This window comes from Pseudoalteromonas sp. OANN1, from assembly GCF_024124685.1.
Taxonomy (GTDB): Bacteria; Pseudomonadota; Gammaproteobacteria; order Enterobacterales; family Alteromonadaceae; genus Pseudoalteromonas; species Pseudoalteromonas piscicida.
This window is the reverse complement of the sequence record NZ_JAMXSE010000031.1, coordinates 1-57671: the sequence shown is the minus strand read 5'-3', so window position 1 is coordinate 57671 and position 57671 is coordinate 1. Positions and strand designations below refer to the sequence as shown.

Below are 57671 nucleotides of genomic sequence, written 5' to 3'. Positions count from 1 at the left end.
TTGCTGAATACGAAGATTCAATGATCGTCTACAAAGCGGAAAATGAAAAGCATCAAATCACGGTATTCACAGACATTACTTGTGGCTACTGCCGCAAACTTCACCGTGAACTAGAAGATTACTTGGCAGCTGGTATTACCGTGAAATACCTAGCTTTCCCACGTGGTGGTTTGCGTGGTTCAGGCTATGAAGATTTGAAAAATGTATGGTGTGCAAAAGATGCCGCTGCTGCACTTACTGAGGCGAAAGCTGGTGGTGAAGTGAAACCAGTTGAAAACTGCCAAGCGCCAGTAGCCGAGCACTATCAACTAGGGCAAAGCTTTGGCATTTCAGGAACACCAGCGATCATACTTGAAGATGGTTCAATGATCCCAGGTTATCAACCTGCAGCAGCTATCGCACAAATGCTAGATGCAAATAGCCCTAAGTCATAATGACTCACGCTTAGCGATGGAGTTCGCGTTGAGAACTCGATAAGATAGCAAGATAAAGAATATAAAAGGCCATTTTGGCCTTTTTTGTTTTGTGAAAAAGTATGCATACAGAAATTAAACCAAGAGAGCGGGTTGATGACAGCCATTTACCGGCTTCACTACATCCCGTGATCAAACAGCTTTATGCTGCCAGAGGGGTTAAATCAGTCGTTGAACTCGATAATAGCGCCGCAACCTTACACGATTTTAAATTATTTAAAGACATCGAGCTTGCAAGCCAAATTCTGGCTGAAGCACTTTCTTTGCAACAACAAGTGTTGATTGTTGGTGACTTTGACGCCGATGGCGCAACGAGCACCGCCGTGTTAATGGAGGGGTTGCCTCAGTTTGGTTTTCAGCGGGTGGATTACCTCGTGCCAGATAGATTTAGCTTGGGGTACGGCCTAAGTCCAGCATTGGCCGAGCAAATCGTTGCCATAAAACCTGATTTGGTGATCACCGTAGATAACGGTATTTCCTGTATTCGCGGTGTCGAAATCGTGAAGCAGGCGGGTATTAAAGTGATTGTTACCGATCACCATTTACAAGGTGATGAGTTGCCGGTTGCCGATGCGATTGTTAATCCAAATCGTGTTGACTGCGATTTCCCGTCTAAGTCTATCGCGGGCGTTGGGGTTGCCTTTTATCTGCTGATAGCACTAAGGCATTACTTAAGAGCGCAAAACTATTTTGTGGAGCGAAATATCGCGATGCCAAATTTGGCGGCATTATTAGATATTGTCGCCCTAGGCACCGTGGCTGACGTTGTGGCTTTGGATGCGAATAACCGCACTTTGGTATATCAAGGGCTCGCCCGGATCCGCAGTGGTCAAACGCGACCGGGGATCCAAGCGCTTATCGAGGTTTCTAACCGTAATAATGCTAGATTAAGTGCCAGTGATTTTGGCTTTGCGTTAGCACCAAGACTCAATGCCGCGGGGCGTCTTGACGATATGAGTTTAGGTATTGCTTGCTTGTTATCGAAAGACATTAATCAAGCCCGCCGTATTGCGTCTGAGCTCGATAGTCTAAATATAGAACGACGCGAGATTGAGCAAAGTATGCAGCAAGAGGCGCAAGCGGTATTAGAGCGTTTGGTACTTAAAAGCCAAGAAGTACCAGATGCCTTGTGTTTGTATCAAGATGATTGGCATCAAGGTGTGATAGGTATTCTAGCGGGACGCTTAAAAGAAAAATATCACCGCCCGTGTATTATTTTTGCACAAGGCGACAACGGCGAGATCAAGGGCTCATGTCGTTCTATTGAAGGTCTGCACATGCGTGACCTGCTGGAGTCAATCAATACCCAGCACCCAGAATTAATTGTAAAGTTTGGTGGTCATGCGATGGCAGCAGGATTGACCATTTTAGAGTCTGAATTTGCGCGGTTTAAACAGGTATTTGAACAAAACGTCAGTGCGACGCTGAGCGAAGAAGCAAAGCAAAGCATTCTGTTGACGGACGGTGAGCTGCCGGGCGATTGCTTTACCATGGATTTTGCTTTTGAACTACAGCAGGCAGGTCCGTGGGGGCAGCAATTTAGTGAGCCGGTATTTCAGGATGTATTTGAGTTGGTGCAGCAACGTATTGTTGGCGACAAACATCTAAAACTTGTGCTTAAGCATCGTTCAGGCCGATTGGTTGATGCGATAGCATTTAACGTTGACGTTCGGGCTTGGCCAAATCTCCAGGCAACCCATGCTTTATTTGCTTATCAATTAGATATTAATGAGTTTCGTGGTAAATATAATTTGCAGCTTATTGTGCGTGAACTTCAGGCGCAATCGAATTAATAGAGATGTGCGTACTGAGTTTGTTAAAAAACTCCCAAAATTCTCACTTTAAGGGATGCTAAGCGCGGTTATTATTTGATACTATTGGTCGCTTAAATCTATGGTCTGACCCGTTGTCAGACCTGTTTGTGTGAATTCACAAACCGACAAATTTAGTTCTGGAGTAATGGTAAATGTTTGAAGTGAATCCTGTGATTAACCAAATCAAGGAAATTCGCGAACGTACAGAGCTTCTTAGGGGGTATCTTTGACTACGCTCTAAAGCAAGAGCGTTTAGAAGAAGTTAATGCCGAATTAGAAGATCCTGCTGTATGGAACGAGCCGGAAAGAGCCCAAGCACTGGGCAAAGAAAAATCGAATTTAGAAGTGATTGTTGAAACCATCGATAATCTCGTGTCTGGTGCCGATGATGCAGAAGGTTTGGTTGAGCTTGCCGTAGAAGCCGAAGATGAAGAAACCTTCACTGAAGCAGAGCAAGAGGTCAACGGCCTTGTTGAGCAGCTGGAAAAACTAGAGTTTCGTCGTATGTTCTCAGGCGAGCAAGATGCCAACGATGCGTACATCGACTTACAGTCAGGTTCTGGCGGTACTGAAGCTCAAGACTGGTGTAACATGTTGCTGCGTATGTACCTGCGCTGGGCTGAGGCGAAAGGTTTTAAAGCCGAAATCGTTGAAGCGACCGATGGTGATGTTGCTGGTATTAAGGGCGCGACAGTTAAAGTCACGGGCGAATATGCTTACGGTTGGCTTCGTACAGAAACGGGCGTACACCGCTTAGTACGTAAGAGTCCTTTTGATTCAGGCGGTCGTCGTCATACTTCGTTTGCTTCTGTATTCGTTTACCCAGAAATTGACGACAATATCGAAATCGATATTAATCCTGCAGATCTTCGTATCGATGTATATCGTGCATCGGGCGCGGGTGGTCAGCACGTTAACCGTACAGAATCTGCGGTACGTATTACGCACTTACCAACCAATACGGTAGTGCAGTGTCAGAATGACCGTTCGCAGCACAAGAACAAAGATCAAGCGATGAAGCAGTTAAAGGCGAAATTGTTTGAACTTGAACTGCAAAAGCAAAACGCTGAAAAGCAAGCCCAAGAAGATGCAAAATCTGACATCGGTTGGGGCAGCCAAATCCGTTCATACGTGCTAGATGATTCACGTATTAAAGATTTGCGTACAGGTATTGAAAATCGCAATACCCAAGCCGTACTAGACGGCGATTTAGACAAATTTATCGAAGCAAGCCTGAAATCAGGCCTTTAATCCACAAGCTAAACTAAGAGCTAAACAATGACAGATCACAATCAAGACGAAAATAAACTTATTGCTGAGCGTCGTGGCAAGCTAGATGCGATCCGGGAAAATTGCCCTGCGAATGGCCACCCGAACTCATTCCGCCGCGAAGACTACACACAAGATCTACAAGCTAAGTTTGGTGATAAATCGAAGGAAGAGCTAGTAGAACTTGATCATCATGTTTCTGTTGCGGGTCGTCTGCTTGCGAAACGTGGTCCTTTCTTAGTGTTGCAAGACATGAAAGGTCGTATTCAGGCTTATGCTTCAAAAGACGTACAAAAAGACCTAAAAGAGAAGTATGGTCAATTAGATATCGGCGATATTGTTGGTGTTAAAGGCCCGCTTCATAAATCCGGTAAAGGCGATTTATACGTCGACATGGTTGAGTATGAACTACTGACGAAGTCACTACGTCCACTACCTGAAAAGTTCCACGGCCTGACTGACCAAGAAGCAAAATACCGTCAGCGTTATGTTGATTTGATCACTAACATGGACACGCGCGAAACATTCCGTATTCGTTCAAAAGTGATTGAGGGTATTCGCCGTTTCTTAGCTGAACGTGACTTTATGGAAGTGGAAACGCCGATGCTACAGGTTATTCCTGGCGGTGCCTCTGCACGCCCATTTGTAACGCATCACAATGCACTTGATATCGATATGTATCTACGTATCGCGCCTGAGTTATATCTTAAGCGTCTAGTGGTTGGTGGTTTTGATCGTGTGTTCGAAATCAACCGTAACTTCCGCAACGAAGGTTTATCTACGCGTCATAATCCAGAGTTCACTATGATTGAGTTCTATCAAGCATACGCGGATTACAATGATCTGATGAACTTGACCGAAGACATGTTACGCACCGTGGCACAAGACGTGTTAGGCACTACTACGGTTATTAATACTGTGAAGAATGCTGAAGGCGAAGTGACAGAGACGATTGAGTATGACTTTGGCAGTGCGTTCCAGCGTTTGTCTATGGCTGATGCTATTTTACAATACGGCCCAGATGCTGAAGCCCAAGCTGAAATCTTTAAAGATCCAGAAAACCACTTTGAAGCACTAAAAGCATACGCTAAGAAAGTTCACGTTAAGATCCCTGAAAACTGTGTATGGGGTCCAGGTAAGTTCCTATGTGAAATCTTCGAAGAAGTCGCTGAACACAGACTTATCCAACCGACGTTCATTACTGAATATCCTTGGGAAGTGTCACCGCTTGCACGTCGTAACGATGAAAATCCATTTATCACAGACCGTTTCGAGTTCTTCGTTGGTGGCCGTGAGCTTGCAAATGGTTTCTCTGAGCTTAATGATGCTGAAGATCAAGCTGCGCGCTTTGCTCGCCAAGTGGAAGAAAAAGATGCAGGTGACGATGAAGCAATGCACTACGATGCGGATTATATCCGTGCGCTAGAGCATGGTTTACCACCAACAGCAGGTGAGGGGATTGGTATCGATCGCCTTGTGATGTTGTTCACGGACTCACCGACTATTAAAGACGTTATCTTGTTCCCACACATGCGTCCTGAAGTACAAGCTGAACAGTAAGTATTTTCACGTAATCTGAAAGTACATCTAGAAAAGCGCCTTATGGCGCTTTTCTGTTATTTGCGTAAGATAAATCTCACAGTATTTTTAAATACATAGTTTTATTATGTAGTTATTGCCAACTCCTATTCATAATAAAAGTTGTTTCTCTTTTGAAACTAGATTATCCCAATTTTCTAACTAGTCTTTTTCAAGTTCTAATGCTGCGTTAAAAATAACAAATAGGGAATCCGATAAGATGAGCAATAATGAGTTTGAAAATGTCGATGAGCACGAGCAAGCGAGAATTTTATATTATCGGGCTTGTATTGCTGAGTTTCAGCAGCTTGGTTATCAAGAAGCATTTTTGGACGAAGTTTTGCGTCAACAACGTGCATTAAGAAATACCTACAGCGATCCTAACCCTCTACAAAATGAGTAAAAATTGGCGTTAGTGCCGAGTAACTAAGCAGACTGCACAATCTATCACCATTCAGTGCTTTTTTACAAGAAAAGTATTTGACATATTTTTTCTAACCTATATTATACGCCCCACAAGACGGAGAGGTGGCCGAGTGGCCGAAGGCGCTCCCCTGCTAAGGGAGTATAGGGTTTGTAGCCCTATCGAGGGTTCGAATCCCTCCCTCTCCGCCATTTTTAATGGTTGTCTTGTACGGACGCATAGCTCAGCTGGATAGAGTACCTGGCTACGAACCAGGCGGTCGGAGGTTCGAATCCTCCTGCGTCCGCCACTTTTCCTTAAGTGGTTAAATAATAAAGGTAGGAAACAGGCAGTTGGAGGTTCACCTTCACAAAATACGTCCTGCGACCGGCACTTTTCTTTAGGTGGTTAAATATAAAGAAGTTGGAAAACTATACATTCATAACGGACGCATAGCTCAGCTGGATAGAGTACCTGGCTACGAACCAGGCGGTCGGAGGTTCGAATCCTCCTGCGTCCGCCACTTTTCCTCAAGTGGTTAAATAATAAAGGTAGGAAACAGGAAGTCGGAGGTTCGCCTTCACAAAATATGTCCTGAGTCCGGCACTTTTCTTTAAGTGGTTAAAAATAAAGAAGTTGGAAAACTATACATTCTTAACGGACGCATAGCTCAGCTGGATAGAGTACCTGGCTACGAACCAGGCGGTCGGAGGTTCGAATCCTCCTGCGTCCGCCACTTCTCCTTAAGTGGTTAAATAATAAAGGTAGGAAACGGGAAGTCGGAGGTTGACCTTCACAAAATACGTCCTGCGTCCGGCACTTTTCTTTAGGTGGTTAAATATAAAGAAGTTGGAAAACTATACATTTATAACGGACGCATAGCTCAGCTGGATAGAGTACCTGGCTACGAACCAGGCGGTCGGAGGTTCGAATCCTCCTGCGTCCGCCACTTTCCCTCAAGTGGTAAAATAAAGAGATAAACAAGCCGACGGAAGTCGGTTTTTTTGTGCCTAAACATTTCGTCTAGGAGCAGGTTTACCCTGCGATCAGTTACGAAAGTTGAATATGATGGCGGTCGGAGGTTCACTCTCCACAACACACATCCTGCATCCACTACTTATCTCAAGTGGTAAAATAAAGAGATAAACAAGCCGACGAAGGTCGGTTTTTTTGTGCCTAAACATTTCGTGTAGGAGCAGGCTTACCCTGCGATCTTTTACAAAAGTTGAATATGACTGCGCTCGGAGATTCACTCTTCACAACACACGTCCTGCATCCGCCACTTCTCCTTAAGAGGTTAAAGAATGAAGGTAAAAGCAGGCTATCGGAGGTTCACTCTTCACAATACACGTCCTGCATCCACTACTTATCTCAAGTGGTAAAATAAAGAGATAAACAAGCCAACGGAAGTCGGTTTTTTTGTGCCTAAACATTTCGTGTAGGAGCAGGTTTACCCTGCGATCAGTTACGAAAGTTGAATATGATGGCGGTCGGAGGTTCACTCTCCACAACACACGTCCTGCGTCCGCTACTTTTCCTCAAGTGGTAAAATAAAGAGATAAACAAGCCGACGGAAGTCGGTTTTTTTGTACCTAAACATTTCGTGTAGGAGCTGGTTTACCCTGCGAGCTGTTACGAAAGTTGAATATGAAGGCGCTCGGAGGTCCACTCTCCACAACACACGTCCTGCGTCCGCCACTTTTCCTCAAGTGGTTAAAGAATGAAGGTAAAAACAGGCTGTCGGAGGTTCACTCTCTACAACACACGTCCTGCGTCCGCTACTGTATGATAAAACTCCCTAAACACTTTTCATTTTTTTTCTGACTGATACCCTAATCGCGTATTTATTTAGAGAAAGCGTTATATGTTTCAATCACTCAGAGTTTATTTACTGCTTGTTTTTTGTTGTGTTCCTTTAACCGTTGAAGCGCTTACATTAGGTGCTGAGCGCGCAGATGAGTATTTACCTGTGTTAAAAGGTAAGCGCGTCGGGTTAATCGTAAACCAAACATCCCGAGTTGACGACCAACATCTAGTTGATTACTTACTTAATAAAGAAGTGGATGTTAAAAAGGTCTTTGCACCGGAACATGGGTTTCGTGGTAATTATGATGCGGGTGCTAAAGTAGCTGATGCAAAAGATGTGAAAACTGGGCTACCAATCATTTCGCTTTATGGCAGTAATAAAAAGCCAAGGCCTGAGCAGCTCAAAGATATCGATGTGCTTATTTTTGATATTCAAGATGTGGGGTTGCGTTTTTATACATACATCAGCACTATGCATCTTGCGATGGAAGCCGCAGCCGATGCAAATATTGAATTTTGGGTTTTTGATAGGCCAAATCCAAATATCGCATATGTTGATGGCCCATTATTAGAAAAACCATTTCAATCTTTTGTTGGTATGCATCCCATTCCCGTATTGCATGGCATGACCGTTGGCGAACTGGCAACTATGATTAAAGGAGAGGGGTGGTTAACCTCGCTTAAAGCGCCACAGTTACGTGTATTTCCAATGCGAAACTATAGTGGCAGCACTGAATATAGATTGCCGATCCCGCCAAGTCCTAACCTACCAAATCAGCAAGCAATCTACTTGTATCCATCATTGTGCTTTTTTGAAGCGACACCTATTTCTGTAGGTCGTGGAACGAATTTTCCATTTCAAGTTTTTGGCTACCCAGATCCTAAATTGGGTGAGTTTCAGTTCACACCTAGACCTGTGTTGGGGGCGGCTTCCAATCCTAAATTAAATGGTGTGACTGCGTTTGGCCTGGACTTAAGAAACAGCAATGTACGAGGTTTTGATCTAACTTGGTTTGTTGCCGCACATATACAGTTCAAACACGAGAATAAAGTGTTTTTTCAGTCCCCCGATTTTCTCGATAAGCTTGCAGGCACGGACAAAATCCGCAAAGCCATTGAGTCTGGCCAATCGGCATCAGAGTTGAGAAAGCTGTGGCAGCAGGATGTACAAGATTTTTTAAAGCAGCGAAAAAAGTATTTATTATACCCGAGACCGTAACGGGTTTTTGCTAGAGGTAAACGGCAGCACGAGTCTGCCGTGAGCAGATTAAGTCTTACTCGCTACGCAATACTTGCATGTTTTCATTGGCCTTATCCACGCGTTTTTGCCAATGCAGGTTTGATTGTGCAAGTGCCGTGAATAAAACATCAATAAGGTAGGCTTGAGAAGTACGAGACAGCATACCTGAATGTTTAAGTGGCTCCCCTTCATTGATGCAATACAGTATCGCATCTGCCATTTCCGCAAGTGAGTGGCTACCATAACGAGAAATGGCAAGACATTTACAACCATTATCCAATGCCTGATTAGTCAAGGTTAGCAAGCTCTTGCTAGTTCCTGTATTGCTGATCACAATAAAAAGATCGTCTTTCCCCATCGTTGCAATAAAGCTGGAGGCGCTGATTTCATCAACCTGAGCAATTGCCGGAATACCAAGCTTTTGGAGTTTCCAAGTTAAATCTTGGGCCATAGTGAAAGTACTACCAAGTGCACACACAATGACTTTTCGTGCGTTCTTCACCAACTGAATTGCGTTCTCAAACTGTTTTGCTGAGTTAAGTTTTCGAGTTTCGGAAATAACATTTTGCTGTTTTAGTTGTAATTTATCTGCGATTAACTCGATGGAGTCATTACTGGAAATTAACTCATCAATTGGTGCGCTGGTATCTGTTTGCTCGTTGAGCGCATCAACAACGGCAAGTTTAAATGCTGGAAATCCTTTATAACCCAGCTTTTGGGCAAATTTTACGACGCTAGATTGGCTGACACCGGCTTCGCGTGCCAGTTCAACAGAGGAAAGCGCACGGATTTTATCGCCCGAGTTCAAGGTAAAGTCAGCAAGCTTTGCCTCACTATTAGATAGTGATGGACGAAGTGCTTTTATTTTGACAAATGTAGACATACGATACTCAATCCGAACTAATTTAATCTGTCCATATTATAGGTTCAATTGGAACGTTACGATAGACCAAAAAGGAATATCATTGCACAAAACACACTCATTGTACCAGTATTGGGGTTAAATGTTGACTTAAATTTAATTTAGTCGCAAAGACTTGGTGTTTTAAACCGCTTAACTTAAGCTAAGTGTTTTGAATTTATAGATTAAACTATATGGCTTGGTACTCGATTTTGCCACCTTTGATTGCAATTGCAGTCGTGTTTTGGCGTAAAGAAGTGATTATCGCATTGATTTTAGCGCTAGTTTCTTCTGAATTTTTATTGGCTTTACATGGCCAGCAGTCGCTAGTTGCTGGCACATTCGTAGGCAGTATTGAACGTGTTATTGAGGTTGCGACATCGGCAGGTAACAGCCGGATCTTGATTTTCAGCATAGTGATAGGTGCATTGCTCGCCTACATTAGAGAGTCAGGCGGAGTTGCCGCAACGGTGAATATGCTGCTTAATCGAGGCGTCGCTAAGAGTAAACGTCAGGTTGGCTTACTAACCATGTTTACTGGCACGGCAGTGTTCATCGAATCAAATATGAGTGTACTGACCTCTGGTATTGTTGCGAGGGGACTATTTGATAAGTTCAAAATGAGTCGGGCTCGTTTAGCTTATATCATCGATAGTACTAGCGCTCCTGTATGTATTTTGATTTTACTTAATGGCTGGGGTGCTTATGTGCTTGGGTTGCTGAGTAACTACGAACTTGAGCAGTCTGCAGTGAGTATTTTATGGGGTAGTGTCGCGTTTAATTTTTATGCGATTATTGCGCTGTTAATTGTTCTCTATACGATTGTCTTTGATAAAGTTCATGGTCCGATGAAGGCCGCAGAGCAAGAGTTAAAACACCACACGGCTGAAATAAGTAGTGGGCCGAGCGCCACCAAGTCGCGTTATATGCTGATCCCTTTATTAACGCTGATTGTAAGTATGATTGGATTTATGTTTTGGACAGGCGATGGTGTATTGGCAAATGGTAGCGGCTCCAAATCAGTACTTTATGCCACAATTTTAGCTTCAACCGTTGCGTACCTGCTGCTTTTAACTGGTAAGAGATTTAGTCATCACGAGCTAATGGATGTTGGCTTTAAGGGGATGGGGGAGCTGCTGCCATTGGTAAGCATTGTGTTACTCTCTTTGACTCTAGGTGCAAGTCTAAAAGAGTTGGGAACAGGGACTTTTGTTGCGTCTTTAGTTGGTGACTATCTGCCTATTTACTTGATAGTGCCTGTACTCTTTATTACTGGTGCAATCATGTCATTTACAACTGGCACATCATGGGGCACCTTTGCCATATTAATACCGATTGGTGTGCCACTTATTCAAGCGCTTGGCTTGCCGCCGTCGCTTGTGCTTGGTGCTATTTTAAGCGGCGGTATATTTGGCGATCACTGCTCGCCTATCTCTGATACCAGCGCGGTATCGGCACTGGCATCAGGGTGTGACTTACTGACTCATGTTAAAACCCAATTACCCTATGCACTGGTGGGGGGCGTATTAGCTATTATCTGCTTCTTTATTGCCAGCCTTATTATGATTTAAGAGCGCCTGTTAGGGGCAAGCCAAAACTTGGTTTTGCCCCATACTTTCAATTGCAATAATTTGCCCTTGGTTGGCGGTCGACAGTGCTAGCATAACTGGCGTATTAAAATTAATAACACTGGTTTTTGGTTGTGGCATGGCGCTAAGTAAGCTCTGTTTTAACTCGATGAGAGTATGGGTATTACACTCTTCAATTAACCAAGCGTTGTCGTTAATCGCAACCAATCTACCGTAACGTTGTTCTTGGGCTCGCTGCTTTGCGGCTTCAAACTTAGCATCTAATACTCTTTTTTGCTCATCTATCCGAGCCAAATATTGGCCCTGCTCTAGCTCATGTGTTTCGATGTGTTGAAAACCTCCGTAACTGACTAAATGTGCACTTGAGTTATATTCTTTATCAATATCAACATGTTGATTTTGATACCACAAGGTGAAAAGTAAAGCGAGTGAACAAGTAACCGCGCTCCACTGCCAAGTTTCTATACGACCCAAAAAATGATGGGCAAAGCTAACTAGTCGCACCTTGATGCGAGTAGCCAAAGTTAACGGTTTGTCCTGCTTGCTAGCTTGGTAAGCCGCTTTTAACTTGGCGTCAAATTTGTCTAAATTACTCATGATTTTCACCCACTTGAGACTTTAGTGTCTCTTTTGCGTATCTAATTCGAGTTTTTACAGTCTCTTGTGTGGCCCCTACAATTTGCGCTATTTCAGCTAAGCTGAACCCCTCTAACTGTAAGCTTAGCGCTTCTTTTTGTAATAAAGGAAGTGCAGCAATTTGCTGGTATAGCCACTGTTCCTCCGAGGCTTTTGTAAACTCATTGGAGTTGGTCATACCTACTTTACTATCTGTCAACTCAGAGAGTTTACCTGACGCTCTGATTGAATCGATTAGCAGGTTACGTGCAATGTGAAACAAGTAAGCCTTGGGGTGGCCCTGCTGTCGATAAGCGCTTTTCTTTTCGATGACTTTTAGCCATGTTTTTTGACATATATCTTCTGCCGACGCCGCCTGTGTTTGTGTTTTCAGAAAGTGAAATAAATCACTTTGATAGCGTTCAATGACTTGCTCTAGGTATTTTACTTTACCCGTCGTTGCATATTCATAAAGCGGATCTTCTACGTTGCTGGTGGCGCGAGCACGCCACATTTTCAAGCTACTCAGCATAGGCAATCCTAAGTCTCAAGGGTCAACAGACCCTAATATCAATAAGCTAAATTAAGAAGTTTACTTCGTGACTCAGCGGCTCAAATTGATTACGTATTAATGGCCGTTATTGTTCCAGTGTAAACTCTAATACAACGCGCTGAGCGTATTGCGGCTGCGGTTTTCCATCAACAATAAGTGGTCTATATTTCCATTTCCTTAGTGCTCTGACAGCAGCCTGATCAAATACTCTTTTAGGCTCCGCATTCGTCACTTTAACATCAATCACTTCGCCTTGTGGAGAAATGGCAAACTCCATTTCTACCCAGCCTTCCACTCCATCTCTAGCCGCCGCGGGCGGATAGTTAGGGTTGCTTCTAACAAGTGGAGTCGCTTGCCCATCGGTGGAGAATTGCAGCGTCATTGTGTTAGTAAACTTCCCTAAATCTAAGCTAGGTGTCTCGCTACTAATTTGTAGATTATCTCCTGTATCAACGATATTTTCAGTAGGTCTAATCGGGGCCGTTATTGGTTTTGGTGGTTCTGGCATTACCCTTTTTTCTTCGACTGGAGAGTCCTCTCTATCCGTTGCAATAGTAAGATCAAATACTTCTTTGTCGATAATGGGGCGAGTGAGTTCTTGAGAGACCAAGTTTTGCATAAAGCCAAAGGTGGCAAAAGTAATAATAACTGCGCCAACAAGCGATAGTGCGAGTTTTGGAATTGCTGAATTAGGCTGTTGAAGCGTGGCTAATGTCGTCATGATTTTATCCCCGTTATGTTGTTCTCGTAAATAGAACGTTTGGGTAACGGAAACGGGGTGAAAGTTTTTAGGTTTTTTTGATATGTATCTTGGTTTGGCTACAGGCCTTGGATTACAATGCACAAAGAGCAGAGTACATTATTTAATTTTTCGTGATCATAGGTTGTTATGAAGTTAGTTGAGATCAACAAGGCGCGTTATCGCAAACATCTAAATCAAGTTATCATTGCTTGCGTAGCAGCGCTAACAATCGGTAGCTTAGGGATTGCTCAGTTATTGATCCAATTATTTCCTGATGTTGATGGTAGCCATTTTCATTGGAATTTAACTGGTGTAGTCGTGACCTGCATCGTCATTGGGTTCATGCTCAAAAAGCATAAAGCGCATCCCTTTATGACCGAAGTAAGTTATGTGTGGGACTTAAAGCAATCACTGAACAAAATCACCCGTAAAATGGCGAAGTTAAAACAGGCAGCGCAGCAGGGGGATGTAGATGCGATGACGGCGATTCAGTATAGCTATGCGGGATCTCGTCAGCTATGGCAATTGGATGACAATACCATAACGATGGATGATTTGGCGATGTGGCAAGCGGAGCTGGATTCACTGGCTAGCAAATATCAAGTTGAAATAAAAGCAGAAAACTATAAAGAAACGATGTTGAAACAGTACTAACAAAGCGGCTTGATTCGGCGTTAAACTTTTTCACAATTTTTAATGTGACACTAATGTGTCAGAACGGTAATATAACAGTCGAATTTTCTATTAAAGGAACAAATTGAACTGTGCTATTGCGTCATCGGTTTCACCAGTTCGGCTGGTTGGTTCTTATCAACTCTCTTTGCTCAATCTTAATTACCATAAACGTTGTAAATACCAATCCTGCCGATTATCAAGGACTGACATTATTTTACGTTTCCGTATCAACGTGGAGCCATATGGCTTTACTCACAGCGTTAGTGAGTATTGTTGCAATGCCTTTAATATGGTTACAGTCAAATAAAGTGAGATCCGTATGCTTTGCTTTATTTTATGCATTGTTTTTCGTAGCGCTTATTGCAAATAGCTTGTGCTTTGAGCTATACAAGTTTCATATTAACGGTGTTATTGTCGATATGCTGCTTGCAGGCCAAGTTATTGAGTTCTCAGCAATTGCATGGGCTCAAGCGATAGCTATTTTTGTTATGATATTTGTGATCCAGTTTTACCTGTCAACGTGGTTAAGTAAGCCCCGAGCCGTAATGCAGCTGCGCTTTGGTCGAAAGTTTACCAGCGTAACCATTATTGCCCTGTTGGCGAGCAATACAATTCATGCTTGGGCAAGTGCGACGGTATATCAACCAATCACAGGGTTCAGTAAGTACTTACCCCTCTACAAACCCGCAACAGCAAACTCTTTTTTGCGTAAATATGATTTGCTAAATGAAGCCGCATTGGCGCAGCAGAAAAGAATGTCTTTAACACAAGGACAATTTAACTATCCTTTACAACCTATTGAAGTAGAGCCAGTTAAGAAGCCTCTTGATATTGTTTTTGTGGTGCTGGATTCATGGCGGTATGATGCTTTTACAGCGCAAGTGACTCCCAATATTTGGCGATTCTCACAACAAGGAGCGGTCTTCAATCACCACTTTTCTACTGGAAATTCTACACGTACAGGGATAACCGGGTTATTTTATGGCTTGCCTGGCACCGCTTGGCAGGACATTTACAATAATCGAGTTACTCCATTATTGATGGATAGAATGCGCGATTTGGGTTATCAATTTGGAATATTTTCTTCTGCTCAGCTTGTTCGCCCTGAGTTTAATGAAACCGTCTTTGCTCGCGTTGAGGGGCTAAAAACGCATACTGAAGGCGATGACGTATTAGCACGAGATAAACAGGTCACTAATAATTGGTCCTCTTGGTATTCAAAGCGAGATCCAGATAAGCCTTCATTTAGTTTTATTTTCTATGATGCAATCCATGGCTACGCAGTTCCTGAGGGTTACCATGCTGGGTTTGAGCCAATGCACGGTCCCATTAACCATATGTTATTGGACAACGATTATGATAGAGAACCAATTTTAAATCGTTATCTTACCAGTACACACTTTGTAGATAGTCTTGCTGCATCGGTATTAGCGCAGCTTGATATAGAAAATACACTGGTGATTATCACCTCAGATCATGGTGAAGAGCTAAATGACAACAAGCTTAATTACTGGGGACACAATAGTAATTTTACTGAGCCGCAGATAAAGGTGCCATTTATTGTAGTTGGGCCAAAAAGCGAAAAGTGGCAGCGTTGGCAAGCCTCAAATGCGGTAACCAGTCATTTAGACGTAGTACCAACCCTGATGAGTGAGTACTTAGGGATTAAAAACACGCCTGAAGATTATAGTACGGGTTATAACTTAACCGGGCCTGTTAAAGAGAGAAATTGGTTACTACTTAGCAGCTACAACAAATATGCGGTTGTGAGTAAGCAGCAAATTATTGAAGTCTCGCCCATGGGAACATATGAGACGCTCGATGAAACGAACAAGCCATCTGAGCAAGAACCAAACTTTGAATATATTCAAGAGGCGATGCAGCAGATCAGCCACTTTCAGTAGATAAAGGAGACTTAGGTGTGCTGTTGTGTATAGGTACACACTAACTCAAGCGGTATAACTAAGCGCTTAATGAGTAAAATTGAAAGGCGTTTTTCTTGTCTTTTTTAACCGTGTACATGGCGACATCAGCACATTCGATTAATTGGCTTAGCTCAATAGCGTCTCTTGGATAGCTTGCAATACCTATGCTCGCGCCAACTCTCAGTGGCAGTGATTTCCCTTCTGGCGTTTGCCAAATCATTTCGGTGTTAATCGCCTCTAGCAGGTTTTCAGCGATGCGCTGCAGCTTTTCATTTTTGGCGCAGTGCAAGGCAATCAAAAACTCATCACCTCCCCAACGACAAACTACATCTTGTTCTCTAACCTGAGTACTAATTTGAGTGGCGATATGTTTTAACATAGCGTCACCGGCGTTATGGCCATAAATATCATTGATTGGTTTAAACTCATCTAAATCAAGAATAAATAAGCTAAACGGAGTTTCGTTATCTAACCACTCGTTGATTTTGATCTCAGTACCATGGCGATTGTAGAGGCCTGTTAGCTTATCGCGGTTAGCCTTTTTATTGAGTTCTTGAAACACGGTTTTTCTCAGCGTGATATCTGATAAAAATACCTGTAAATAGAAATGTCCGCTACTTTCCACTCTCAGCATGATGACACTCAGCCAAACAGGTTGCTCGGTCAAGGGGTTGATAAACTCAAACTCTGACTGAGTTGGCTGGTTAAGCTCCAAAGTATGCTCCGTAAAGGTATAAAGAATATCCGGAGTTTTGCAGTAGCGACCAAAGCTTTCTGGAAAATATTCATCAAGGTCAATCGCCATACCAGCCAGCAAATCACAAGCGGCATCATTAGCTAAGATCACTTCCCCTTTGTCTTTTACCAGTAGGGTGGGAGAAGATGAGCGCTCAAACATGAGTCTAAAGCGCTTCTCAAGGATTTCGATATCAGCTCGAAGTTGCCGTTCTTGCTCGAACATGGAAGCGGTTTTAGCAATAAGTTGATTGGTATTGCTTGCAATATCACCGATTTCGCTTGATTCATGTCCTTTAGGTACGATTAAATTTAAGGGGGCTCCAGGAATAACCCTCGCAATTTGGCTGCTCAAGTTACTCAGGGGCTTTGTCACGATAAAGTGTGTCACAACCGTGAAGATGATTAAGATGGGGATGATGACGACCAACAAAGTCTGAACGCTTGAACGAGCGATATCTCTAGCGTTTTGCTCGATAAAAACGGAGTTTGGTTGGATATAGATCTCACCAACGATTTCACTCAATAAAAACGGATGATTGAGCTTAATAATGGTAGCATTTTGCGGCTTAAATCCTACGCTTTGAGCGAGCCACTTTTCTTCACTTTTGATTGCGGCTGAAGAGATTACATCGTTACTGACTAGGCCATTAATGACTTCTACAGCCAGGTCTTTGTCATTGAGATAAGTTGCAATAGAGGAAGAAGACGACACGGTTTGGCCAATTTGCCCGATAATAGTATTAGAGCGCCGAAGTTCACGCTCAACAATATGGTCGTGATATAACTTAGCGTAAAGCATTGAAAAAATAAAAGTTGAGACAACCAGCACGAGTGCCAGTCGTACAATCAATCCATACTTAGTCATCGATTTGATAGATTACCTTTACATCACCCGTCACAAAGTCTGCTGGAATGTAGCCGATTGCATTTGGCGTATTTCTTATATTTTCAAGTATAGCTGATGGTGAAGAAAATGATTGTGGGGGAGAAACTTTGCCGCTGAATTTTATTCTCGACCAATAGGCGTTAATTTGGCTCTCATTTCGGCCAGTCAGTGCCAGAAAAAAAGGGCCTCTTAATGGATGCGATTTTTCGTAGTCATAGGTCACGGCTATATCACCGTTAGGAAAGGCAACGTATTTTCCCATATACATGTCGATGAGTTGACGCTGTGATATCGACTCGATGGGGTTGTCTTTGTTAACGATGACGGCAATATCAGCGGCTGCTGAAATAGGGTATGAAACGAGGAAGAAAACAGTAATAAGTAACCTTTTCATCAGAACACCCAATTAAAGCTAAGCGTAAAGGTATTAAACGAAAGGTCTGGGTTACTAAATTGCTCTATATTGTGAAGATAGAAAGCACTGGGTAGGTGATTTGTAGAAGTATGTTTCCAGTTAAGCTTCAATGCGAGTGTTGGGCTGAGTTCGCGCCGCCACGTTAAGGAAGTGCTGCGCTGATCCAATTGATAAAAACCAGAGTATGTTGAGGCTTCTTCATAGAGATATAATAATTCTGGTGATGGAGTCAATGGACCGGATTCAATCATTGTCTCATTATCTGATTCAGCGACAGAATAGGTAAAAGAGACCGTGTTTAAACCAAATCGCTTACCTAAGGTAACATACCCCGCCTTGAGATGGTTGAGGATGTTAGAGGTTGAGTCTGTTAGCGATATTTCACTTTGTATGAGCCAGTCTGAGTCATCGTATCTCATGCTGAGCGCACTGTAGGTAAAGCGCTCGTCAATAATGTATAAAGAATCAATTAGTTCGTTTTTGGTCGGCCAAATTTGCAATGGAACTTGCGCTAAAGCATCGCGTAACAATCTTTGCTGTTCATGCTCATTGGCGGATTTGGTCGTTGTGTAGTTTGCTCTAAACAGCCAGTTTAACGTTTCGTATTGCGCGACCATACCAACGATAGACTTGAGCTCTACATTCCAATAAAAGTCGATATCACTGTAGATTGGCGCTTCGGATCGTCCCCAATAAGCTTTGATACTTGCGATACCTTGTTCTAGAGGCACGCGATACTGAAGGTCTACGCCATCCAAGTTCTGATGAGGAATAATAGAATAAAACTCGACAGGAGGGTGTTCCATATCCATCGAATAACCGATATCTCGATACTCGGTCATCAGGAACAAGTCTAAACCAGTACGACCCGCACGGATTTGCCAGTTTGAGTTTAAATTATAGCGTAAGAAAGCAAGCTTTATTGCATTGTTAATTTGGTTATCATGCTGTTCTTTTAACAGCAGTTGGCCCACGAGTTCTAGATTGTCACTTGCATGCCACTCGGCTTGCAAGCCTAAAGAAGAAAATGAAAAGTTGAGTTCATCTCTTTCTACACCGTTGGGTTGTGAGATGGACTCTCTTATTTTGGCGGTATGGGAGTCTGTTTTAACCGCTTTGAGCGTAGCAAAGCCACTGAAATCGATGTCAGAGCCATAGCTGAATGGGGTTAAAAATAGTAGGCAGATAAAAACAGAGCGCATGAGTTATAAATGTATTCGCTTTCCTTTTTTATATAGCCTAGTTCGAATTTTGACATTTACCAATGCGATGTCCGCCTTGCCCTTGTATAATGAACTTAGAGACACCATATCCCATTTATGGTAGCATATTGTTATATTATCACATTAGGCAAGATTAAGACGTGGCAGAAGTAAGAGCGAGAGTCGAGCTGAATGTAGGGCAGCATAGTAATATCCCTGCAGAAATAGTTTCTTTTTCAGGGCTAAAAGATGGCCAAGAACATGTTGCGCTGGTATTTAATAGCGCAGACAGTCAGCAGCAAGTCCCCCTAATTCGTATGCACTCTGAGTGCTTAACCGGCGATGTCTTTCATTCTTCTCGTTGTGATTGTGGCGAACAGCTAAATGAATGTATCGAGGCGATGCATAAACAAGGCGGCATTTTATTATATTTGCGCCAAGAAGGTCGTGGCATTGGCCTGTACAATAAAATCGATGCTTATGTATTGCAATCGCAAGGGATGAACACCTATGAGGCAAACAATCACCTCGGTTTTGAAGATGACTTAAGAGATTTCTCTGATGCAGTATTGATGCTTCAAGCGCTAGGGTTAAACCATGTTAAGTTAATGACGAACAATCCAAGAAAGCTAAAGGCGTTAAGAGAAGCTGGTATTACCGTCGATGAAGTCGTTGGTACTCAGGCACATGTTAAGGCAGGGGTTTCTGGTAATGAACAGTATCTAAAAACGAAGATCCAACATGGCGCGCATATGCTGGATATCAAAAAGATTTCAAAAGCGGATTAGCCTAAGCGTATATGCTTATCACAACAAGCCGACTAGATAAGTGCTTCGGTTGGCTTGTAATATCAAACATTCTATTCTCATTCCAATCCCTTCAAACTTAAGATGCTCAAGTAGGTTACGTCTACCGCCAGTATTTGTTTAAAATATGCTAAAAAGCGCTGACAAATCCGCCTTTCATGCCTTTTCACTCGACGCGGTAATCAGTATAATCAAAGACGTTATAGCTTAAATTAAGTGGACTATGTCGACACCAATTAGAACATTCAAAGCAAGCATGGGCGTGCAGTGGCTAAAAGCCGGGTGGGCAATTTTCAAAACCCAGCCTATGACTTTCATGCTGATGTACATTTTTATGGCGGTAGTAAGTCTATTACCCCTGTTCGCACCTATTTTTCATATTATCGCTGCCTTGTCTGGTCCTTTCTTAAGTGCAGGCTTCTATCTTGCCGTTATCAATAAACAGATCAATAAACCAATAAAGTTGGCAGACATTTTTGAGCCTTTTGCAGCAAAAGGCCGTCGATTACACTTGTTCCGAGTTGGTATTTATCAAATGGCAGGTGCACTGTTGCTGACTATGGTTGCCGGTGTGCTATTCAGTGATGTGGCGAGTGCGCTAGAGAGTGTTGGCCCAAACACCGATCCGAATGAACTTATCGGGCTTATCGCGAGCAATATTAGTTTTGCCGAAGTTGCAGTATTTGTGATTGCACAATCGGTCATTATGATGGCCTTTGCTTTTGTTGTGCCACAGGTCTTTTTCCAAGGTGAAAAACGTATTTTTCACGCGATGAAGTGCTCGCTTGCCGCTTTTTATCATAATATGGCTGCTCTGAGTATTTACGGCTTAGTCGTCGCAGCGCTTATCGTCGCTTCTATACCGCTATCGATGATCCCGGCGATTATTATCATGCCAGTCGCCATGATAGGCTTTTTTGTTTCTTTCCAGGCGATGTTTATGCCAATTATCGTTGAAAAGAAGGAAAATGATGAAAATGCTGACATTTCTCAGTCTGACTCAGGACGCTTTGACGCCTGATGGATGAACAAGAAGTTAAAAAGCTAAAAAACTATGCGGTTTGGTTACTATCGAGACAAGAGTACTCTGAATCAGGACTGACGCAAAAGCTACTGCAAAAAGGGGCTACAGCGGCAGTCGCGGAACAATTGGTATCTTGGCTAAAGTCGCTCGATTACGTTAATGACGACCGCTATGCTGAGAGTTTTTTAAACCGCCAGATTGCAAAAGGACTTGGAGAAAAGCGTGTATTAATGGATGCAGGGCAAAAGGGTGTGAGCCGAGAGACTTTGCATACACTAATCGCCGAGCGTGAAATTGATTGGTACATGCAAGCCGCAAAAACCTATGAAAAAAAGTACGGTCTTTGCGCACAACCGATAGAATATAAAGAAAAAACTAAGCGCGTACGTTACATGAGTTATCGTGGCTTTAGTTTTGATGAAATAGATTTTGCAATTGAAGCTGCAATGACTGCAGCAGAGCAAGAAGAAATAAAGGGTGAATGATCACATGCAGCATATGACTACCGCACAAATCAGGCAAAGCTTCTTAGATTTCTTTGCTAAACAACAGCACCAAGTGGTGCCTTCAAGCTCGTTAATTCCGGGTAATGATGCCACCTTACTGTTTACCAACGCTGGTATGGTGCAGTTTAAAGATGCATTCTTGGGTGCGGAAAAACGCCCTTATACGCGAGCAACCAGTTCACAGCGTTGTGTTCGTGCTGGTGGTAAACATAATGACCTTGAAAACGTAGGTTATACCGCAAGGCACCACACTTTCTTCGAAATGCTAGGTAACTTTAGCTTCGGTGACTATTTTAAAACCGACGCAATTAAGTTTGCTTGGGGCTTCCTTACGGATGTGATCAAGCTGCCAAAAGAAAAGCTACTAGTCACGGTCTACCATGAAGACGACGAAGCATTTGATATCTGGTCAAAACAAGTTGGTGTTCCTGAAGACAGGATCATCCGTATTGCAACGGCGGATAACTTTTGGTCAATGGGCGACACGGGTCCTTGCGGTCCTTGTTCTGAAATCTTTTATGACCATGGCGAGCACATTTGGGGGGGACCTCCGGGCTCACCAGAAGAAGATGGTGATCGCTTCATTGAGATCTGGAACTTAGTATTCATGCAGTACAACCGTCATGCAGACGGCACAATGGAACCGCTGCCGATGCAGTCGGTTGATACTGGAATGGGTCTTGAGCGTATCTCTGCAATTATGCAAGGTGTGCACTCAAACTATGAGATTGACCTGTTCCAAGCGCTGATTAAAGCAGCTGCAAAAGTAACAGATGCTCAAGATTTAGAAGATAAATCACTACGTGTGGTTGCTGACCACATTCGTTCGTGTGCGTTCCTTATTGCTGACGGCGTCATGCCATCGAATGAAGGTCGTGGTTACGTGCTACGTCGTATCATTCGTCGTGCAGTTCGCCACGGTAATAAACTCGGTGCAAAAGGGGCATTCTTCTATAAGTTAGTAGCTGCACTCGCTGAGCAAATGGGGGAAGCTTACCCTGAATTAGTGAAGCAACAAGCAATTATCGAAAAAGTATTGCGTATCGAAGAAGATCAGTTTGGTAAAACCTTAGACCGTGGTTTAACTATTCTAGAAGAAAGTCTAGCTGGTATTGAAGGCGACGTTATTCCAGGCGATTTAGTGTTTAAACTGTATGACACTTACGGCTTCCCTGCAGACTTAACGGCAGATGTGGCACGTGAGCGTTTTATGACGATCGACGAGCGTGGCTTCCAAGCATGTATGGAAGAGCAACGTAAAAAAGCGCAAGCGGCTGGCAAGTTCGGTGCAGATTACAACGAGCGCTTGAAGTCTGATAAAAACACTGACTTTAAAGGCTATGACGCTGAGCACTATACCGGTACTGTGGTTGAAATCTTTAAAGAAGGTCAACACACCAATACGTTAGAAGATGGTGAACAAGGCGTGGTTATCCTTGACCGCACGCCTTTCTATGCTGAGTCAGGCGGCCAAGTTGGTGATACGGGTGTACTAAAAGTAGCTAACGGCGAGTTTGTAGTTACTGACACGCAAAAGCTAGGTAATGCATTTGCACACCATGGTCATGTGGTTGGCCGCATTGGTGTTAACGATAAAGCCGATGCACGTATTGATGCTGAGCGCCGCGAGCGAGTGAAGAAAAACCATACTGCAACGCACTTGGTACATAAAGCACTGCGCGATTTGTTGGGTGACCATGTTACTCAAAAAGGTTCATTGGTACTGCCAGATCGTTTGCGTTTCGACTTTTCACATTTTGAAGGCGTCACTAAAGCACAGCTACAGCAAGTAGAAGATGCCGTGAACGCAGAGATCCGCCGTAACTTTGCTTTGCAAACCGAGTTGATGGATATCGATGCTGCCAAAGACAAAGGTGCGATGGCGCTCTTTGGTGAAAAATACGATGATGAAGTTCGAGTCGTTTCAATCGGTGGATACTCAATTGAGCTTTGTGGTGGCACACACGTGAAGCGTGCAGGTGATATTGGTCTATTCAAGATTGTCTCAGAAGGCGGTATCGCAGCGGGTGTTCGTCGTATCGAAGCGGTAACGGGAGCTGATGCCATCGCTTATGTTAATGAGCAAGAGCAAGTGCTTTCTGAAATTGCGGCTTTGGTTAAGGGTGATACCTCATCTGTGCTAGAAAAAGTATCTGCGCTACTTGAAAAGTCAAAAGGCCTTGAAAAGCAAGTTGCTCAACTAAATGACAAACTAGCAAGTGCCGCGGGTGCAACGCTACTTGACTCTGTAACCGAAGTGAATGGGATTAAATTACTCGTAGCGAACGTTGCAGGAACTGAGTCTAAAGCACTGCGAGGCATGGTCGATGACCTGAAGAACAAGATTGGCTCAGGTGTCATCGCGCTAGGTGTAGCAAATGGCGATAAAGTAAGCCTAATCGCTGGCGTAACGAAAGACTTAGTTGGTCAGGTAAAAGCAGGTGAGTTAGTTAATCACATGGCTTCTCAAGTCGGTGGTAAAGGTGGTGGTCGTCCTGATATGGCGCAAGCTGGTGGTTCACAACCAGAAAACCTAGACGCAGCACTAAACAGTGTTCCAACTTGGTTAAATGAAGTAACGCAGTAATCAGCAAGTGGCGCTGATTGTACAAAAGTTTGGCGGCACCTCGGTAGGTTCGGTAGAGCGTATTGAGGCGGTTGCCGAACACGTTATCAAAACACAACAACAAGGCCACCAAGTGGTGGTCGTGTTGTCTGCAATGTCAGGCGAGACAAATCGTCTCATTTCCCTTGCCCAACAAATCGATGCACGTCCAAGTTCTCGTGAGCTAGATGTGTTGATCACCACCGGCGAACAAGTTTCTATCGCGTTATTGGCGATGGCCATCATTAAGCGTGGGCATTCTGCCGTGAGCTTACTTGCCGATCAGGTTGGTATTAAAACCGATAACATGTTCTCTAAAGCGCGGATCACAGAAATAGACACAACCCGCTTAAAGCAAGAACTTGAGCATAACCGGATAACCATTATTGCCGGATTTCAAGGGCGTGATGGAGAAGGTAATATCACCACGCTAGGACGCGGCGGTACAGATACCTCAGCAGTTGAAATCGCAGGGGCTTTGCAAGCAGACGAATGTCAGATATATACTGATGTCGATGGTGTTTACACTACCGATCCGCGAATAGAGCCAAATGCAAGGCGTCTATCACATATTACTTTTTCTGAGATGTTGGAGCTAGCAAGTGTTGGCGCTAAGGTCTTGCAGATCCGTTCGGTTGAAGCGGCCGGTCGATATAATGTACCGCTGCGCGTACTTTCTTCGTTTTCTCCTGATAACGGCACCTTAATTAGCTATGAGGAAGGTAAGATGAAAAACACCAAAGTGGTCTCTGGGGTAGCGAGTGTCAAAGACGAAGCGCTTATCTTAGTTAACAATGTAGATGCAAAACCTAGTAATCTTGCCAATATACTTTCTCTTCTTGGTGAGCATAATATCGAAGTCGATATGATTAACCATTTGAACCACAGTGAGAAAAAAATAGACTATGCTTTTACTGTGCACACAAATGATTGTATTCTGGCGGAAGAAGTTTTAGCGCAACATGCACAAAATTTAGGTGGCGCAACGGTAGAGGTTAATGCTAACGTGGCAAAAATCTCAGCGGTTGGCATCGGGATGAAATCTCATTCAGGTGTTGCTGGTCTCTTTTTTATGGCATTGGCCGAAGAAAATATTCACACTCTATTAGTGTCTACATCAGAGATAAAAATCTCGGCACTAGTAGAAGAAAAATATTTAGAGCTAGCTGTACGGGCTTTACATGCCAAATTCGAATTGGAAAGTATAGAGTAAAAGAAGTTTTTGCTTACTTTTCTAGGAACTTTTATTTAAAATGGATTTGACGCGGAATCTTTTAAATTTTGGAATAACAGGAGCAAGAGAATGCTAATACTAACTCGTCGAGTAGGTGAAACCCTGATGATTGGTGATGAAGTGACTGTAACAGTACTAGGTGTTAAAGGTAACCAAGTACGTATTGGTGTAAATGCGCCTAAAGATGTTTCAGTTCACCGTGAAGAAATTTACATGCGAATCCAGGCTGAGAAATCTAGCCCGGGCAATATGTAATTGACCAAATACTGAATTACGATGTTAGTTAACATGGTTTAACTGGCATAAAAAACCCCGCCATTGCGGGGTTTATTATTTCTGGCTTTGCTCAGATAAAAAGGCTATCGCTTCTTCGTTAAGTCCAGATTTACTGATATAGCTCGGTTTGTTTTGGTGAAATACCAAAAAACCTCTGTTCGTTTCAACAAGTTTATCTAAGTCGTCAAATAGGTAAGAAAATTCGGCATGTGTCGCTTTGGTGCTAATGCCTGCTTTAGAGATTGAAACCTCGACGATATTGCCGGCGGCACGAGAATATGACTGTCTTATCACCCACCAAGCTTTGCGATAGTAGAAAGCAACGCATTCAACTACAGCCAATAGAATAAGAAAGTTCCCGACGTAGTGCTCCTGCAATCCGTAAATAGCAAACAGCCCCAGTACAATTAGCAGTACAAGCAAGCCATATTTCGGTTTAACAGCAAGCCCATTGGCTTCAGACTCTTCAAAACACTCTCGATAATAGGCTTTATCTAACTTAAATTGGCTTTGAAAAGATAAATTTTCATTTTGTTCAAGGGAGGGCATAGACGTTCGTTTTGGTAAAAATTTCCCCTTATTATACCCATCTATATTGAAAAAGCTGTAACGCGAATAAATTGTTTGCAGCTCCCTTTTCCCACATCCAGCGAAATACGCGTTATACAGGGTGACGTTAACGTAAACGTTAATTGTTGGTCAGTCCAATTTACAATTTATCTTGCGTAATCAAAAATCCATTCTATATTCATTAAAATCACTGTATTAGTCGGCGCTATTTTGAATATTTTTCATATTTATTACGTTAATTTTCCATATTTATTAGTGATTTCAAAGCTAACTTACTGATTGTATATAAGTTAAGTGTTTTGGTAATACCAATTTACAATGCGCTTTACAGCGGAACATTTTTTGTTATAAGGTGAATAAATATCTACAAAAAGTGAAGGTTTATACCGGTTCGTTAACATCGAACAGGAAAACCAAACAGCAAGTAAGGGGTAAAAATGGATATTGGATCGCAGCTACTGCAAGCAGGAAATCTCATGCTGACCGGTATGGTTGGTGTTTTTGTTTTTCTGTCCATTTTGATTTTTGCGATGCGACTGTTGGCCAACTTTGCTGCTCAATTTAAAGAAGTAGAGCCAAGTACCACAAGATCAAAAACAACCAGAGCAACATCGTCACAGGGTGTGCCACAGGCACATATTGCAGCCATTAGCGCTGCCGTTGCAGCCTACAGAAAAAACAATTAATAGGGGTTTTGCATGTCACAGTTAAAGCTAACCGAATTAGTGCTGCGCGATGCGCATCAGTCATTACTCGCCACCAGAATGCGCTTGGAAGATATGCTTCCTATCGCTGAGAAGCTCGACAATATGGGCTATTGGTCTGTTGAATCATGGGGGGGAGCAACCTTCGACTCGTGTATTCGCTATTTAGGCGAAGATCCATGGGAGCGGATCCGTGCACTGAAAGCTGCAATGCCAAAAACCAAACAGCAAATGCTACTGCGTGGTCAGAACCTATTGGGCTATCGTCACTATGCAGATGATGTTGTCGAAAAGTTTGTTGAGCGTGCCCACCATAACGGGGTAGATGTATTTAGAATATTCGATGCAATGAACGACGTGCGCAACTTAGAAACGGCTATTAAAGCGGCCATCAAAGTGGGCGCGCATGCGCAGGGCACGATTTCGTACACCGTAAGCCCTGTTCATACGCTGGAAATGTGGCTCACGCAAGCTAAGCAGCTCGAAGACTTAGGCTGTCATTCCATTTGTATTAAGGACATGGCTGGATTACTGAAACCCTATGATGCTGAAAAGTTAATCTCTGGGCTCAAAGCGTCCGTCTCTATTCCTATCGCAATGCAGTGCCATGCAACCACAGGGCTCAGTACTGCAACTTATCAAAAAGCCATAGATGCGGGTATCGATATGCTCGATACGGCGATATCTTCGATGAGTATGACCTATGGCCATAGTGCAACAGAAACTATCGCGGCGATTGTGGAAGGCACGGAACGTGATACAGGGCTTGATTTACTAGAGCTAGAAGAGATCGCAGCCTATTTCCGTGAGGTGAGAAAGAAATATGCAGCTTTTGAGGGCAGCTTGAAAGGAGTAGATGGTCGTATTCTATCTGCACAAGTGCCTGGTGGCATGTTAACCAATATGGAAAATCAACTGCGAGAGCAAGGTGCAGGTGACAAGCTTGACGCGGTACTAAAAGAAATTCCAAGTGTGCGTAAAGAACTTGGCTACTTACCGCTCGTAACACCAACTTCACAGATAGTCGGGACGCAAGCGGTATTAAACGTACTTACCGGTGAGCGTTACAAGTCTATAACCAAAGAAACGGCTGGCGTGCTGAAAGGCGAATATGGAGCGACACCAGCGCAAGTCGACCAAGCTTTGCAACAACGAGTACTTGAAGGCGCAGAGCCTATTACCTGCCGTCCTGCAGACTTAATTGAACCTGAGCTAGATAGTTTACAAAGCGAACTAGTCGCGACGGCAAAAGAGGAACAAATTACCTTAGCCGACGAGGTTATTGATGATGTACTTACCTATGCATTATTCCCGCAGATTGGCCTTAAATTTCTGAAAAATCGCAATAACCCAGATGCGTTTGAGCCAAAACCGACGCTTGTTGAAAGCCAACAACAAAAAGCTGCAGCGGCGCCTGCTAAAGCTAAGTCATCAGCTACTGAGCGTTACAGCGTAAAAGTGGATGGCAAAGTATATGATGTGGTGGTTGCGCCAGGTGGTGAGTTACAAGAAGTACAAGTCAAAGACAGTGAGCTTATACCGCAATCAACCTCGGTAAGCTCCAGTGAAACTTTGAATGCGCCACTTGCCGGCAACATCTTTAAGCTTATGGTGCGCGCAGGAGATGAGGTGCAAGAAGGCGATGTAGTACTCATCATGGAAGCCATGAAAATGGAAACCGAGGTGCGTGCAACACACAGTGGCCAAGTCGCAGAGCTACTCGTCTCTGAAGGCGACTCCGTCAGTGCTGGCGATGCCATCATGTCTTTAGCATAAGGATGTCGTGATGGAAGGGTTACTTAATTTATGGCAAGCAACAGGGCTTGCCAACTTCACCGTGCCTGCACTTTGCATGATGGCAGTGGGCTGCGGACTTTTGTATCTTGCGATCGCCAAAGGCTTTGAGCCGTTGCTATTAGTGCCTATTGGCTTTGGTGCCATACTCACGAACATTCCTGTTGCTGGGCTTGCCGATCCCGGTGGGCTCTTGTACTACGTGTATTACATTGGTATAGACAGCGGAGTATTCCCCTTGCTGATCTTTATGGGGGTGGGCGCGATGACGGACTTTAGTGCACTGATAGCCAACCCCAAGATGCTGTTGCTTGGTGCCGCGGCGCAGTTTGGGATTTTTGCCACTTTGTTTGGGGCTATTTTGCTGAACTATATTCCGGGCTTTGAATTTACCCTGCAAGACGCTTCAGCAATCGCCATTATTGGCGGTGCTGATGGACCAACTGCGATATTCCTCGCGTCTAAGCTTGCACCAGAGTTACTAGGGGCAATTGCGGTGGCAGCCTATTCGTATATGGCGTTAGTGCCAATTATTCAACCACCAATCATGAAAGCACTCACGACGAAAGAAGAGCGCCAGATTGCGATGCCACAGCTGCGCCATGTATCAAAAACCGAGAAAATCCTCTTTCCTCTGGCGGTACTAGGTTTGACGATATTGTTTTTACCTGCTGCAACACCTTTGGTTGGTATGTTTTGCTTAGGTAACTTGATGAAAGAGTGCGGTGTAGTAGACCGCTTGAGTAAAACGGCGCAAAACGAGTTGATTAATATCACCACTATTTTCCTCGGACTGGCGGTGGGCTCAAAGCTGGCCGCTGACCAATTCTTAACGGTTGAGACGTTGGGGATTTTAGCGCTGGGTGCCGTGGCTTTTGGAATTGGTACCGCAGCAGGTGTATTAATGGCTAAAACCATGAACAAGTTTAGCGATACCCCCATTAATCCGCTAGTTGGCGCAGCTGGGGTATCTGCAGTCCCGATGGCTGCGCGCGTGGTCAATAAGGTTGGCCTTGAAAGTAATCCGCATAATTTCTTGCTGATGCATGCGATGGGCCCCAATGTAGCGGGTGTATTGGGTAGTGCGGTTGCTGCCGGTATTTTGCTTGCACTAGTAGGTTAATTTACACTTCTCCAACCATTTGCGTGGCGATTTTAGATTGCCGCGCATTTTTTAGACCTATAATACCAGCTCAGTTGGGGAAATAAGACGGTAGCAAGTTTTGTTGTCACTTTGATGCTTTTTGGTATCAAATTGTTTAAAAAAATCTTTTTTGTTTCTATTTGGGGGTTGTTTTTCTGTTTTTTTTGGGTACTGTATTACTTGAGTATAACAATGAAAATAAGGAAGTAACATGAAATTAACTATAAAAAAAACCAACTTAAAAAGCTTATTAGGTAAAGAAATTGCAGCGTCTCAAACTAAAGATGTTGCGGGTGCAAGAGGGACTGATACATTAACAGGCCTAATGGCATGTAATCCACCTCCTACAGGTAAGCACTACTGTCAGCGTCCAAAAGATATGCTTTAAGCGCTATCTGAACTCATTCAGATTACAACTATATTACGCCTGATGTGAAACCATGTTGGGCGTATATACAACCAATAACTAAACCATAGAAAACATAACAATCCACTCTCCCACACGGGTTTAACACCAAAAAGTCGGTTTCTGTTATTTAGCAGTTTGACGTTTCATTTCGCTGGACTTTACATTCTGGAACTTGATAGTCTTTCGTCACTTTTAATTAACATGAACAACTTCAGATGAAGTTTTTAGCTCTTTTCTTATTTTTGTTACCCTGCGTGACAGTTGCAACAGAAGCATCGACTTTAGTGGTAACGCCCATTGCAGAGCATGTTTATAAACATGAATCTTCGCTACACGTTGAACCTTGGGGGTTAGTGGCAGGCTCTGGGCTAGTCGTGGTCGACGGTCAAGATGCGTACATTGTTGATACACCTTGGACCGAGCAAGACACAGAAGCGCTGCTTTTATGGACTGAAGACCGCAAGCTCGATGTTAAAGGGGCGGTGGTAACGCATTACCATCAAGATGCAAGTGGTGGTCTAGCAGTATTAAATAAACATCAGATCCCAACCTATGCATCAGCCCAAACAAATCATCTATTAGCCCAAAAACACAGCGCGATTGCGTTACATAATTTGCCGCAAGCCTCATCAGCGATTAAGTCAGGTGTCGTTGAAACCTATTACCCTGGTGCAGGGCACTCGAAAGACAATATTGTTGTGTGGCTGCCACAATCTAAAATTTTATTCGCAGGATGCTTTGTGAAAAGTGTGGCGAGTAAAAATTTAGGTAACTTGGAGGACGCTTCGGTTGATGAGTGGCAAGCGTCTATACACAAGGTATTAAGCCGATATCCGGAAATAAACATGGTTATCCCAGGGCATGGTAAAGAAGGGGATTTATCTTTGTTGCACCATACCGTTAAGCTAATCAAAATCGAGCAATCAAAAGGTAAATAAAGGACTGACATGAAATTTATTCCATTTCGTAATTTACGCTGTCCGGGTTTAGAAACTGCGCTGTGGTATTGTCGCTTGTTGTTTTTAACGGGCGTAGCCTTGATAGTACTTGGGGTGATCAAAGAGGGGATTGCAATTTATCATTGGCTAATCGCCATGATAGAAAACGGCGACGCGCCAATAAAAGCAGCTTACCTCTATGACTTAGATTTACTTTCACACCCAAACTTTCATTTGATCATTGTTGGAGTGGTGAAGATCTACTTCTCCTGTGGTCTTGCGATTAAATTGAAAACAATGTCCCATGAACAGGCGCCACAAAATTAACGGATACCACGTAGAGGAATCTCTTAGACTCTTTTACGTGGCAGAGTTACGATTTAAAAATTAATACTCCAGTTGTCCGCCATTTTGGATAAAGGCGACATATTCGTTCCAAACATCTTCAACACTGCGGCCCAAGATATGTTGAAATGCAGCGTCAAATGACCAGGTATAATTGCCCATATCTTTCGCCGCTTTATTAAACTTGTAGATAAACTCTGAGTCGTGCTGTTGTTTGACGTAATGTAAGAAAAACCCAGTAGTGGTGTAGCCACTAAGCCAGCGTTTAGCGTTAATGATATCCGGTGAGCGTGATTTATGAAAACCAGCACCGATCCGCACGGCATCAGCTAGGCCTTCGGTGTATGCCCAATTTTCCTTGCCATCACCATAGCTGTCATGAGTCAGCGGTGAGTTATTGTAACCATGGGTGACTTCGTGGAATAAAATGCCGTCGATTTCATCACGGATCACGGCATCGTTGTTATTATTATCACGATAAATACGCTCTAAGTGCGCGGTGCTAACGACGATAGTCATCTCACCCGAACCGTCTTGTCCCATCTTATAGGCAACGAAATCCTTACCCCAATGATCTTTGGCTCTCAGCTCAAACTGCAATTTTCTAAAACGCTGGGATTCACTGGCGTTGCGGTATAATACTTTTGCTACATCCACACAGCGCTCGGCCATGTGTGCAGCTGGGTTTGGTATGATCCGTTTAAATAATGCCGAGCCTTGTGTTTCAGGGTTTACATCAACAAAGTTCACTTCCGGACGTTGCCACGTGTCGTTTGGTGGTGTGCTATCGCTACTGACGGTTAATTCATAATTGGCGCTTTGGAAACCGTATACAGAAACATAAACCGGTGCGTTTGAGCTCAAATCACAGCGCTCGTTGGAGCTGGCATCATTGATACTTTGGCAGTCATAACTTGCGGTGGTCGGTTGGCTATTTGCTTTTAGGTATAGATCCGCATCACCGCTGCCAGTCAAGGTTGCTGTGATAGGAGCTGAGCTTGTAAATGGCCCAAAATGTGACCATTGGCCAGGGGTAACGCTGCCACTTTGGTTAAATGGCAAGGTTGTACCACCGTTTGCCGGAGCACCGATAAATTCGATTTCTGCAAGCTGTAATAAATTGGCACCTTGCGTTGCAGTAACATTTAAGCGCACAAAGCGGTACGCTTGATTGGTACTGACATTGAACTGCTTAGTTTGATGTCTCGAAGCAAAACTTTGATTGTTTTGCGAATCTATAGTGAACCACACTTGACCGTCTTGAGAGCCTTGAAGCGTCCAATTTTTGGGATCTCTTTGTGGCGCATCGTTCGCAGAAGTGAGGGTGTAAGCTGTTAAATTCACCGCTTCACTAAACGCATAACTTATCCAACCGGAAGCTGAAAAAGTAAGCCACTTGCTGTAGTGGTTATTATCAAATGCGTTGACTTTGCCCTCATAGGGTTGGTTTTCTCCTGAAACGCTGATAGCTGCGGCATTGGCAGTTGTCAGATCGCTATTTGCGTGCGCCGAGCTTAAGCCTAAGCTCATCAAAGCGGCTGCTATAAGAGAACGTTGGAATCGCGTTTTAGCTATACTCATGTTCATGTTGACCTCTTTTGTATCGTTCCACTTTTTGTGGGTGGATATCTGTTGATGTTGTATCCATGGCTATTTTTATTTTGGCGTCCAAATGAATTTGGAACGGTTTAATTGTTGTTGCTTTTATGTACGTTTGTCAAATAGAAATTTACTTTAATTTAACGATAAGGGCAGAATTGGTGTTCCTGATTTAGGTTGAATTACGATGCGAAGGCTAGGAATGTCAGGCGTTACAGGGCGTAATGTTAGGAATGTTATTTATTTTGGACTGTGTTTTGTTGGGGCGTGTTTGATTGATTTTTCGGGACTTTTTTATTCGCAGTCTCCTGGGCTGCATTTTGTTTGTGTTGTTTCTTTTTTAATCGCTTTCGCTCTGCTTTTGTTACGTGTTTTGCCACCCATTTGGCAATCTTTTGCATGAGCATTGGAGGGAAGTCATGACCCATCCCATTGACCAGTTTTAGTTTGGATTTGCGAATAGTAGCGGCGGTTTGCTGGCCAGCGGCCGCGGGGAAAATAGGGTCGTCGGTACCATGGATAACAAGTGTAGGCGTTTTTATCTTTGCCAGCGTGCGCTTGCGACATTGGCTTGCGACAATCGCCGCAAGCTGACGCTTAAATCCTTGCGGGTTATGTGCGCGTTCAATACTGTGTTTGGCTTGTTGATGTAGCGTCCCTTCGTCTTGAGGGTAGGCGGGACTGCCGATCAGCTGGTTGAGTTTTATATTGTATTGAATGGCAGATTGGTGGCAGTCTGACTTTGGCCGTGCTTTTGCTAGTTGCAGCATGACTTTTACATTTGCTGCGGTAAACTTGGGATATGCTGAGGTTGACATAATTGAGGTCAAACTTACCACTTTCTTTTTATGCTTAGCGGCAACGATTTGTGCAATCATCCCGCCCATAGAAGCACCAACAAGGTGGGCGCGTTTAATCTTAAGTCCTGCCATCAAAGCGACAACATCTTCAGCCATATCTTCTAGGGTATAGGGAACAGAAGCGCGGATGGGAAGCTTTTTACTTAGCATGGTTTTTATCACACTCGGTGAACCAAGATGATCCAAGTGGCTCGATAATCCCGTGTCGCGATTATCAAAACGGATCACCCGAAAACCTTTATTGACTAGCCCAAAGTACAATTCATCTGGCCAAATCGTCATTTGTGCCCCAAGACCCATTATCAAAATAATGACGGGGGCGTGAGGCGCTCCCTCGTCCTGATAATGTATGCTGATCCCGGTTGCAATCTTGATATCGGTCATTGTCGCGAACGTTTAGCTTGACTTGAAAGGGCTGCATTTAAGTATAGAGTGTGGGTATGAACTTAACTTTAAAATAGCAGTCAAAAAAGACGAAAATTTATTGCTAAATACCATTGCGCTTTAAAACATTTAGGTTAATATTCGCGCTTGTTGATGGTCGGAAATTATGCATCAACACTATCAATTTATATGATTCTTATTTGGAGTAAGTCATGACTAAAAAAAGCAAACTTCAGCATGCGCACCAGCGTGGTGAAATTAAAGACAACGCACTAAAAGCGTTGGTAACCAGCCCGTTGTTTAAGGCGAAAGTTGAAAAGAGCAAAAAAGGCAAAGGTAGTTATCAACGTAGCGTAAAGCACAAAGGCCAAGAGCCTTACCTTAAGGCAGCCTAAGCTTTAAGATAAGGTTTTTTGCTGATACATTTGCTTGTCAGCTTGTGTGATTAAATCGCTGATATCTGTTATCGGGTGTTGGGAAAATGCTCGTCCGACACTACCTTGAATTGCCACTTTTTGTTTCCCATGGCTAAATTGCAAGGAATTGATTTGTTGTTGCAGCTGTTGTGCTTTTTCTTCTGCAGATTGTGTGTTGTCAAATAAGCAGAGCGCTGCAAACTCATCGCCACCTAGGCGTCCTACAATATCTTGTTTTCTGATACTTGATGACAAAAACGTCGCAACATGGGCAAGCGCCTTATCTCCAGCATCGTGACCAAATTGGTCATTAATCAACTTAAACTTATCTAAATCGATGTAAAATAATGCCAGCACACCACCACGCTTATTAAATTGCTCGACTAGCACATTGGCTTGTTTGTACCAGCCTCGACGGTTAAAAATGCCGCATAATTGATCATAATTTGCTTCATTTTCAGCTTGTTGCTTTTGCTGTCTGAGCCGTCCAATGCGTTTAGATACCGCAACGGCAAGCAGTAAAGACTCAATGGCAAACGCAAAAATAAGTGCATAGCGCTGCATAAATGGACTATATCCCACTAACAGCACGCGAAATACCATACCGACTAATACTAGGCTCAGAGCCGCAAAAACCAAACTTGCTTCGCCAATTTTACGCTTGGTTTGAAGAGCAGATAGCACAAAGATAGTGGCGACAATAACGAGGGTTATATAGGCCATAATTTGGCTTAATAAGTAGGACAATTGTGCTTGTTGAGTGGGAATTTTAAGTATGCTCAGGAGCATCACGATACCCGCGGCACTTTTAAGTAACAACACGAGTTTTGGCCACTGCTTGTCAACAAGTAGGATACTCAACATAAACCAGGTTGCCGAAACCACAGTGAGACCAATACTAAGTAAATATGCGTGTTTGAGTAATGATTTATACTGAGATGAAACAAAAAGATTTAATTGCCCTTCTTGGAATAATACAAATCCACAAAGGCAGAAGATATAAGTCCCGTAAAGCCTAAATATAGGATCATTGAGGCGACTACCCATGATCAATACATAGCAAATTAAGGTAAAGCAAAGGCCATAAAATGCGCCCATGACTAGGCTGGTTTTTTGACTTTCCCAAATAAATTTCGGCACGCTCATCAGCCTAAATCTTGGCGTATGAATTTGCATAGAATCTAAGCTTAAGGTTGCTGTGTACTTACCTTTTGGAATGATAAATGCGGGCTGTGAGAACTTAACTAGCGACGGGACATTGACTCCCCATTGATAGTGATTAAGGCCAACATCTACAAATGAAATAACGCTGTCCTCATTTAAATTGCAGGCTATAGAGACGGTGTTGTTGCCGCGCTCAATTTTGCTATAAGACGTGGTATTGATAGCAAGCGAAATCGAGTTGCCGTGAGCGGTCGTGAGCGAGCAATTGTCATCAAGCGCAAAAATTGAGGAGCTAAACAAAAATACGGCGCCGTAAATAACAGCGAGTAGGAGCGTAAGCTTCCCACTAAAGTTGCTGTATATTTTGACGCCATTCAACCTAGACTGCAGCACAACGAAAACCTAAGGTTATTGTTGTAGTTAATGTAACAAACTTGTGCGTAACTTAGCCAGTGTAAAAACCCTTTGACCAGAGACTTTTTACACCCTATCGAACAAGAAGCTAAACCAGGCAAAAAACAAGCAAAAGCTACTTAACCCAAATGCTAGGGTTCTTAATCGTAAGTTACTGCCCAGTACGTGCTCGTAGCTGTGCCAATATCTTGCTGCGACAAACACAGTGCTGAGCACAAACCAAAATTGTCCTGTCATTTGCTCAATATGCAAAAGTATCAGCAGTGCAATAAATAAAACGGGCTGCTGAAACTGGCTGTCATAGCTATTACCTAATAATCTTATGCGCTCGGGGAAGGCATGTTTTTCGACATAGCGAATATCTTGAAGTGCAATATCACCATTTTTGACTGCGCGAATTCTACTCGTTGCGGTCAAAAGGAATAATAACAGCGTTAGGCTAAGCAAAAATAAAATCGGAATATGGATCCACATAGTAAAGCTCCTGAGTTTGAAAGAGGTTTTACTTTAACTAGATTGATTGCTAACTTATCGTGTCAATAATGACTAATTTTGGTTTGATATTGCCATGAAAGTAATTTTGCTATGTCCTGAACATGTATTTGCGAGTGCATTAACTGGCGTGATTGATATTTTGAATGTGGCAAATAAAGTCGCTGGTAAGACGGTGTTTTGCTGGCAGACGGTTGCACTTTCTGGGCAAAAGTCGGTGATGAGTAGTCAAGGCTTAGAATTTGTTTGTCATGCTGAATTTAGCGCATTGGCTGATGCTGATGTCGTTATCTGGCTCGGCAGCCAGTTTTCGTCAGAGCCTTTGTTGTGGCAACAATGCCAACAGGTCAAAGCACAATTAAACAAGCATGGTATTGAATTTCATCCCGCGACTTATCAACTTGCCGGATGTTGCGGTACCGCATTTTTAGCCACAGCAGGATTGTTGGATCAAAAACAATTTACATGTAGCTGGTGGCTTACGCCCTTTTTTACACGATATTATCCCGTTTTAAAGCCCAACAGCCAAAAGGTAACAGAGCAAAGCGGTATGGTGTATACCGCGGGCGCGGCTCATAGTTACTTGCACTTGATGTTGCGGTTTATTACCGACGTGCTGGGTTCAGAAGTGGCAAAAACAATCGCCGCCTGGCTGGCGATACCAAACGAGCAAGCGAGTCAAAATGAGTTTGTGCAGCTCAGTGGCTTTTTACAACATAGAGATGCGCAATTGCTCAAAGCACAGCATCATATTAGTGATAATCTAGATGTTTCGCATAGCTTACATAGCCTTGCGAAACAGGCTTGTATGTCAGAACGCACGCTAATTCGACGTTTTAAACAGCACACGAGTATGACACCTTTTGAGTATGTGCGACTTGCGCGACTCGTTCGCACCAAACAGCTATTGCATAGCACCAATATGAGTGTGGAGCAGATAGCCAATCAGGTTGGCTACCAAGACAGTCAGGCTTTAGCGAAGCAATACAAAAAGTACTATAACCAATCGCTTAATCGAGTGAGAGGGTAGTGATATCGGGGGTCAGCGTTTTTTAATTTATGGACTCAAACATAGGGTCCATAAACAAACCGATGACAAAAAATAAACACCAAAAAACCATAGCAGACAACAAAGTTGCCATTATTGTCTTGGCAAGTGAACTAGCTGAAATAACATACAAGTAGTAGAAATATCGATAAATGACGAAGAGACTCAGTAAGGCTGAGCCTGCCATTCCAATAGTACCAATAGCTGGTCGAATAGTGTCATTTAGCGTCGTGTCATTATTTGGATCTGCCCAAATATGCATTTCATACATGTTTGTAAACATAAGCATAAGGAGTAGCATGCCTGATGTGTAGCAACATATTGCAAGGTGCGGTTTGAACTGGGGCGTTAAATTTAATTTCGAGAAAACTTTTTGCGTTACGAAGGCATACAAAGAAATAATAAGGACTGTTGGAATCATAGCTCCAGCAGCTTTGGTTATCGAAAATTTAGAAGCCTCTGTGTTAATTCCGCTACTCAAAAAATCATATCGTTCAAATAACCAACTAATAAACATTAGCTGGTTCAAAGATTTATATGAAAATGCAATGGATATAAAACCTATTATCACAAAGAATACAAGAGGTCTTACATGTGTAATTTTGTATGAGTCTTTCAACTCTTTAATTGATAAGACTTCATCCTTAATTATCTTAGGTCTAAATAAGAAGTCCCATGAGGTTATAACAAGTCTGCCAACAAACAAAATTACCCCCATAAGGAGGTTTTCCGCTGCTCTTCCAATATCAATATCTTTTACCCAGTCGGGGATACTTGCTTCTTTCTTTTCCATGATGCTTAAAAAGTTAGTCAAATAGCACTTGCGTCTTTTATAAAAAAGACGCGTCCATTTTCATTACATACTAATAACAGTTTATGTGGTTTTTTGCTACCTATATACTTTCAGGTTGTTTATTTATTATCAATTGGAAAAATCAACGTACTTTTCTCATATTGTGACTTTGGTGTAAAAACACTAAGAGACAAAGAGTTAAATCTTGGGCTTATAGGTCGCACTTCATTGCTCATTGCTCATTGCTTGCGCTCAAAGCCGCCTACCAGCTAAACTCCATACCAATTTGTCTAACTGGTAAGGCAAGCGATGAGCAAATACAGTTGGAGGAATATTTTCCTCCATTCAGTCAGTTCAACTTGTTTAGCTTGACGCGAGGCAACGGGTACTCGGGGTTTCACCGGGTTCGATGATATTAATATTGACCTCTTTTAAGTCACCGATTATGGGTTTTAAAGCTTTATCAAAACGATTTGCTGCGGCTTCGATTTTTTCGGCATAGTCGTCAATGGCATCAAAATTAGCAGCGTGGCTTTCAATTACAGCCTCAATCTGCTTGGCCTTTTCTTCTTGTTTAGCCAGTAGCGCTTTATTGATCACAAGTCGATCGTCGTCTTCTTGTATAGCCTCTTTACTAATGGCTTCCATTTCTTTGCTAAGCAGTGCGAGCTTGTCTTCAATATCTTTCATTGGTAACTCAGAAGCTGACATATCAAGCTCTGCCGCTTTGAGTGCTTTGTATGCAGCCACCTGTTCGGCGTCCATGGTGTGTTTGATTATTGGGTTACAGTCTTGGTAAGCGATAAGCTGGTAGCTACCTTGCGTTTGCGGCTCTGTTGGATTTGCATTGGAGTAGCCAACGCAGGCACTCACAGCCAGTGTTACCGAAATAATGAGTATTGATTTTGTGGTTTTCATAAGCACCTCGAAGGATAAGTCTGATTTACAAAATTAGTCGCGGTGCAGTCTGAAAAGGTTGGTTTTAGATGCGCAAGTAATAGTAACAAAATATGAATCGGGCAGTGAGCTTAGAATTAGTTGCTACTTTTATCAGGCGCTTGGCATTGGTGCTGTGCAATTTCTTCGGCGTATTTGGCCTTGACTAGTTCAACGTAATGGTTGAGGTTTTTATCAGGACTTACGGTAAAGGTCCGCTCACTTTTATGTATCGCGGTGATACGGTCCAAGCGAAATTCACGGTAATCACTGCGGAGCTGACAAAATGCGACCAGCGTCCATTTTCCACCCCAATAAACCAATCCGAGTGGCTCGATAATACGCAGGGTTTGTTGCTTTGCAACGTCTTGATATTCAAGTTGTACACACTGCTTAGCCGCAATGGCGAGCCTAAGTGTAGCGCTAAAGGATTGTTGTTGTGGTCCGTGCTTAAAACTCGAGACCAAATATGGGGAGTGGTCATGCTGTTGTTTGAGGTGAGCGGGTAGCACGGCCTCTATTTTGGCAATGGCCGCTTTTGCATGTGCGCTTAGTTCGGGATCCGTCCATGCTCCAACCATTTTACTGCCAAGTAATAATGCGGTGAGTTCATCATAGCTAAACATCATAGGGGGCAGTGGGTAGTCACCAATGATATAGCCGACACCTGCTTCCCCCTCAATTGGCACGCCAGAACTTTGTAAGTCCTGAATATCGCGATAAATCGTACGCTCTGATACCGTAAAGTGATCGGCCAATGACTTAGCGGTAACCGCTAATCGTCGACCCTTGAGCAGATCCACTAACTGAAAGAGACGTTCTGATTTATGCACGAGTTTTCCTTGTTATTCAAATCTCAGATTAATTAACCGCTACATGGCGTTTGAGAGAGTACATTACTGTGACTAATGGTGACACTCTCGCTGTCTATGTATTGCGTTAATCTTTGGCATACTTCGGTTGTTGGGAATTGCGCTGAAACCGCTTTTGCATGCTCCATCGATTGCCAATAAATAATATCTAAATACTCGCCAGTCTGACTGTCTTTAGTCAACGAACGATATAGTAACCCAGGTTGCTGTTCTACCCACTCGGTAAAAGCTGGGTTTACACCCATAATGTCGCTCTCTGTAGCACCAAGAGCCAATTTAAATTTTACAATCTCTACGACATTTTGTTGCATGGTCTTTCTCCTTTTTGAGTTCAAAAAGAGTAAACCACGATGTTGTGTCAGGGAGTGTCAGTAGTGTTTAAATATACAGTGCATTTTATATCGAGGGCCTGTTTATCTTTCAAGTTTGTTTTTGCAGCAGCTTGATTGGTATTTATACAAGGCAGAGTCTGCGTAGCATAGTTGTTCTATGTAAGTCAGGCGATAACACAGTAGAAATGCCAATCAAGCACTGCCCTTTGGGTTCACCTGAGTGCGCTCTGTTCATTGTTGCTCAACTTTTGCCTAGATTACTAGGCGGCAAGTCGAGCGTCGCGACCAAAACACACTCAGGAGAACAAAATCAAACAGCAAAGGTCAACAGGCCCTGGCAAAACAAAGGATCTGTATTAGGATTTAGGGTACTGCAATTGGCAGGATTAACCGTGTAAAGGATAAGGAAATGAAATTAAGTACAAGCATATTTGCAACCAGTTTGGTTGCATCCGCTATCTGCGCTTCCCATGTTTTTGCAAAGGACACAAATGACAGCGATGTCAAAAGACTGCATGTCTTGGCAAAGCAAGTCGCATCACAAAGTGTCAGTGGGTCGTATACTTTTGCTATCAACTGTCATACTAACCCCAGCATACTGAAACGTGCCGTTGAGCAAGTAAGTTGGCCTGTCGATGAAATTACCTTTGCTATTCAAGGACAATGTCAGGGCCCAATTAAGATCACGAGACCTGGTATCACCATTTCTGGGTCTGATAATACTCAAGATGTTATCTCTGCGGCGCAAAGCGGCGTGCAGCCGACCATATTAGTGGAGTCTGGTTCGGTTAAGCTCAATAACTTAGGGCTTGTTAGCACAGCTCAGCAAAGTAGCGTAACGGTGACGGCGCAGGGAATGGCAAGATTGGATAATGTCGCGACTCAAGTGCAAGGCACTGAGCCTGAATACCACTATATCGTGACAGATAATAGTAATCTTTACTTAAGTAATCTAAACCAAGCGAAAGTGAAAATAGCAGGGGGCGCTTTTGCTGAATTTGTAGCCGGCAATCAGGCGATGACAGCATATGTATTTGACACCGCCAATGCTAGAAGTACTCAAGGGAACCAGTTTGACGCAGTACAAGTTGCTGGAAATGGCTACTTTTTAGCAGATGGGCAGTCGCATATAAACCTATTGATGATCTGGAGTAAAGGCGCCGCCGAAATCGACCAGCAAAGTAGTGTTGGTGAACTGATGATGGGCGGCCAAACCTTGTTTGCTGCTTATCGAAACTCGACCTTATCAGGGCCTTACAGCTTCTTTGGTAATGTGGTTTTTGAGTTGGAGCACTCCTCTGCGACAAATTGGGTAACGCAAGAAAGGCCGCACTCGCTGTTTTCTGGTAATAATGCCGTCGTGAATGGCAAACTCTTTCCAAGTTGGAGTTGGCAAGGACAGGCACCGCAACCTGAGTAACTTGAGCTTCAAAACAATGAGTTAGCGTATTTCTTATTCAAACCTCAGGTTGAGAAATTATGCTACTACGCCGCTTGGTATTATGCTTTACTACTAAGCGGCAACGATTAATCTAAAGGCAGAAGAATAAGATGAACCATCAACAAGTACACGACTACTTGCTTGCAAAACCTTATACCAGCGTAAGTCAGCCTTTTGGTGAAGGCGTGGATGTATATAAAGTGAAGGACAAAATGTTCGCGACGTTGGCGCTTGGTAAAATGGGTAAAGAAGATGACGAGCACTCCCATTGGCGCGTAAATCTCAAATGCGATCCTGATGAAGCGCAAGCGCTGCGAGACATTTTTAGTGCGGTGTTACCGGGTTATCACATGAATAAAAAGCTCTGGAACACGGTGGTGCTCGATGGCTCCATTCCAACTGGAGAACTTGAGCGGATGATGGATAACTCATTTCGCCTTGTAGTCGAAAAAATGCCGAAAAAGCAGCAGGGGATTATCCTTGCGCAGCATCAATAGATGCACAAACGACTTGGTACACGGCGTTCACTTTAGGCTCTGTGAGCGCTTGATTTGCCACAACAAAATGTACAGGGAGCGAAAAGTCTAGCAAACTAGACAAGGCAACCTCTGCTCCTTGATCTGCAATGGCGTTGGCTTCAATAAAACTCACGCCGAGTCCTGCCTTAACTAAAGCCAAGCGGGAGCGCTCATCTGCAGCATTAATATTTACCGCGTTTACTTCGCTTAGCTGTTGATCAAGTTGCTTATCAAAAGGGCAGCCTTTTCCCATACGTATCCACGTCATCTGTGCCAATTCGGCTTTATGTGATGGCGTAGGCCAAGATGCAGGATAAGCGGTGGTAACCGCAACTTCTGTGAGCGGTACAGCGCTAAAATGAGCAGGTACTTCGCCATAAATAACCCCACCATCAAGGAGGCCATCACTGAGTTTGTCGACGATGACACCACTTGAGAGTAATTCCAGAGAAAAAGAAAGACTTGGAAAGTGCTGGTTGAGGGTTTTTATCAGTGTGCCAAGTTCGCTCGAGGTGCCAATAGGGTGGTTCAAGCCAAGTCTGAACTCGCCGGTGAGCAGTGTTTTGGCTTGCGCTGCGGTGTGCATTAAATCATTTGCACTTGCAAGCGTTAACTTAGCTTTGTCTAGCAAGATCTTACCTTGTTCTGTGAGCTGCATCCCTTTGCTAGAACGGTGGAACAACACAGTATTGAGTTCTTCTTCAAGCGCTTTGATATGGGCGCTGATAGCAGGTGGTGTGGTGTACAGTCGTTTCGCTGCTGCCGTTAGATTTTGGGCCTCTGCAACCGCAACAAACGACCTTAAATGGTAAAACTCCATTGCACTAAACTCAATCACGTATTGAATACCACCAGTTTAAATGAGCTTGCTGTGATTGCCTATTCTGAAATGACGAACATCGCCTTCAAAAAATATGAATTCATTAACGCTGATTGAATGCGTAACGTAGTTGACCTCGGGTGACGTTAAATAGTTATCCGCAGCTCAGATTATTTAGGACCCAGAGTATTTAAATAGGAGTTAGAAGATGAAAGTAGATGTATCACAGTATTTTGCAATGAAGCTGGCTTGCGAAACGGATTGTGCTGATGTTTATCAGGCGATATTAACGGGGCAGCAGGATTTTGTGCTATTTGATGTCAGGTCGAATGAAGCCTTTGCCAAAAGTCATGCTCAAGGCGCAGTCAATATGCCAAGCGCAGACATAAGCGAACTGACGATGACTAAATATGACAAGGTTACGCCAATCGTGGTTTATTGTTGGGGTCCTGGGTGTAATGGCGCGACAAAGGCCGCGTATAAGCTTGCAAAAATGGGCTATCAAGTAAAAGAGATGATAGGTGGAATTCATTACTGGGAGGATTTCGAGCGTTACCCCGTTAATCGCCGAGTGTCACAGGCACAAAGTTGATATAGGTGCATTTTTCTTCATCTCATGATTATACTGTTATTCATTCACGGCACATTTATCAGTGTGTAAAGTGAGTGAATAACGATAATAACAAGGGAAATATCATGTCGAAACTATTGTACTGCGCCATATTTTGCTCGTCTTTGCTAAGTCAGACATCCTTCGCCACTGACTCAGCTCAACCTCAAGTTCAACAAGTTGCACATAACCTCTTACCTAAAGTGCAATTGGAAGGCCAAAAATATAAGCCTGTAGATTTGCAGACGCGTCTTCAAGAAACGCATTTGCCAGGTTTAAGCCTTGCTGTGATTAAAGGTGGTAAAGTGGTGTGGGCTGAGGGTTTTGGCATTGCAGATAAAAAGCAAAATCGAAAAGTGACCACTGAAACGCTGTTTCAGGCAGGGTCAATAAGTAAGCCCGTTGCAGCGCTTGCGGTATTAAAGTTAGCGCAAGATGGTAAAGTCGATTTAGATGCTGACGTTAATCAATATCTCACCTCTTGGAAAGTACCAACAAACGAATTTACCAAAGCCAATCCTGTTACTTTGAGACAGTTAATGACTCACACTTCGGGGCTCACCCAACATGGTTTTCCGGGCTACGTGCGTGGTAGTAAAATTCCAACCGATGTTGAAGTCTTAATGGGTAAAGGCAATACCGACTTAGTGACGGTTGACACTTTGCCAGGTAAAGCTTGGCGCTATTCTGGCGGTGGTTACACGGTAATGGAGTTGCTCGTGGCAGATGTGACAAAAATGCCATTTGAAGAGTATGTCCAACAGGCAATTTTAACTCCGCTAGGGATGCACAACAGTACCTATGCACAACCACTACCGAAAGCGTTATGGTCAAAAGCCAGTGCTGCGTTTGACGATAAAGGCGAGCAAGTCGAAGGGGACTGGCATGTTTATCCAGAACAAGCCGCGGCTGGTCTTTGGACCACTCCGGTGGATCTTGCTAAATACATTATGGCTGTACAACAAGCGTATGCTGGCAATACCGTGGGGCCCATCACGCCAGAGCTGGCGAAGCAAATGCTTGAAGTTCATCATGACGTATGGGGTTTGGGACCAGAGCTTGAACAGCGTGAGCAAGGACTTATCTTCACCCATGGTGGTAAAAATAAAGGCTTTAGCAACCGGTTTGAAGCATATGTAGAAAAAGGTGAGGGTATGGTGTTGATGTCCAATGGCGACTCAGCGAGTACCGTATTTGGTGAGCTTCGCATTGCCATCAGCGAACATTACGGCTGGGATTTTCTACGCAGTAAAAAAATAATAGCGATTACATTACCTGAGGCACGCGCAAAGCAATTGGAAGGTCTGTATGCGTACGAGAAAGATCATCAGTTTAAAATGAAAATCACCCGAGATGGTACGCGATTTAACGTCTTAGATATGGCCCGCGATAACCTGATGGCATTCGTTGCTACAGAGGAAGACACCCTGATTGAGCTTGAAGGGGGGGCAGATGTCACCATTGAAACGAATGACAAAGGTGACATCACTGCGGTGATTTGGCGTGGCCTATATCGTTTTGAGCGGATTTAATCGGAAGCTTCACTTCAACGAGTAGCCCGCCAAGCGGGCTATGATTGGCGTTGATAAAACCATGATGCGCCAACACAATATGTTTGCTAATCGCAAGTCCAAGCCCCGAGCCGCCAAGATCCCGGCTTCTGGAGTGTTCACAGCGATAAAGTCGTTCAAAAATTTTATCTAGCTCCGAGGTTGCTACTCCTGGGCTTGAATCTTCCACTGTGATAATGGCATATGAGTCGACTATGCGTGTATGTATTAGACTGGTTCCCGCTGCATCAGTGTAAAAATGGCTGTTCCGTAAAAGGTTCAGGATGACCTGTTTTAGACGCTGTGGGTCGCCTTTTACCTGCAAGGCTTGCTCACTTAAATTACAACGCAGAGATTGCTGCTTTTTCGCAAAAACAGGCGTGAGTTCTGCGCAGCAATCCTTAACAAGGGTATTAATATCAAGCGGCCTGAGCTCTAACGACATCACATTATTGTCAAACTGAGCGGACTGATAAATATCCGAGATTAAGGTATCTAGTTGGTTGATTTTACTGTTCACTTTTTTATAGGCGACATCAATATCAGGCTCGATATTAAATTGCATCGCCTCAATTGTCAGTTTTAGTCTGGTTAACGGGGTACGCAACTCGTGAGAAATATCGGCGAGCAACTGGTTTTTTTGCTCTAAAGCTCGCGCGGCCATGTGCTGCTCTAAGGCTTCTAGTTTTTGTTTCTGGCGTTGTCTTAAAAAGTATATGGCAAGCCCTGCGAGCAGCAACAGCGCAGAGGCGATGGCCAAGCCTCGCTGCAACTTTAGGTTTTCTAAATTTGCGTGTTGCAGCGACTGTTCTTTTTGCAACAGGCTAAGTGCTTGTTCCTTTTTCACAAGTTCTATGTTTAATGCCATTTTGTACGCTTTGTTTTTATCACTAACCTTCTTTAATTCAGTTTGTGCTTGCTGATATTGTTTTAATTGAGCAAGTGCGGCTTCAAACTCGCCTGCTTGTTGATAAATTGCGGCCAGCTGTTTGTGAATATCACTTTGAGTTTGAGTGCCAAGCTGAGGTTGCTTTAGTAATAGTTCAAGCTGTTCTTTGGCGTCTTCATTTTTATCTTGAGCCAAATAGACATTAGCAAGTGCCAGCCTAACGGTGCGCTCTGTTCGGTTGGCACCGGATTTTATCGCAAGCGTAAGCGCTTCATTTGCACTATTTAAGGCTTCATTCACATCACCTTGAGCTAGTTGGACATTGACTAAATTACTTAATTGCCAAGCCGTGTCGCTGTCAGCCTCCATTTTTTTTGTTAGGGCAAGGCCGTTTAGAATAAACACCTGAGCTTGTTTATACTCTCCCTGTTGATATAAAACTTGGCCAATCTTACCGTAACTGTTGGCGATATGACGCGGATTACCTAATAGCTTATCAACCCTGAGCGCCTGCTCAAAATGTGATAGTGCAAGAGGAAATTCTTCTAAATCACGGTAGAGTTCGCCGATGTTGTACAGTGAGTTGGAGATCCCTTGCTGGTTATTGCGTTTGCGCTGAAGCATAAGAGATTGTTCATGGAAGCTGATAGCTTGCTCAATTTGGCCCATGTAATCGTAAACAATGCCAATTTGGTTATAGAAACCTGCGAGTCGCGGAACATCGTTAATGCGTTTTGCAATTTGGATGGCCTGCTCAGCATGATTTAGCGCGCTGCGGTAGTTTGCCCGAAAGCGGTTAATATGAGCAAGGCGATCATGAATATCTGCAATTAACCGCTCATCGACTTGAGAGGTGGTGTTGAGTGCCAGCTCAAGCTTTTCTTCAGCCTCTGTCGCGCGATTTTGACTAAGTAGCACCGTGGCGTGACTCAATAGCAATTTACTCTTGGCATCAGGGGCTGCCACTTTATCTAACACCTGATTGAGCTCATCTATCGCCTGATAAGCAGTTTCATAATGGCCAAGCAAAGAATGGGCTTCAACCTTCATTAGGCTGAGTTTAAACCAAGCTGCTGAAAGATAAGTTGGAGTCGTGTTTTTGTTTAGGAGTGTGTCAATTTCTTCAAGCGCAACAGATGGGTTATCTGTTAACAGCTGCTTTAACGTTTCAAGCGTGGGTAATAGTGCACTGGCTTGGGTGGAAAACGGAGTTAAAAGTAAAAATAGCGTAAATAGTGCCTGGGCAAAAAGCAACCTAACTCTGTTTAACACTGCAAAAAACCCCATAACCAACAAATATATCTGCATTATAGTTGATAACCATGGAGCAAATATAGAGGAGTATTTACTCTAAATTTTCAGGTTCGATGAGTTGTTGTTGCATGTGGGCAATTAATTGTGGAAAAAAGACATTAAATCCTGATTCTAGTTGTTGATAGTGCTTGGTAATATCCCTTTCACTGCCAGCAAATTGATTTTGAAAACGAATACGTTTAGCGATGTTATCGAGTGCATGGCCCACACCAGCTACGGACTCATAGGTGGCAAACCAATCATTTTGTGTCATTGCGCTAACGACTCGTTGCATGTGCGCAGGCATGGTATGCAAGTTATCGTGCAGCAAGGAAAAGCTCTGACGTTTAAAGTCGTCAAGCGAGGTGCTGTGATATTGCTGCCAGTGTTTAATCAAAAAGTGGTCATATAACACATCCAGTGCAATGCCTGCAAAACGGCGACGCGTGGGCGAAAAAAGTTGTTTAGCAGATTTTGTAATCGAGTGGCTATCGGTAAATTTATCGACTTGCCTATGTGTTTGTAGACCAAGTTGCACAGGTTTAGGCAGTGCTTGTATATTCACGCCTTTTTGAAAGTCACCGAGTAAGTTGCCAAAGTGCGATGCGGCAGTCGGTTTGGCAAAGTACAAATGCGCCAAATAATTCACAGAAACATCCCTCCAACCATTAACTCTAAAACAGGGTACCGCATTTTTCCGCACATACAAATACCAGCATATATAAAGCACTGCTTAATTCAGGAAGGAGAAACTTAGCTTAGGCTATGCTTGTCTCCGTTACTGAAAAAATCAGGGGAAGTGTGATGGCGTTAACGGCTGAATTGAAGCAGAAGACCAAGCGATTAGTAGAATCAAAAAATATGCTTAAAGGGATCACGGTTGCATCTTTTTTAGAGTCAACCATCGTGCCTATTCCGCTTGAAGCTGTGATGGTGCCGCTTATGCAAGCAAGGCGAGAAAAGCTATGGCTAATTGCGTTAATGGCGACGGTTGGATGTGTAATTGGTGCCTTATTTGGTTATGCGTTGGGTTACTATTTATTTGATGCAGTGGGGGATTCCGTTATTGAGCTGCTGTCGAGTCCGTCTCAGTTTGAGCAAGTGAAAGCGCAGATGCAAAGTCAGGGATTTTGGTTTGTGTTGACCTTAGGTATTGCGCCAGTACCTTTTCAGATTGCCATGCTAGCAGCAGGCGCCACAAAATTTTCACTATTACAATTTCTAATTGCAACCTGTATTGCCCGTTCTTTACGTTATTTTGGCTTGGCGGCGGTCGTTTACTTTGCTGGTAATCAGGCTGAAAAGCTAATTAAAAAACATAAAATAAAAGCCGTTATTCTCACAACGGCCATTGTGCTGCTCGCATGGTGGATAGCTAGTTAAGGCATCTTTATTTTAACCGTTTGGGAGAGCAAAGGAGCGGCTACTACTAGTCGTTCCTAGTTAATGGGACCATTCACGGCTAGGTTAGATCGCGTATTTTCCTCTGAATTTCCCAACACTTGAGTTATTCAATGGCTGTCTGATCTGCATTTTGCTGGCTGTCGCTGAGTAATAACCCTGCTTATAAAAGTGAAGTGCATTATCTTGCCAATCCAATTCGAAAAATTGACAGACTTCCTTCATCACAGCCTGGGGTATTTCTACCAGCGATTCATAATTCACAAACTTAATTTGAGTCGGATGTCTTTGTGCAGCATCTTGCAAAAACGCATAAGTATTATCATACATAACTTGAATATCTTGCATCCGGTATGAGTAGCCATGAAAGGGGCTATTCGTTTGATATAGCTGACGGAAGTTTGCGATACAAGTATCTGTTCTGTCTCGTTTCATCACGACAAACTTTGCGCGTGGAAACGCCTTTGCAAGCAAATCGGTAAAGAAAAAATGAAATGGTTGTTTGTCTATAAAACGTTGAGCACCAGCAACGGACTGCGCGGTGAAGAGGCGGTATTGCTCAATGGCGTTAGCTTCTTCATAGGCGTGGCTGATGTGCTGAATATTGCTGTTATAGTCACAAGAAAACCTAAGTGCTTGGGGTAATACACTGGTTTCTCCCAGCGGTTGTAGCGACAATTGCGCTAAGATCTGCTCCATTAAACTGGTGCCTGAACGTGGCAGACCAATGACAAATATTGGTGCAAGCGTTTGCTCTGGAGCAAAATTAATAGGCTTGTCTAGAAGTTTGCCAAGTGTTTGAAAATAGCCAGTCATTTGTTCAGATGAATAGGAAACCTCAGTACTAATCGCTTGTTTACTGGCAATAAAGCTTTGCCATGCCTTGGGATAATTTTCCTGCTTTTCGTATTCGATTGCCTGCGCATGGTAAAGCCGTTGTAATGCAAGTGGTGCAGTTTGCACTGTTATCTCAGTTGCTAACTGAGTGATGCGAGTCGATGCTAATTCTACAGGAGTAAGCTCTGAGTAGGCTAACTGGCACTTAGCATTACTTGGCTTTGCTTGCACTAAAGAGGCAAGCAGCGTCCGCGCTTGTGCTAATTCACCAGACATCTTTAAATGCATTGCATAGTTGAGCGCGATTTCAGGACAGTGTGGTGAGCGTGTATAGGCATGGTTAAAATGCCAACCAGCGTCAGTGTATTGGTTTAATCTCAGTAAGATATTTGCGAGGGTATCGTGCTCTGACCCCGACAATTGTGTGTTACCTAGCAAATGCAGAATATAACGCTTTGCCACTAATGGTGCTTGGGTAAAAAGCGCAAGTTTGGCAGCACTTAGGGAGTAAAGTGCGGATGGAAATAAACTTAGGCACTTGTCGTAAATTTTTAGCGCTTTGCTGAGGTTACCGAGAGCGATATTCAAATCGGCCAATAAGGCGTACGCGTGGTGATCGTTGGCATTGCTGTTAATGCGAGCGACTAATGCGTGATGCGCCGCTTGAAATTGACGCTGTTGAATATAGCTTTGGATCTGATTGTATGATGTCATCGCAACGTAAAGAGAGTGAAGGTAACTTCACTCTCTATTTTAGTTTTTTGCTGATTATAACTCAAACTGGTAGTTAAGCTTGACCCCAACGGTGCGAGGTGTTGTGACGTAGTGTCCGTAAACACGCTGCTGCTCTGGCAAGGCTTTATTTAACGCCGAAAATTTAGCTTCACCAGCCCAAGATTTGTCGCGCCTTACCGAGGTGAAAGCAAATTTGTCAAACAGGTTGTCGACATAAAAAGTGACGGCCCATTGCTCGCTTGAAAGCTTCGCACTGAGGTTAGACAAGGCAAACCCTGGCAATACCTCTCCGTCAGCTTTGAGTCCGACTTTCGTGTATACGTCACTCTGTGCGGTTACTCCATAATTAACGTTAAGCATTTTGTCGTCGAACACTTCCTGTTCGTAGCTTAAACCGAATGAGAACTGCTGTTTTGGCGCGCCAGGTAAGCGGTCACCGTCTGTACCGTCATAGTACGGCTGGTAAAGCGCGATTTCTTCAGCGCTATAGTCACCTTCTTTGAATACTGCAAACAGGGCTCGTGCATCATCAGTTAGCTGTGCTTTTGCATAAGAATAGGTTGCATACACAGTCCACTGGTCGTTCAATATCGCCCGGGTTGACAACTCAATCCCACTAGAGTTCGCAGAACCAGCATTGGAGGTAATGATCTCTTGGCCGTTTACCGTCACAGATGAGATCTGTGCATCTTCCCAATCAACACTGAATAATGCGGCATTAAAATGCAGCTTGTTATTTAGCCATGTTGACTTTAATCCCAGCTCATAGTTAGTGGTGGTATCTGGTTTATAGCTAAGCTCATGCGGCAGTGCACAGATGATTTGTTGCTCTGGTAATGTTTCTGGGCACGATTCCAAACCGTTACCACCGCCTAATCTAAATCCTTCACTGACAGTGAAGTACGTCAGCAGTCCATCTTGCCAAGTGTAATTGGCATTAAACTTAAACAAACTACCATTGTCTTTGGCACTGACTTGTTCAAATGAAATTTGTTCGAGGCTTGGCAGGCCTCCAGAATAGAGTGGGGTTTCAGCCGCTGACTCAGTTTTAACATCATAGCGATAGAAACGAGCGCCCACTGTGATATTAAAATCGTCTGAAAATGCATAGCCAATTTCGCCAAACAATGCTGATTCTTTGCTGGTGGCATTGGTCAGTGCGATATACTCAAGATCTTGCTCAATATTGTCGATTTCATCGCCCCAAAACTCCGTGAGTCCTGGCGTGTACTCTCTATCGTCCGAACTAATTTCTTGTTTGCTGTAATATACCCCTGCAATCCAATTTAGCGCGTCATCCCCTTTAGAGACTAAACGGATCTCTTGGGTAAAAGTGTTTTGATCAGTAGTATCTTTAGTCAAAGCGGTAAAACTAGGAAAATCCGCATAACCCGGCCAAATATCATAAAGTAGATCGGTTTGATCTCGTTGGCCTTGTTGTTCTTTGCTTGACCAACCGGACGCCGAAACTAAATCAGCAAACTCTAAATCGGCGTTGATTTCAAGGCTAAGCAGGTCGTCTTCTTGTTCGTTAGGTTCAAGCACACGGTAGGCTGACTCGTATGGTTTAATAGAATCGGCAAGCGGGTGCTGTGCTGCAAGACTTTGATATTGTGAAATTGAGTTAGCGCCATTTTCTTGCTTCTGATGAAAATAGTTTAGTGTTGTATCGATATTCTCACTCACCAACCAACGTAGAGAAACCCGTGTGGTTGTTATGGTCTCATCATTTGCATCCGCAACTGCGTTGATGTTTGCTTTTACATCCTCAGCATTGGACCAATCAGGATCTGGGTTTGAAACGCCAGCTTGCTTAACCACATAACCGTAATCCATAAAGCCGGGGTTGTGATAGCGGTTAATGCTCGCACGAACGGCTAATTCATCCATCACTACAGGCATATTGAAGACAGCACCCACTTCATGACCATGACTGTCACTTTCATTGATACTGAATAAGTCACCACTTAGTTTACCTTCAATAACGTCAAGCACTGGCGCTTTAAGCATGGTTCTAATCGCACCACCTAGCGTGCCTGCACCGTAAAGCGTACCTTGTGGGCCGATCAAGACTTCAACACGTTCGATATCGGTTAGTCGCAAATCCACATTGATTGGGATTTCGCCTAGGTAAGTTGCCACTGTCCCTGAGTCAGAAGCACGTTCCGACGAATTAGTATTCAAGCCACGAACAATAATAGGTGAGCCCTCACGGCCACCTTGTTCTGTGATTGTCAAACCAGGAACCCATCTTGCTACATCTTCAAGGTCGCCAATATTTTGGTCGCTCATAACATCGCTGTCGACGGCAGTAATGTTTAATGGCGCTTCTTGAACTGTGCCTGCGCGTCGAGTGGCTGTTACTTGAATTCGCTCAATTGACTTTTCTTGAATCTTACTTTCTTCAGCTTGTGATTGATTAACAACAAAAAAACTCGAACTAACAGCTAGTGCGACTAAGCTTGGATGGAGCTTACTCATGGATGGTGGAACCTCAAATTAAGAATTAAACGTGACGAAATTTCAATCTTTAGAAATGGGTAACTATGCAGGTGGTGCATTTATGTCCCGAGTTTAGAGAGAATTTCATACAACCGGTGGTGAATTAACTAGCCATGTTTTGTTCATGGTTTAGGTAAATTTAACCACCCTGAAACTGCGGCGCATGCTAACATGCTTATTCGTATTTTGTGAATAATTATTTTGATTTTTTGAATGGTTATCTCTTTTTTAAATAAGGTGATTTGCGAAAATTTTCAAATAGCTTAGAGTATTAACTCCGTATGTTTCTTTTGTACGTCGATTATCTTAAGGAAAAACAATGAAAAAGTTGATGTTTGCATTGTTGGCATCTTGTACGTTACTTGGTTGCTCTGACAGTGAAGTTGGTGATGTGTCACTCGGTCTATTTACGCTCAAAGATATAAAATTAGACTCTATGGTTGATCCCGTTGTAACGGGTGTGACCTGTCATGTGGCGAGTGTTGAAGATGATTTGAGCTTTTCGGACCCAAGCGATAGCTCTATTTCTTGCCGTCAAACGAGTGAAATAACACCGGCAATGCTGGCGAATATAGATAAAAGTGATTCAGGCGAAGTGGTATTTAAAAAATCAAAAAGTGTGTTTTTTAAAGCAATGAAGGTGAGAAGGATCTTTGATGCAAAAAACCAAACCTTGATGTACTTAGCCTATACCACTAAGGAAACCTCTGGTAGCTTTAAGCATAGCTTGTCAACGGTGCCATTATGGGGAACTCAGGCTTATCAAGGCGTTAAAACCAATTAATTCGAATGTTGGCTAGCACATAAACCAACACGTTTTGATAATTGCATTTAGTAAATTATTTTTGTTTGAATTAAACCTTTTTGCTCACGATTTCGACTAAGCTTAGTAGTGATAAGTTTTGGAGAAATCGTGATGTTAAAAACACGCTTTTTAGGGAAAACGGTCAATATTGCATTTGCAGTGATGACTGTATTGTTTGTTATTTTAACGTTAACAACTGATGCTCATAGCATCTCATCTCAAGCAACTCAGGTTGAGATGTTTAGCCAAGACGAGGTGATTACCGAGTCCAAATCTAAGTAAGTTTGGGCTGTGATTTATCTTGTTTTGCTGATTAGTGTCACTCGAAACGATGAAAAATTAATATAAATATTGCGCTCGGCTCAGTCTTTGTTGCGCGTAGTGTTAAGTGCATAAATTTGCATGAAGTTTTTATGACATATACTCATGCTTCACTTACGCTCTGTATAGCGTATAAACTCTAAACTACCATCTCTGACTCATCTCATTAATAGTCTTAACTATGCTGTCACCAAAATTGTAATTAATTTGTTGCGTTCTCCCCAGTCTGCATTAGCTTTAATTAGGGACTAAGAAAAAAGCAGCGCAGTTTGCAATCGGATATATGCAAGTTTCTGTTTTAAAAAATACGAATTTTAGCTGGCGTACTCGTTATTCGTCTGACTAAAACGCTCACACACAAGGAAGAAATATGGCACGCCAATTCGATAACTTTTATAGTCATGGGGCAATTAATTTTAGTGATTTTATTAATTGTGTTTCTAGCTTATATACTGGTCCAGACTGCTTGGATGACAGTACATTAAGACTGCTTGCTGAGATGTTGTATCGGCTTTCGCAAAACAAGCAATTTCTCGCGGCTCAAGTTGCGGGCAGCAGTAATTACCAGCATCATGCCAGAGGGATGTTGGACAATGATGATCTATATGTACTTTATGAAAATAAACGACCATTTTTTAAAGTATGTGCACAAATTTGGCATCCAATGCCAAAGCGGGGGACTCAGCGCTGTTTTATTCCGCAAGTGCGGGACTACAATTTTACGGCATTGACGACCAATTATTTTGGCCCCGGTTGTGGCAGCAAGCTCTACCAATATGAATATAGGAAGGACTTACAGCAAGGCGAGCATTGTGATTTACAGTTTGGGCAGTTTTATCAATTTACCCCTGAATCTGTACTCTTTACAGAAGCCTCGAGAGATGTGATAGCGCAGGCTTTACCTAAAAGTTTAAGTATCACCATCAGCTTACAGTTGGAGCAAAGGCCACATGCTTGCTTTGTGTTTGACAAGTCATCTGGTCGCGTGCAGCAGATTATTGCTGACTCTGCATTTGGCCACAACGAAATACCTGAACCTCTGTTGCTTGAAGACTAAGCACTCTATCTAAGGTTATGTACCTTAGTTAAGGTGTAGAGAAAGTAACTTATTTTGCATGATTCTATCTTTTATAGCTGTAACAAAAGCGCAAATATGTTACTTGTAGTTGCATCTATGAGAATAGCGTGAGCACTTTATTGCATTCTGATTTCTCAATGAATGAAGTGCTTATACCAAATTGAACAAGTGTTCAGTCAAATTGGTATGACTATTCTATCACCAGTCTGATCTGCACTGGTATTTTTAGCTTTGACAACAACCCTAATGGAGCGGCGTAATAATGAATAAAATAAGCTTGGTAGCACTCTCTGTCGTGCTAGGTTTGAGCGGATGTGCTCAAGACAAGCCAGTAACAGAAACTACATCTGTTGCTAAAACCACTGAATCAACTCTCTCTCGTGCAGAAATCAACAAAGTCGTAGAACAGTACACCAAGCAGTTTATTAACCATGAACCCGCACTAGCCACTTCGCTCAAATTATCAAGTAGTGAATATGGTCACTATGCTAATAGACTGCCGGATTACTCGGTTGTCGGAATGCAGGCGCTCCAAGTGGATATGAATGCAGCCGCAGATAAATTAAAACAATTACAATCGGGCGTGGCGAACTCTGATGACTTGTTGCACCTTAAAGTAAATGAAGTTATTGCACGCTATTATGCTGGAGATAAGGGCTTCTCAGCAGGTTATATTGATACTTGGGGCGGACACCTGCCATATATTGTCAATCAATTGTCCGGCCCATTGCTGGATATTCCGAATGTGCTTAAAGACCAGCATGGAATAGAGAGTGAGCAAGATGCAAAAGACTATGTTGCGCGCCTAAATGCCTTTGTTGAAGTCACGAAGCAAGTTGCAAGTAAGGTAAAAGCGGATGCTAATAAAGGCGTAATTTTACCAAAAGTTTTATTTCCGAACACGCTAGGTTATTTAGATAACTTCACGGCGCCAAGTGGTGCAGAACATCCTTTGGTTGCGTCGTTTAAAGATAAACTTGCGAATATTGATGGTATTACGGATAAAGCCGCTGCTGATTATGTTGCACAGGCAACACAAATTGTTGAGCAAAAGCTTTATCCTGAATTTAAAAATGTGTCTGCGATTATGCACGCTCTAGAGAGCAAGGCGCCTGAAAATGTCGGTATTTGGGCCCAACCAAATGGCGAAGCTTTCTACCAGCATGAAATCACCTATTTGGCGGATTCTGATATGAGCGCGGAAGAGATCCACCAAATTGGTCTTGCTGAGGTGGAGCGTATTTCAAAGCGTATGGACGAAATCCTCAAGCAAAATGGCTATTCACAAGGTACTGTTGGTGACCGGATGAAGCAGCTCAATGAAGAGTCGAGATTTTTATATGCGGATTCTGACGAAGGTCGTGAAGCGTTATTATCGTTCTTGCGTGGTGAAATAGGGACTATTTTACAAAAAGCGCCAGATTATTTTTCTACTATTCCACCGCAACCTGTTGAAGTGAAACGTATACCAAAAGCAGTGGAAGCAGGCGCGCCGGGTGGTTACTACAACGGTCCATCGCTTGATGGAAGTCGCCCAGGGGTATTTTCAATCAACCTAAAAGACATGAAAGCAGTACCAAGCTTTGGCATGAAAACCTTAACGTATCATGAGGCGGTTCCTGGTCACCACTTCCAAATTGCGCTTAATATGTTGCAAACAGAAATCGGTTTGATGCGTCAAAATGCTTCATTTAATGGTTATGTTGAGGGCTGGGCACTGTATTCAGAGCTATTGGCTTACGAAATGGGGATGTATAAGGACGACCCATTTGGAGACTTAGGTCGTCTGCAAGCTGAGGCATATCGTGCTGCTCGACTGGTGGTGGATACGGGCCTACATTATAAAAAGTGGACACGAGACCAAGCGATCACTTATTTTGCTGATGCAACCGGTACGGCGATGAGTGATGTGGTATCGGCTATCGACCGTTATATCGCTTGGCCAGGACAAGCGCTTGGTTATAAATTAGGTATGCTTAAATTGGTTGAACTTAGAGAGCACGCTAAGCAACAGCTAGGTGATAAGTTTGATATTAAAGCATTCCACGACGTGGTGTTGTTAAAAGGCGCAAGGCCTATGGCGCTTGTTGAAGAAGATATTAAGACTTGGATTAATTCTCTGAAGTCGTAAATATACTTTTCGGCTTGAAGTCAGTGAGAGATGCTGGCTTCAAGCTGACACTATTTAAAAACCTCTATTTATAGCGCTCGTTCATACTCACCGTACTCAAAGTCACTATCATAACCTGATGTACTGGTCTCCTCCCACACTCGGCATCGGTGTGCCATGATTGAATTGCAAACAATCAAAATGGGAGAAGACCAAATGCAGATTACAACAATCAGTATCGACATCGCAAAAAATATTTTTCATTTTATTGG

53 protein-coding genes and 5 tRNA genes (1 of these 58 running past the window's edge) are annotated in these 57671 nt (G+C 43.3%); 37 read left to right on the top strand and 21 right to left on the bottom strand.

The features are described 5' to 3' along the window. From dsbC to NH462_RS20625, 11 genes are all read left to right on the top strand, one after another. A protein-coding gene (gene dsbC, locus NH462_RS20675) for a bifunctional protein-disulfide isomerase/oxidoreductase DsbC (RefSeq protein WP_010375978.1) crosses the window boundary here: on the top strand, positions 1–434 show its 3' portion. Its footprint begins 304 nt before the window's first position; the window shows 434 of its 738 coding nt (coding positions 305–738); its start codon lies beyond the left edge, outside the window; the stop codon is at positions 432–434. A 101-nt stretch (positions 435–535) separates the two neighbouring features. Continuing rightward, entirely contained in the window at positions 536–2266 is a 1731-nt protein-coding gene (recJ, locus tag NH462_RS20670; protein ID WP_010375977.1) for a single-stranded-DNA-specific exonuclease RecJ, read from the top strand. Positions 2267–2439: 173 nt separating this feature from the next. Continuing rightward, a protein-coding gene (gene prfB / locus NH462_RS20665) for a peptide chain release factor 2 (RefSeq protein WP_099030198.1) occupies positions 2440–3538 on the top strand; the annotation gives its coding sequence in 2 pieces (ribosomal slippage) (positions 2440–2514 and positions 2516–3538; 1098 coding nt in all). A 27-nt stretch (positions 3539–3565) separates the two neighbouring features. Further along, a complete protein-coding gene (gene lysS / locus NH462_RS20660) occupies positions 3566–5116 on the top strand; it encodes a lysine--tRNA ligase (protein WP_253107637.1) in 1551 nt (516 codons plus the stop codon). 238 nt (positions 5117–5354) lie between these two features. Further along, positions 5355–5537: a hypothetical protein gene (locus NH462_RS20655; RefSeq protein WP_010375970.1), complete on the top strand. Its 183-nt coding sequence runs from the start codon at positions 5355–5357 to the stop codon at positions 5535–5537. Positions 5538–5656: 119 nt separating this feature from the next. After that, positions 5657–5749, top strand: a tRNA-Ser gene (locus NH462_RS20650). 21 nt (positions 5750–5770) lie between these two features. Continuing rightward, a tRNA-Arg gene (locus tag NH462_RS20645) sits at positions 5771–5847 on the top strand. A 136-nt stretch (positions 5848–5983) separates the two neighbouring features. Continuing rightward, positions 5984–6060, top strand: a tRNA-Arg gene (locus tag NH462_RS20640). Positions 6061–6196: 136 nt separating this feature from the next. Next, positions 6197–6273 (top strand) — tRNA-Arg (locus NH462_RS20635). A gap of 136 nt (positions 6274–6409) precedes the next feature. Further along, a tRNA-Arg gene (locus NH462_RS20630) sits at positions 6410–6486 on the top strand. Positions 6487–7401: 915 nt separating this feature from the next. Continuing rightward, positions 7402–8562, top strand: coding sequence for a DUF1343 domain-containing protein (locus NH462_RS20625; RefSeq protein WP_253107636.1), 1161 nt, complete (start codon positions 7402–7404; stop codon positions 8560–8562). A gap of 55 nt (positions 8563–8617) precedes the next feature. Here NH462_RS20625 and NH462_RS20620 read toward each other — a convergent pair whose 3' ends face one another. Beyond that, positions 8618–9466 (bottom strand): MurR/RpiR family transcriptional regulator, encoded by an 849-nt coding sequence (locus NH462_RS20620; RefSeq protein WP_010375966.1) that lies wholly within the window; start codon positions 9464–9466, stop codon positions 8618–8620. Positions 9467–9678: 212 nt separating this feature from the next. On the opposite strand from NH462_RS20620, the gene NH462_RS20615 reads away from it, so the two are divergent. Beyond that, positions 9679–11055 carry a Na+/H+ antiporter NhaC family protein gene (locus NH462_RS20615; protein ID WP_253107635.1) on the top strand — a complete coding sequence of 459 codons (1377 nt, stop codon included), beginning with the start codon at positions 9679–9681 and terminating at the stop codon, positions 11053–11055. 9 nt (positions 11056–11064) lie between these two features. On the opposite strand, the gene NH462_RS20610 is transcribed toward NH462_RS20615, so the two are convergent. From NH462_RS20610 to NH462_RS20600, 3 genes are all read right to left on the bottom strand, one after another. Beyond that, positions 11065–11670, bottom strand: coding sequence for a hypothetical protein (locus NH462_RS20610; protein ID WP_253107634.1), 606 nt, complete (start codon positions 11668–11670; stop codon positions 11065–11067). After that, positions 11663–12220 (bottom strand): RNA polymerase sigma factor, encoded by a 558-nt coding sequence (locus NH462_RS20605; protein ID WP_253107633.1) that lies wholly within the window; start codon positions 12218–12220, stop codon positions 11663–11665. The genes NH462_RS20610 and NH462_RS20605 overlap by 8 nt, the downstream gene beginning before the upstream one ends. Before the next feature lie 106 nt (positions 12221–12326). Continuing rightward, positions 12327–12962, bottom strand: coding sequence for an energy transducer TonB (locus tag NH462_RS20600; protein WP_253107632.1), 636 nt, complete (start codon positions 12960–12962; stop codon positions 12327–12329). 168 nt (positions 12963–13130) lie between these two features. Here NH462_RS20600 and NH462_RS20595 point away from each other — a divergent pair, with 168 nt between their 5' ends. After that, entirely contained in the window at positions 13131–13637 is a 507-nt protein-coding gene (locus NH462_RS20595) for a DUF3087 domain-containing protein (RefSeq protein WP_253107631.1), read from the top strand. 110 nt (positions 13638–13747) lie between these two features. Then, a complete protein-coding gene (locus NH462_RS20590) occupies positions 13748–15562 on the top strand; it encodes a DUF3413 domain-containing protein (RefSeq protein WP_253107630.1) in 1815 nt (604 codons plus the stop codon). Positions 15563–15620: 58 nt separating this feature from the next. On the opposite strand, the gene NH462_RS20585 is transcribed toward NH462_RS20590, so the two are convergent. The 3 genes from NH462_RS20585 to NH462_RS20575 are packed head-to-tail and all read right to left on the bottom strand — an operon-like array spanning position 15621 to position 18824. Beyond that, positions 15621–17186 carry a sensor domain-containing diguanylate cyclase gene (locus tag NH462_RS20585; RefSeq protein WP_253107629.1) on the bottom strand — a complete coding sequence of 522 codons (1566 nt, stop codon included), beginning with the start codon at positions 17184–17186 and terminating at the stop codon, positions 15621–15623. Further along, complete coding sequence (locus tag NH462_RS20580; protein WP_017216309.1) at positions 17179–17601, bottom strand: hypothetical protein; 423 nt, start codon at positions 17599–17601, stop codon at positions 17179–17181. The genes NH462_RS20585 and NH462_RS20580 overlap by 8 nt, the downstream gene beginning before the upstream one ends. Then, complete coding sequence (locus NH462_RS20575) at positions 17601–18824, bottom strand: hypothetical protein (RefSeq protein WP_017216308.1); 1224 nt, start codon at positions 18822–18824, stop codon at positions 17601–17603. The genes NH462_RS20580 and NH462_RS20575 overlap by 1 nt, the downstream gene beginning before the upstream one ends. A gap of 161 nt (positions 18825–18985) precedes the next feature. On the opposite strand from NH462_RS20575, the gene ribA reads away from it, so the two are divergent. The 6 genes from ribA (at position 18986) to csrA (ending at position 25254) form a co-directional block, all read left to right on the top strand. After that, positions 18986–19612 carry a GTP cyclohydrolase II gene (gene ribA, locus NH462_RS20570; protein ID WP_010375947.1) on the top strand — a complete coding sequence of 209 codons (627 nt, stop codon included), beginning with the start codon at positions 18986–18988 and terminating at the stop codon, positions 19610–19612. Between the two features lie 241 nt (positions 19613–19853). Further along, the gene (locus tag NH462_RS20565) at positions 19854–20651 is read left to right on the top strand and encodes a BPSS1780 family membrane protein (RefSeq protein ID WP_017216307.1); all 798 of its coding nucleotides are present in this window, start codon (positions 19854–19856) and stop codon (positions 20649–20651) included. Next, positions 20651–21139 (top strand): regulatory protein RecX, encoded by a 489-nt coding sequence (locus tag NH462_RS20560; RefSeq protein ID WP_010375943.1) that lies wholly within the window; start codon positions 20651–20653, stop codon positions 21137–21139. The genes NH462_RS20565 and NH462_RS20560 overlap by 1 nt, the downstream gene beginning before the upstream one ends. Before the next feature lie 4 nt (positions 21140–21143). Continuing rightward, positions 21144–23747 carry an alanine--tRNA ligase gene (gene alaS, locus NH462_RS20555; RefSeq protein ID WP_253107625.1) on the top strand — a complete coding sequence of 868 codons (2604 nt, stop codon included), beginning with the start codon at positions 21144–21146 and terminating at the stop codon, positions 23745–23747. A 7-nt stretch (positions 23748–23754) separates the two neighbouring features. Continuing rightward, on the top strand, positions 23755–24978 hold the full coding sequence (locus tag NH462_RS20550) for an aspartate kinase (protein WP_253107623.1): 1224 nt from the start codon (positions 23755–23757) through the stop codon (positions 24976–24978). A 90-nt stretch (positions 24979–25068) separates the two neighbouring features. Next, positions 25069–25254, top strand: coding sequence for a carbon storage regulator CsrA (gene csrA / locus NH462_RS20545; RefSeq protein WP_010375935.1), 186 nt, complete (start codon positions 25069–25071; stop codon positions 25252–25254). Positions 25255–25329: 75 nt separating this feature from the next. On the opposite strand, the gene NH462_RS20540 is transcribed toward csrA, so the two are convergent. Further along, positions 25330–25824, bottom strand: a complete 495-nt coding sequence (locus NH462_RS20540; protein ID WP_010375933.1) for a hypothetical protein — start codon at positions 25822–25824, stop codon at positions 25330–25332. Positions 25825–26282: 458 nt separating this feature from the next. Here NH462_RS20540 and NH462_RS20535 point away from each other — a divergent pair, with 458 nt between their 5' ends. From NH462_RS20535 to NH462_RS20510, 6 genes are all read left to right on the top strand, one after another. Beyond that, positions 26283–26531 (top strand): OadG family transporter subunit, encoded by a 249-nt coding sequence (locus NH462_RS20535; RefSeq protein WP_010375931.1) that lies wholly within the window; start codon positions 26283–26285, stop codon positions 26529–26531. Positions 26532–26543: 12 nt separating this feature from the next. Further along, entirely contained in the window at positions 26544–28325 is a 1782-nt protein-coding gene (oadA, locus tag NH462_RS20530) for a sodium-extruding oxaloacetate decarboxylase subunit alpha (protein WP_239357230.1), read from the top strand. A gap of 10 nt (positions 28326–28335) precedes the next feature. After that, a complete protein-coding gene (locus NH462_RS20525; protein ID WP_253107621.1) occupies positions 28336–29466 on the top strand; it encodes a sodium ion-translocating decarboxylase subunit beta in 1131 nt (376 codons plus the stop codon). A 232-nt stretch (positions 29467–29698) separates the two neighbouring features. Beyond that, positions 29699–29875 (top strand): hypothetical protein, encoded by a 177-nt coding sequence (locus tag NH462_RS20520; RefSeq protein WP_019647498.1) that lies wholly within the window; start codon positions 29699–29701, stop codon positions 29873–29875. Positions 29876–30111: 236 nt separating this feature from the next. Further along, complete coding sequence (bla, locus tag NH462_RS20515; RefSeq protein WP_253107620.1) at positions 30112–30834, top strand: subclass B1 metallo-beta-lactamase; 723 nt, start codon at positions 30112–30114, stop codon at positions 30832–30834. A 9-nt stretch (positions 30835–30843) separates the two neighbouring features. Next, positions 30844–31161 (top strand): hypothetical protein, encoded by a 318-nt coding sequence (locus NH462_RS20510; RefSeq protein WP_253107618.1) that lies wholly within the window; start codon positions 30844–30846, stop codon positions 31159–31161. Between the two features lie 60 nt (positions 31162–31221). On the opposite strand, the gene NH462_RS20505 is transcribed toward NH462_RS20510, so the two are convergent. Further along, positions 31222–32766, bottom strand: a complete 1545-nt coding sequence (locus NH462_RS20505) for a basic secretory protein-like protein (protein ID WP_253107616.1) — start codon at positions 32764–32766, stop codon at positions 31222–31224. A gap of 248 nt (positions 32767–33014) precedes the next feature. After that, positions 33015–34022: an alpha/beta hydrolase gene (locus NH462_RS20500; RefSeq protein WP_253107614.1), complete on the bottom strand. Its 1008-nt coding sequence runs from the start codon at positions 34020–34022 to the stop codon at positions 33015–33017. A gap of 212 nt (positions 34023–34234) precedes the next feature. Here NH462_RS20500 and NH462_RS20495 point away from each other — a divergent pair, with 212 nt between their 5' ends. After that, entirely contained in the window at positions 34235–34417 is a 183-nt protein-coding gene (locus tag NH462_RS20495; protein ID WP_010606219.1) for a ribosome alternative rescue factor ArfA, read from the top strand. Positions 34418–34420: 3 nt separating this feature from the next. Here NH462_RS20495 and NH462_RS20490 read toward each other — a convergent pair whose 3' ends face one another. Together NH462_RS20490 and NH462_RS20485 are read right to left on the bottom strand one after the other, a co-directional pair. Then, positions 34421–35995 carry a diguanylate cyclase gene (locus tag NH462_RS20490; RefSeq protein WP_253107612.1) on the bottom strand — a complete coding sequence of 525 codons (1575 nt, stop codon included), beginning with the start codon at positions 35993–35995 and terminating at the stop codon, positions 34421–34423. A gap of 87 nt (positions 35996–36082) precedes the next feature. Next, complete coding sequence (locus NH462_RS20485; protein WP_010375915.1) at positions 36083–36490, bottom strand: MAPEG family protein; 408 nt, start codon at positions 36488–36490, stop codon at positions 36083–36085. A 94-nt stretch (positions 36491–36584) separates the two neighbouring features. On the opposite strand from NH462_RS20485, the gene NH462_RS20480 reads away from it, so the two are divergent. Next, a complete protein-coding gene (locus NH462_RS20480; protein WP_010375914.1) occupies positions 36585–37538 on the top strand; it encodes a helix-turn-helix domain-containing protein in 954 nt (317 codons plus the stop codon). Between the two features lie 22 nt (positions 37539–37560). On the opposite strand, the gene NH462_RS20475 is transcribed toward NH462_RS20480, so the two are convergent. The 4 genes from NH462_RS20475 to NH462_RS20460 form a co-directional block, all read right to left on the bottom strand. Further along, positions 37561–38349, bottom strand: a complete 789-nt coding sequence (locus NH462_RS20475; RefSeq protein WP_010375912.1) for a hypothetical protein — start codon at positions 38347–38349, stop codon at positions 37561–37563. 363 nt (positions 38350–38712) lie between these two features. Further along, the gene (locus NH462_RS20470; RefSeq protein ID WP_010375911.1) at positions 38713–39267 is read right to left on the bottom strand and encodes a hypothetical protein; all 555 of its coding nucleotides are present in this window, start codon (positions 39265–39267) and stop codon (positions 38713–38715) included. 116 nt (positions 39268–39383) lie between these two features. After that, on the bottom strand, positions 39384–40118 hold the full coding sequence (locus NH462_RS20465; protein WP_253107611.1) for a YafY family protein: 735 nt from the start codon (positions 40116–40118) through the stop codon (positions 39384–39386). A 32-nt stretch (positions 40119–40150) separates the two neighbouring features. Beyond that, positions 40151–40468 carry a hypothetical protein gene (locus NH462_RS20460; RefSeq protein WP_010375910.1) on the bottom strand — a complete coding sequence of 106 codons (318 nt, stop codon included), beginning with the start codon at positions 40466–40468 and terminating at the stop codon, positions 40151–40153. A 430-nt stretch (positions 40469–40898) separates the two neighbouring features. Here NH462_RS20460 and NH462_RS20455 point away from each other — a divergent pair, with 430 nt between their 5' ends. Beyond that, a complete protein-coding gene (locus NH462_RS20455) occupies positions 40899–41909 on the top strand; it encodes a hypothetical protein (protein WP_253107610.1) in 1011 nt (336 codons plus the stop codon). Between the two features lie 131 nt (positions 41910–42040). Next, positions 42041–42427: an MmcQ/YjbR family DNA-binding protein gene (locus NH462_RS20450; RefSeq protein ID WP_010375908.1), complete on the top strand. Its 387-nt coding sequence runs from the start codon at positions 42041–42043 to the stop codon at positions 42425–42427. Here the strand turns inward: NH462_RS20450 and NH462_RS20445 are convergent. Then, on the bottom strand, positions 42405–43286 hold the full coding sequence (locus NH462_RS20445) for a LysR family transcriptional regulator (protein ID WP_174169916.1): 882 nt from the start codon (positions 43284–43286) through the stop codon (positions 42405–42407). The genes NH462_RS20450 and NH462_RS20445 overlap by 23 nt on opposite strands. A 190-nt stretch (positions 43287–43476) precedes the next feature. Here NH462_RS20445 and NH462_RS20440 point away from each other — a divergent pair, with 190 nt between their 5' ends. Continuing rightward, positions 43477–43860, top strand: a complete 384-nt coding sequence (locus NH462_RS20440; protein ID WP_010375905.1) for a rhodanese-like domain-containing protein — start codon at positions 43477–43479, stop codon at positions 43858–43860. A gap of 104 nt (positions 43861–43964) precedes the next feature. After that, positions 43965–45410, top strand: coding sequence for a serine hydrolase domain-containing protein (locus NH462_RS20435; protein WP_253107608.1), 1446 nt, complete (start codon positions 43965–43967; stop codon positions 45408–45410). Here the strand turns inward: NH462_RS20435 and NH462_RS20430 are convergent. Then, on the bottom strand, positions 45364–47571 hold the full coding sequence (locus NH462_RS20430; protein ID WP_253107607.1) for a tetratricopeptide repeat protein: 2208 nt from the start codon (positions 47569–47571) through the stop codon (positions 45364–45366). The genes NH462_RS20435 and NH462_RS20430 overlap by 47 nt on opposite strands. Before the next feature lie 91 nt (positions 47572–47662). After that, positions 47663–48259: an ACP phosphodiesterase gene (locus tag NH462_RS20425; protein ID WP_010375902.1), complete on the bottom strand. Its 597-nt coding sequence runs from the start codon at positions 48257–48259 to the stop codon at positions 47663–47665. A gap of 155 nt (positions 48260–48414) precedes the next feature. On the opposite strand from NH462_RS20425, the gene NH462_RS20420 reads away from it, so the two are divergent. After that, complete coding sequence (locus tag NH462_RS20420; RefSeq protein WP_010375900.1) at positions 48415–48993, top strand: VTT domain-containing protein; 579 nt, start codon at positions 48415–48417, stop codon at positions 48991–48993. A gap of 84 nt (positions 48994–49077) precedes the next feature. Here NH462_RS20420 and NH462_RS20415 read toward each other — a convergent pair whose 3' ends face one another. Then, positions 49078–50562 carry a tetratricopeptide repeat-containing sulfotransferase family protein gene (locus tag NH462_RS20415; RefSeq protein WP_253107605.1) on the bottom strand — a complete coding sequence of 495 codons (1485 nt, stop codon included), beginning with the start codon at positions 50560–50562 and terminating at the stop codon, positions 49078–49080. Between the two features lie 54 nt (positions 50563–50616). Then, a complete protein-coding gene (locus NH462_RS20410) occupies positions 50617–53064 on the bottom strand; it encodes a TonB-dependent receptor (RefSeq protein WP_253107603.1) in 2448 nt (815 codons plus the stop codon). 340 nt (positions 53065–53404) lie between these two features. Here NH462_RS20410 and NH462_RS20405 point away from each other — a divergent pair, with 340 nt between their 5' ends. The 4 genes from NH462_RS20405 (at position 53405) to NH462_RS20390 (ending at position 57420) form a co-directional block, all read left to right on the top strand. Next, entirely contained in the window at positions 53405–53869 is a 465-nt protein-coding gene (locus NH462_RS20405; RefSeq protein ID WP_010375897.1) for a CreA family protein, read from the top strand. A 129-nt stretch (positions 53870–53998) separates the two neighbouring features. Next, complete coding sequence (locus NH462_RS20400) at positions 53999–54172, top strand: hypothetical protein (protein WP_155940707.1); 174 nt, start codon at positions 53999–54001, stop codon at positions 54170–54172. Positions 54173–54581: 409 nt separating this feature from the next. Then, positions 54582–55268, top strand: coding sequence for a hypothetical protein (locus tag NH462_RS20395; RefSeq protein WP_017216280.1), 687 nt, complete (start codon positions 54582–54584; stop codon positions 55266–55268). 283 nt (positions 55269–55551) lie between these two features. Next, positions 55552–57420 (top strand): DUF885 domain-containing protein, encoded by a 1869-nt coding sequence (locus tag NH462_RS20390; protein ID WP_253107601.1) that lies wholly within the window; start codon positions 55552–55554, stop codon positions 57418–57420. Positions 57421–57671 lie beyond the last annotated feature (251 nt).

Coding starts and splice junctions, on each gene's coding strand:
- NH462_RS20470 (WP_010375911.1), bottom strand. CDS start 39,267: ATGAAAACCACAAAATCAATACTCATTATTTCGGTAACACTGGCTGTG.
- NH462_RS20535 (WP_010375931.1), top strand. CDS start 26,283: ATGGATATTGGATCGCAGCTACTGCAAGCAGGAAATCTCATGCTGACC.
- NH462_RS20480 (WP_010375914.1), top strand. CDS start 36,585: ATGAAAGTAATTTTGCTATGTCCTGAACATGTATTTGCGAGTGCATTA.
- NH462_RS20560 (WP_010375943.1), top strand. CDS start 20,651: ATGGATGAACAAGAAGTTAAAAAGCTAAAAAACTATGCGGTTTGGTTA.
- NH462_RS20565 (WP_017216307.1), top strand. CDS start 19,854: ATGTCGACACCAATTAGAACATTCAAAGCAAGCATGGGCGTGCAGTGG.
- NH462_RS20475 (WP_010375912.1), bottom strand. CDS start 38,349: ATGGAAAAGAAAGAAGCAAGTATCCCCGACTGGGTAAAAGATATTGAT.
- alaS (WP_253107625.1), top strand. CDS start 21,144: ATGCAGCATATGACTACCGCACAAATCAGGCAAAGCTTCTTAGATTTC.
- NH462_RS20415 (WP_253107605.1), bottom strand. CDS start 50,562: ATGACATCATACAATCAGATCCAAAGCTATATTCAACAGCGTCAATTT.
- NH462_RS20575 (WP_017216308.1), bottom strand. CDS start 18,824: ATGCGCTCTGTTTTTATCTGCCTACTATTTTTAACCCCATTCAGCTAT.
- NH462_RS20620 (WP_010375966.1), bottom strand. CDS start 9,466: ATGTCTACATTTGTCAAAATAAAAGCACTTCGTCCATCACTATCTAAT.
- NH462_RS20605 (WP_253107633.1), bottom strand. CDS start 12,220: ATGCTGAGTAGCTTGAAAATGTGGCGTGCTCGCGCCACCAGCAACGTA.
- csrA (WP_010375935.1), top strand. CDS start 25,069: ATGCTAATACTAACTCGTCGAGTAGGTGAAACCCTGATGATTGGTGAT.
- NH462_RS20610 (WP_253107634.1), bottom strand. CDS start 11,670: ATGAGTAATTTAGACAAATTTGACGCCAAGTTAAAAGCGGCTTACCAA.
- NH462_RS20525 (WP_253107621.1), top strand. CDS start 28,336: ATGGAAGGGTTACTTAATTTATGGCAAGCAACAGGGCTTGCCAACTTC.
- NH462_RS20455 (WP_253107610.1), top strand. CDS start 40,899: ATGAAATTAAGTACAAGCATATTTGCAACCAGTTTGGTTGCATCCGCT.
- NH462_RS20395 (WP_017216280.1), top strand. CDS start 54,582: ATGGCACGCCAATTCGATAACTTTTATAGTCATGGGGCAATTAATTTT.
- NH462_RS20655 (WP_010375970.1), top strand. CDS start 5,355: ATGAGCAATAATGAGTTTGAAAATGTCGATGAGCACGAGCAAGCGAGA.
- NH462_RS20405 (WP_010375897.1), top strand. CDS start 53,405: ATGAAAAAGTTGATGTTTGCATTGTTGGCATCTTGTACGTTACTTGGT.
- lysS (WP_253107637.1), top strand. CDS start 3,566: ATGACAGATCACAATCAAGACGAAAATAAACTTATTGCTGAGCGTCGT.
- NH462_RS20420 (WP_010375900.1), top strand. CDS start 48,415: ATGGCGTTAACGGCTGAATTGAAGCAGAAGACCAAGCGATTAGTAGAA.
- NH462_RS20585 (WP_253107629.1), bottom strand. CDS start 17,186: ATGACTAAGTATGGATTGATTGTACGACTGGCACTCGTGCTGGTTGTC.
- recJ (WP_010375977.1), top strand. CDS start 536: ATGCATACAGAAATTAAACCAAGAGAGCGGGTTGATGACAGCCATTTA.
- NH462_RS20615 (WP_253107635.1), top strand. CDS start 9,679: ATGGCTTGGTACTCGATTTTGCCACCTTTGATTGCAATTGCAGTCGTG.
- NH462_RS20435 (WP_253107608.1), top strand. CDS start 43,965: ATGTCGAAACTATTGTACTGCGCCATATTTTGCTCGTCTTTGCTAAGT.
- NH462_RS20505 (WP_253107616.1), bottom strand. CDS start 32,766: ATGAACATGAGTATAGCTAAAACGCGATTCCAACGTTCTCTTATAGCA.
- NH462_RS20625 (WP_253107636.1), top strand. CDS start 7,402: ATGTTTCAATCACTCAGAGTTTATTTACTGCTTGTTTTTTGTTGTGTT.
- NH462_RS20580 (WP_017216309.1), bottom strand. CDS start 17,601: ATGAAAAGGTTACTTATTACTGTTTTCTTCCTCGTTTCATACCCTATT.
- oadA (WP_239357230.1), top strand. CDS start 26,544: ATGTCACAGTTAAAGCTAACCGAATTAGTGCTGCGCGATGCGCATCAG.
- NH462_RS20500 (WP_253107614.1), bottom strand. CDS start 34,022: ATGACCGATATCAAGATTGCAACCGGGATCAGCATACATTATCAGGAC.
- NH462_RS20495 (WP_010606219.1), top strand. CDS start 34,235: ATGACTAAAAAAAGCAAACTTCAGCATGCGCACCAGCGTGGTGAAATT.
- NH462_RS20450 (WP_010375908.1), top strand. CDS start 42,041: ATGAACCATCAACAAGTACACGACTACTTGCTTGCAAAACCTTATACC.
- bla (WP_253107620.1), top strand. CDS start 30,112: ATGAAGTTTTTAGCTCTTTTCTTATTTTTGTTACCCTGCGTGACAGTT.
- NH462_RS20460 (WP_010375910.1), bottom strand. CDS start 40,468: ATGCAACAAAATGTCGTAGAGATTGTAAAATTTAAATTGGCTCTTGGT.
- NH462_RS20440 (WP_010375905.1), top strand. CDS start 43,477: ATGAAAGTAGATGTATCACAGTATTTTGCAATGAAGCTGGCTTGCGAA.
- NH462_RS20520 (WP_019647498.1), top strand. CDS start 29,699: ATGAAATTAACTATAAAAAAAACCAACTTAAAAAGCTTATTAGGTAAA.
- NH462_RS20410 (WP_253107603.1), bottom strand. CDS start 53,064: ATGAGTAAGCTCCATCCAAGCTTAGTCGCACTAGCTGTTAGTTCGAGT.
- NH462_RS20595 (WP_253107631.1), top strand. CDS start 13,131: ATGAAGTTAGTTGAGATCAACAAGGCGCGTTATCGCAAACATCTAAAT.
- NH462_RS20485 (WP_010375915.1), bottom strand. CDS start 36,490: ATGTGGATCCATATTCCGATTTTATTTTTGCTTAGCCTAACGCTGTTA.
- NH462_RS20600 (WP_253107632.1), bottom strand. CDS start 12,962: ATGACGACATTAGCCACGCTTCAACAGCCTAATTCAGCAATTCCAAAA.
- NH462_RS20510 (WP_253107618.1), top strand. CDS start 30,844: ATGAAATTTATTCCATTTCGTAATTTACGCTGTCCGGGTTTAGAAACT.
- NH462_RS20390 (WP_253107601.1), top strand. CDS start 55,552: ATGAATAAAATAAGCTTGGTAGCACTCTCTGTCGTGCTAGGTTTGAGC.
- NH462_RS20540 (WP_010375933.1), bottom strand. CDS start 25,824: ATGCCCTCCCTTGAACAAAATGAAAATTTATCTTTTCAAAGCCAATTT.